This is a genomic window from Glutamicibacter protophormiae, assembly GCF_014647495.1.
Classification (GTDB): domain Bacteria; phylum Actinomycetota; class Actinomycetes; order Actinomycetales; family Micrococcaceae; genus Glutamicibacter; species Glutamicibacter protophormiae.
On record NZ_BMPH01000016.1, the window covers coordinates 1 to 53,914 of the forward strand.

Annotated in this window: 59 protein-coding genes, 1 pseudogene and 1 riboswitch (1 of these 61 cut by a window edge); of the genes and pseudogenes, 32 read left to right on the forward strand and 28 right to left on the reverse strand. The window is 66.4% G+C overall.

The genetic code is table 11. The features are described 5' to 3' along the window. Positions 1-173: 173 nt before the first annotated feature. The 3 genes from IEY43_RS15680 to IEY43_RS15690 form a co-directional block, all read right to left on the reverse strand. Positions 174-803 (reverse strand): methylated-DNA--[protein]-cysteine S-methyltransferase, encoded by a 630-nt coding sequence (locus IEY43_RS15680; protein WP_188949577.1) that lies wholly within the window; start codon positions 801-803, stop codon positions 174-176. Further along, positions 800-1,297, reverse strand: coding sequence for an RNA polymerase sigma factor (locus IEY43_RS15685; RefSeq protein ID WP_188949579.1), 498 nt, complete (start codon positions 1,295-1,297; stop codon positions 800-802). The genes IEY43_RS15680 and IEY43_RS15685 overlap by 4 nt, the downstream gene beginning before the upstream one ends. A 124-nt stretch (positions 1,298-1,421) precedes the next feature. Further along, positions 1,422-1,982, reverse strand: a complete 561-nt coding sequence (locus tag IEY43_RS15690; RefSeq protein ID WP_188949581.1) for a histidine phosphatase family protein — start codon at positions 1,980-1,982, stop codon at positions 1,422-1,424. Between the two features lie 113 nt (positions 1,983-2,095). Beyond that, positions 2,096-2,190, forward strand: a riboswitch (SAM riboswitch). A gap of 112 nt (positions 2,191-2,302) precedes the next feature. On the opposite strand from IEY43_RS15690, the gene IEY43_RS15695 reads away from it, so the two are divergent. Then, positions 2,303-3,670: an O-acetylhomoserine aminocarboxypropyltransferase/cysteine synthase family protein gene (locus IEY43_RS15695; protein ID WP_188949583.1), complete on the forward strand. Its 1,368-nt coding sequence runs from the start codon at positions 2,303-2,305 to the stop codon at positions 3,668-3,670. Further along, positions 3,670-4,164 carry a CoA-binding protein gene (locus IEY43_RS15700; protein WP_188949585.1) on the forward strand — a complete coding sequence of 165 codons (495 nt, stop codon included), beginning with the start codon at positions 3,670-3,672 and terminating at the stop codon, positions 4,162-4,164. Before IEY43_RS15695 ends, IEY43_RS15700 begins: the two co-directional genes overlap by 1 nt. A gap of 75 nt (positions 4,165-4,239) precedes the next feature. Here IEY43_RS15700 and IEY43_RS15705 read toward each other — a convergent pair whose 3' ends face one another. Then, positions 4,240-5,274 carry an ABC transporter substrate-binding protein gene (locus tag IEY43_RS15705; RefSeq protein WP_445236377.1) on the reverse strand — a complete coding sequence of 345 codons (1,035 nt, stop codon included), beginning with the start codon at positions 5,272-5,274 and terminating at the stop codon, positions 4,240-4,242. 188 nt (positions 5,275-5,462) lie between these two features. Between IEY43_RS15705 and IEY43_RS15710 the strand changes: the two genes are divergently transcribed. The 9 genes and pseudogenes from IEY43_RS15710 to IEY43_RS18435 form a co-directional block, all read left to right on the forward strand. Next, positions 5,463-6,425 carry a FecCD family ABC transporter permease gene (locus IEY43_RS15710; protein ID WP_188949587.1) on the forward strand — a complete coding sequence of 321 codons (963 nt, stop codon included), beginning with the start codon at positions 5,463-5,465 and terminating at the stop codon, positions 6,423-6,425. Next, positions 6,422-7,450: a FecCD family ABC transporter permease gene (locus IEY43_RS15715; RefSeq protein ID WP_188949589.1), complete on the forward strand. Its 1,029-nt coding sequence runs from the start codon at positions 6,422-6,424 to the stop codon at positions 7,448-7,450. The genes IEY43_RS15710 and IEY43_RS15715 overlap by 4 nt, the downstream gene beginning before the upstream one ends. Before the next feature lie 148 nt (positions 7,451-7,598). Then, a complete protein-coding gene (locus IEY43_RS15720; RefSeq protein WP_209550368.1) occupies positions 7,599-8,456 on the forward strand; it encodes a polysaccharide deacetylase family protein in 858 nt (285 codons plus the stop codon). Between the two features lie 195 nt (positions 8,457-8,651). Further along, entirely contained in the window at positions 8,652-9,428 is a 777-nt protein-coding gene (locus tag IEY43_RS15725; protein ID WP_188949591.1) for a DeoR/GlpR family DNA-binding transcription regulator, read from the forward strand. After that, positions 9,425-10,414, forward strand: a complete 990-nt coding sequence (locus IEY43_RS15730; protein WP_188949593.1) for a 1-phosphofructokinase family hexose kinase — start codon at positions 9,425-9,427, stop codon at positions 10,412-10,414. Before IEY43_RS15725 ends, IEY43_RS15730 begins: the two co-directional genes overlap by 4 nt. Then, positions 10,411-12,438, forward strand: a complete 2,028-nt coding sequence (locus IEY43_RS15735; RefSeq protein ID WP_188949595.1) for a PTS fructose transporter subunit IIABC — start codon at positions 10,411-10,413, stop codon at positions 12,436-12,438. Before IEY43_RS15730 ends, IEY43_RS15735 begins: the two co-directional genes overlap by 4 nt. Continuing rightward, complete coding sequence (gene ptsP, locus IEY43_RS15740) at positions 12,435-14,126, forward strand: phosphoenolpyruvate--protein phosphotransferase (RefSeq protein ID WP_188949596.1); 1,692 nt, start codon at positions 12,435-12,437, stop codon at positions 14,124-14,126. The genes IEY43_RS15735 and ptsP overlap by 4 nt, the downstream gene beginning before the upstream one ends. 38 nt (positions 14,127-14,164) lie before the next feature. Next, positions 14,165-14,443: an HPr family phosphocarrier protein gene (locus IEY43_RS15745; protein ID WP_188949598.1), complete on the forward strand. Its 279-nt coding sequence runs from the start codon at positions 14,165-14,167 to the stop codon at positions 14,441-14,443. Positions 14,444-14,671: 228 nt separating this feature from the next. Next, positions 14,672-15,031, forward strand: a pseudogene (locus IEY43_RS18435) (MFS transporter); the annotation flags it as partial. Here IEY43_RS18435 and IEY43_RS18440 read toward each other — a convergent pair. After that, positions 14,986-15,156, reverse strand: coding sequence for a hypothetical protein (locus tag IEY43_RS18440; RefSeq protein ID WP_308425070.1), 171 nt, complete (start codon positions 15,154-15,156; stop codon positions 14,986-14,988). The pseudogene IEY43_RS18435 and the gene IEY43_RS18440 sit on opposite strands and share 46 nt — an antisense overlap. On the opposite strand from IEY43_RS18440, the gene IEY43_RS18445 reads away from it, so the two are divergent. Together IEY43_RS18445 and IEY43_RS15755 are read left to right on the forward strand one after the other, a co-directional pair. After that, positions 15,142-15,894: an MFS transporter gene (locus IEY43_RS18445; RefSeq protein ID WP_308425068.1), complete on the forward strand. Its 753-nt coding sequence runs from the start codon at positions 15,142-15,144 to the stop codon at positions 15,892-15,894. The genes IEY43_RS18440 and IEY43_RS18445 overlap by 15 nt on opposite strands. A gap of 73 nt (positions 15,895-15,967) precedes the next feature. After that, positions 15,968-16,726: a polysaccharide deacetylase family protein gene (locus tag IEY43_RS15755; RefSeq protein ID WP_188949600.1), complete on the forward strand. Its 759-nt coding sequence runs from the start codon at positions 15,968-15,970 to the stop codon at positions 16,724-16,726. Between the two features lie 6 nt (positions 16,727-16,732). Here the strand turns inward: IEY43_RS15755 and IEY43_RS15760 are convergent, their stop codons facing one another. The 3 genes from IEY43_RS15760 to IEY43_RS15770 all read right to left on the reverse strand — a co-directional run bounded on the left by IEY43_RS15760 (position 16,733) and on the right by IEY43_RS15770 (position 19,781). After that, positions 16,733-17,164: an SRPBCC family protein gene (locus IEY43_RS15760; protein WP_047118133.1), complete on the reverse strand. Its 432-nt coding sequence runs from the start codon at positions 17,162-17,164 to the stop codon at positions 16,733-16,735. A gap of 176 nt (positions 17,165-17,340) precedes the next feature. Then, on the reverse strand, positions 17,341-17,709 hold the full coding sequence (locus IEY43_RS15765) for a hypothetical protein (protein ID WP_188949602.1): 369 nt from the start codon (positions 17,707-17,709) through the stop codon (positions 17,341-17,343). A gap of 416 nt (positions 17,710-18,125) precedes the next feature. Then, a complete protein-coding gene (locus IEY43_RS15770) occupies positions 18,126-19,781 on the reverse strand; it encodes a thiamine pyrophosphate-dependent enzyme (RefSeq protein ID WP_188949604.1) in 1,656 nt (551 codons plus the stop codon). Between the two features lie 366 nt (positions 19,782-20,147). On the opposite strand from IEY43_RS15770, the gene IEY43_RS15775 reads away from it, so the two are divergent. Continuing rightward, positions 20,148-21,668: a sodium:solute symporter family protein gene (locus IEY43_RS15775; protein WP_188949606.1), complete on the forward strand. Its 1,521-nt coding sequence runs from the start codon at positions 20,148-20,150 to the stop codon at positions 21,666-21,668. A 71-nt stretch (positions 21,669-21,739) separates the two neighbouring features. Here the strand turns inward: IEY43_RS15775 and IEY43_RS15780 are convergent, their stop codons facing one another. Beyond that, positions 21,740-23,035 (reverse strand): adenylosuccinate synthase, encoded by a 1,296-nt coding sequence (locus IEY43_RS15780; protein WP_188949608.1) that lies wholly within the window; start codon positions 23,033-23,035, stop codon positions 21,740-21,742. Positions 23,036-23,395: 360 nt separating this feature from the next. Here IEY43_RS15780 and IEY43_RS15785 point away from each other — a divergent pair, with 360 nt between their 5' ends. Then, positions 23,396-24,175 (forward strand): hypothetical protein, encoded by a 780-nt coding sequence (locus IEY43_RS15785; RefSeq protein ID WP_188949610.1) that lies wholly within the window; start codon positions 23,396-23,398, stop codon positions 24,173-24,175. 59 nt (positions 24,176-24,234) lie between these two features. Then, positions 24,235-25,032, forward strand: a complete 798-nt coding sequence (locus tag IEY43_RS15790; RefSeq protein WP_188949612.1) for a MerR family transcriptional regulator — start codon at positions 24,235-24,237, stop codon at positions 25,030-25,032. On the opposite strand, the gene IEY43_RS15795 is transcribed toward IEY43_RS15790, so the two are convergent. The 3 genes from IEY43_RS15795 to IEY43_RS15805 form a co-directional block, all read right to left on the reverse strand. After that, positions 25,029-25,973 (reverse strand): DMT family transporter, encoded by a 945-nt coding sequence (locus IEY43_RS15795; protein WP_229777448.1) that lies wholly within the window; start codon positions 25,971-25,973, stop codon positions 25,029-25,031. The two genes, IEY43_RS15790 and IEY43_RS15795, sit on opposite strands and share 4 nt — an antisense overlap. Then, positions 25,970-26,539 (reverse strand): TetR/AcrR family transcriptional regulator, encoded by a 570-nt coding sequence (locus IEY43_RS15800; protein WP_188949614.1) that lies wholly within the window; start codon positions 26,537-26,539, stop codon positions 25,970-25,972. The genes IEY43_RS15795 and IEY43_RS15800 overlap by 4 nt, the downstream gene beginning before the upstream one ends. Before the next feature lie 62 nt (positions 26,540-26,601). Next, complete coding sequence (locus IEY43_RS15805) at positions 26,602-27,477, reverse strand: LysR substrate-binding domain-containing protein (protein ID WP_188949616.1); 876 nt, start codon at positions 27,475-27,477, stop codon at positions 26,602-26,604. 116 nt (positions 27,478-27,593) lie between these two features. Between IEY43_RS15805 and IEY43_RS15810 the strand changes: the two genes are divergently transcribed. Next, entirely contained in the window at positions 27,594-28,760 is a 1,167-nt protein-coding gene (locus IEY43_RS15810) for an FAD-dependent oxidoreductase (RefSeq protein WP_188949619.1), read from the forward strand. A 23-nt stretch (positions 28,761-28,783) separates the two neighbouring features. After that, positions 28,784-30,028, forward strand: coding sequence for an allantoate amidohydrolase (locus tag IEY43_RS15815; RefSeq protein WP_188949621.1), 1,245 nt, complete (start codon positions 28,784-28,786; stop codon positions 30,026-30,028). Between the two features lie 121 nt (positions 30,029-30,149). Here IEY43_RS15815 and IEY43_RS15820 read toward each other — a convergent pair whose 3' ends face one another. From IEY43_RS15820 to IEY43_RS15835, 4 genes are all read right to left on the reverse strand, one after another. After that, on the reverse strand, positions 30,150-30,479 hold the full coding sequence (locus tag IEY43_RS15820; protein WP_188949623.1) for a hypothetical protein: 330 nt from the start codon (positions 30,477-30,479) through the stop codon (positions 30,150-30,152). Between the two features lie 206 nt (positions 30,480-30,685). After that, entirely contained in the window at positions 30,686-31,816 is a 1,131-nt protein-coding gene (locus tag IEY43_RS15825; protein WP_188949625.1) for a tyramine oxidase subunit B, read from the reverse strand. A 49-nt stretch (positions 31,817-31,865) separates the two neighbouring features. Then, positions 31,866-32,213, reverse strand: coding sequence for a P-II family nitrogen regulator (locus IEY43_RS15830; protein WP_188949627.1), 348 nt, complete (start codon positions 32,211-32,213; stop codon positions 31,866-31,868). 23 nt (positions 32,214-32,236) lie between these two features. Next, positions 32,237-33,475 carry an ammonium transporter gene (locus IEY43_RS15835; RefSeq protein WP_188949629.1) on the reverse strand — a complete coding sequence of 413 codons (1,239 nt, stop codon included), beginning with the start codon at positions 33,473-33,475 and terminating at the stop codon, positions 32,237-32,239. Between the two features lie 387 nt (positions 33,476-33,862). Between IEY43_RS15835 and IEY43_RS15840 the strand changes: the two genes are divergently transcribed. Both IEY43_RS15840 and IEY43_RS15845 read left to right on the forward strand, forming a co-directional pair. Continuing rightward, positions 33,863-34,624, forward strand: coding sequence for a gamma-glutamyl-gamma-aminobutyrate hydrolase family protein (locus IEY43_RS15840; protein WP_188949631.1), 762 nt, complete (start codon positions 33,863-33,865; stop codon positions 34,622-34,624). A gap of 41 nt (positions 34,625-34,665) precedes the next feature. Further along, positions 34,666-35,223 (forward strand): TetR/AcrR family transcriptional regulator, encoded by a 558-nt coding sequence (locus IEY43_RS15845; protein WP_188949633.1) that lies wholly within the window; start codon positions 34,666-34,668, stop codon positions 35,221-35,223. Here IEY43_RS15845 and IEY43_RS15850 read toward each other — a convergent pair. Continuing rightward, positions 35,220-35,843: a thymidine kinase gene (locus IEY43_RS15850; protein ID WP_188949635.1), complete on the reverse strand. Its 624-nt coding sequence runs from the start codon at positions 35,841-35,843 to the stop codon at positions 35,220-35,222. The two genes, IEY43_RS15845 and IEY43_RS15850, sit on opposite strands and share 4 nt — an antisense overlap. 340 nt (positions 35,844-36,183) lie before the next feature. On the opposite strand from IEY43_RS15850, the gene IEY43_RS15855 reads away from it, so the two are divergent. Then, positions 36,184-36,480, forward strand: a complete 297-nt coding sequence (locus tag IEY43_RS15855) for a hypothetical protein (RefSeq protein ID WP_188949637.1) — start codon at positions 36,184-36,186, stop codon at positions 36,478-36,480. Here the strand turns inward: IEY43_RS15855 and IEY43_RS15860 are convergent, their stop codons facing one another. Together IEY43_RS15860 and kynU are read right to left on the reverse strand one after the other, a co-directional pair. After that, the gene (locus tag IEY43_RS15860) at positions 36,481-37,863 is read right to left on the reverse strand and encodes an amino acid permease (protein WP_229777450.1); all 1,383 of its coding nucleotides are present in this window, start codon (positions 37,861-37,863) and stop codon (positions 36,481-36,483) included. A gap of 117 nt (positions 37,864-37,980) precedes the next feature. After that, positions 37,981-39,261 carry a kynureninase gene (gene kynU, locus IEY43_RS15865; protein ID WP_188949639.1) on the reverse strand — a complete coding sequence of 427 codons (1,281 nt, stop codon included), beginning with the start codon at positions 39,259-39,261 and terminating at the stop codon, positions 37,981-37,983. 106 nt (positions 39,262-39,367) lie between these two features. Here kynU and IEY43_RS15870 point away from each other — a divergent pair, with 106 nt between their 5' ends. The 4 genes from IEY43_RS15870 to IEY43_RS15885 all read left to right on the forward strand — a co-directional run bounded on the left by IEY43_RS15870 (position 39,368) and on the right by IEY43_RS15885 (position 42,572). Then, on the forward strand, positions 39,368-39,853 hold the full coding sequence (locus tag IEY43_RS15870) for an Lrp/AsnC family transcriptional regulator (protein WP_229777451.1): 486 nt from the start codon (positions 39,368-39,370) through the stop codon (positions 39,851-39,853). Positions 39,854-40,067: 214 nt separating this feature from the next. Continuing rightward, positions 40,068-40,463, forward strand: a complete 396-nt coding sequence (locus tag IEY43_RS15875) for a hypothetical protein (RefSeq protein ID WP_188949642.1) — start codon at positions 40,068-40,070, stop codon at positions 40,461-40,463. Next, complete coding sequence (locus IEY43_RS15880) at positions 40,447-41,907, forward strand: sensor histidine kinase (RefSeq protein ID WP_229777452.1); 1,461 nt, start codon at positions 40,447-40,449, stop codon at positions 41,905-41,907. Before IEY43_RS15875 ends, IEY43_RS15880 begins: the two co-directional genes overlap by 17 nt. Then, positions 41,904-42,572, forward strand: coding sequence for a response regulator transcription factor (locus IEY43_RS15885; protein WP_188949643.1), 669 nt, complete (start codon positions 41,904-41,906; stop codon positions 42,570-42,572). Before IEY43_RS15880 ends, IEY43_RS15885 begins: the two co-directional genes overlap by 4 nt. A 12-nt stretch (positions 42,573-42,584) precedes the next feature. Here IEY43_RS15885 and IEY43_RS15890 read toward each other — a convergent pair whose 3' ends face one another. The 6 genes from IEY43_RS15890 to IEY43_RS15915 form a co-directional block, all read right to left on the reverse strand. Next, on the reverse strand, positions 42,585-43,433 hold the full coding sequence (locus IEY43_RS15890; protein ID WP_188949645.1) for a polyphosphate polymerase domain-containing protein: 849 nt from the start codon (positions 43,431-43,433) through the stop codon (positions 42,585-42,587). Continuing rightward, positions 43,433-44,068, reverse strand: coding sequence for a DUF4956 domain-containing protein (locus tag IEY43_RS15895; RefSeq protein WP_188949647.1), 636 nt, complete (start codon positions 44,066-44,068; stop codon positions 43,433-43,435). Before IEY43_RS15895 ends, IEY43_RS15890 begins: the two co-directional genes overlap by 1 nt. Before the next feature lie 273 nt (positions 44,069-44,341). After that, complete coding sequence (locus tag IEY43_RS15900) at positions 44,342-44,755, reverse strand: DUF3151 domain-containing protein (protein ID WP_188949649.1); 414 nt, start codon at positions 44,753-44,755, stop codon at positions 44,342-44,344. 2 nt (positions 44,756-44,757) lie between these two features. Beyond that, entirely contained in the window at positions 44,758-45,780 is a 1,023-nt protein-coding gene (gene fbaA / locus IEY43_RS15905) for a class II fructose-bisphosphate aldolase (protein WP_188949651.1), read from the reverse strand. Between the two features lie 146 nt (positions 45,781-45,926). After that, the gene (locus IEY43_RS15910; RefSeq protein ID WP_188949653.1) at positions 45,927-47,141 is read right to left on the reverse strand and encodes a M23 family metallopeptidase; all 1,215 of its coding nucleotides are present in this window, start codon (positions 47,139-47,141) and stop codon (positions 45,927-45,929) included. A 173-nt stretch (positions 47,142-47,314) separates the two neighbouring features. Then, positions 47,315-47,968, reverse strand: a complete 654-nt coding sequence (locus IEY43_RS15915) for a TrmH family RNA methyltransferase (protein ID WP_229777453.1) — start codon at positions 47,966-47,968, stop codon at positions 47,315-47,317. A gap of 198 nt (positions 47,969-48,166) precedes the next feature. Between IEY43_RS15915 and IEY43_RS15920 the strand changes: the two genes are divergently transcribed. The 4 genes from IEY43_RS15920 to IEY43_RS15935 all read left to right on the forward strand — a co-directional run bounded on the left by IEY43_RS15920 (position 48,167) and on the right by IEY43_RS15935 (position 50,899). Continuing rightward, on the forward strand, positions 48,167-48,964 hold the full coding sequence (locus IEY43_RS15920; RefSeq protein WP_188949730.1) for an HAD-IIA family hydrolase: 798 nt from the start codon (positions 48,167-48,169) through the stop codon (positions 48,962-48,964). A gap of 106 nt (positions 48,965-49,070) precedes the next feature. Next, complete coding sequence (locus IEY43_RS15925) at positions 49,071-49,310, forward strand: hypothetical protein (protein WP_188949655.1); 240 nt, start codon at positions 49,071-49,073, stop codon at positions 49,308-49,310. An 81-nt stretch (positions 49,311-49,391) separates the two neighbouring features. Beyond that, entirely contained in the window at positions 49,392-50,177 is a 786-nt protein-coding gene (locus tag IEY43_RS15930; protein WP_188949657.1) for an ABC transporter ATP-binding protein, read from the forward strand. Then, positions 50,174-50,899 carry an ABC transporter permease gene (locus tag IEY43_RS15935; RefSeq protein ID WP_188949659.1) on the forward strand — a complete coding sequence of 242 codons (726 nt, stop codon included), beginning with the start codon at positions 50,174-50,176 and terminating at the stop codon, positions 50,897-50,899. Before IEY43_RS15930 ends, IEY43_RS15935 begins: the two co-directional genes overlap by 4 nt. A gap of 47 nt (positions 50,900-50,946) precedes the next feature. On the opposite strand, the gene IEY43_RS15940 is transcribed toward IEY43_RS15935, so the two are convergent. Beyond that, positions 50,947-51,159, reverse strand: coding sequence for an AsnC family protein (locus IEY43_RS15940; RefSeq protein WP_188949661.1), 213 nt, complete (start codon positions 51,157-51,159; stop codon positions 50,947-50,949). Between the two features lie 136 nt (positions 51,160-51,295). Then, entirely contained in the window at positions 51,296-51,853 is a 558-nt protein-coding gene (gene pyrE, locus IEY43_RS15945; RefSeq protein WP_181728131.1) for an orotate phosphoribosyltransferase, read from the reverse strand. Between the two features lie 39 nt (positions 51,854-51,892). Here pyrE and IEY43_RS15950 point away from each other — a divergent pair, with 39 nt between their 5' ends. The 3 genes from IEY43_RS15950 to IEY43_RS15960 all read left to right on the forward strand — a co-directional run bounded on the left by IEY43_RS15950 (position 51,893) and on the right by IEY43_RS15960 (position 53,730). Further along, a complete protein-coding gene (locus tag IEY43_RS15950; RefSeq protein ID WP_188949663.1) occupies positions 51,893-52,330 on the forward strand; it encodes a MarR family winged helix-turn-helix transcriptional regulator in 438 nt (145 codons plus the stop codon). Positions 52,331-52,423: 93 nt separating this feature from the next. Continuing rightward, a complete protein-coding gene (gene nadE / locus IEY43_RS15955; RefSeq protein ID WP_188949665.1) occupies positions 52,424-53,248 on the forward strand; it encodes an NAD(+) synthase in 825 nt (274 codons plus the stop codon). 107 nt (positions 53,249-53,355) lie between these two features. Next, a complete protein-coding gene (locus tag IEY43_RS15960) occupies positions 53,356-53,730 on the forward strand; it encodes a hypothetical protein (protein ID WP_188949668.1) in 375 nt (124 codons plus the stop codon). 14 nt (positions 53,731-53,744) lie between these two features. On the opposite strand, the gene IEY43_RS15965 is transcribed toward IEY43_RS15960, so the two are convergent. After that, positions 53,745-53,914: the 3' portion of an IS5 family transposase gene (locus IEY43_RS15965; protein WP_188949670.1), read on the reverse strand. It continues 664 nt past the right edge of the window; only the last 170 of its 834 coding nucleotides appear in the window; the start codon falls outside the window, past its right edge — the gene reads right to left on this strand; it ends in the stop codon at positions 53,745-53,747.

Sequence of the window (53,914 nt, forward strand, 5' to 3'; positions counted from 1 at the left end):
TTTGGCGACATGCCCGGGATCCGGGGTGTTGGGTTTAGGCGGTTACACTCTGAATTCTGAAGAGCCAGATTCCCGTCCTGTTCAGGAGGCTTTGTTGAGGTCACGTGTATTAGGACTTATGCATCTAGCTAAACGACCGAACAAAAGAATGTTAAGTCTGCGATTTGAAGCTGTCAGAACAGGGTGGCTTCGCCGCCGTCGAAGTCCGGGTTCTCCAGCTTCAGCAGCCGGGTCTTGATGCCCAGTCCCCCGAGATAGCCTCCCAGCGAGCCGTCCGTGCGCAGCACACGGTGGCAGGGAAGCACGATGGGCAGCGGGTTCGTGGCGCACGCCGAGCCGACAGCCCGCACCGCCTTCGGCTTGCCGATGTGCTCGGCCACCTGGGCGTAGCTCTGGGTCTGCCCATAGGCGATGTGGCCCAGCTCCAGCTGCACCTGCCGGCGGAACTCGGTGGAAAGCCGCAGGTCCAGCGGCAGGCTGAACTCCTGCAGCGTGCCGGAGAAGTACTGATCGAGCTGCCTGGCCGCGTCGTCGAGCGATCGGTCGTCCTTCAGGATCCGCGGGCCCACCTTGTGCGCGAGCGCCTCGAGGATGCGCTCATGTCCCTCGGTTTCAAAGGCCACCCGGACCAGCCCGGCCTCGGTGGAGGCCAGCAGCAGCCGGCCGATCGGGCTGTCGACAATGCGGTAGGAGATTTCGATCAGCTGCTGGCTGCGGGCATCATGAACAAATTTTTTGTTCAGTTCCGCCAGGATCCGCGCTTCGTCCTGCGTCGCGGGGACGGCTGCAATCCGTTCGCTCATGACAACTCCTCCAGCATCTGTGCATGCTTCCATTGGGCACGCAGGTTCTTGATCCCGTCGCTGCCCGCCCGGCGGGCGGCCGCTTCGGAACCGGAAAGGACCTGTGCGATCTGCGCGTAGCTCAACCCGCCCAAGTACCGGTAGGCGAGCACGAAACGCTGCTTCGGAGGCAGCGCATTGAGCGCCTGCCACAGTTCCCGATCCATGATCCTGGCTTCGGGCAGCCCCGCCCGGCCGGCTTCTGCCTCGGGCAGCATCTCGGTCAACACCTCGGGATGGTTCTTGCGCAGCTCGTCGATGGCCTTGCGGTGGGCGATGGTCACCAGCCATGCCTGCACGTTGGCATCCTCCGGAAGATCCGGATAGGCCTTGAGGGCGGAGAGGAACGTTTCCGACCACGCATCCTGGGCGCGATGCTCGTCAAGCAGGGCGCGGCACACGCGCAACACGGTCAGCCCATGGTCTTGGACGATCCGTTCGAACGGTATCTGCATGGCTCTCCCGGCAGCTGCTTCCCCTTGCGGGCTCTCACCTTGTAAACGTACCGCAGGCTCGGTTTGTGAGGTCGGGCGCGAAAAATTTTCCTCCGCGGTATCAAGGTGCAGGCGTGGAAGCCGGTTACAGACGCACCGGATCCGTGTCAGCGGCGATTTCTTCCAGCCGCTCCAGGTCGATGTCAATCACTTCGCCGTTATCGACGCCTTGGGCTTGCTTGCCGCCGGCGAGCGCATCGCGGATCACGCGCATGGTGGCCCCGTGGCTGACGATCATGATCCTGCGCCCCTCGTGTTCCTGCACCAGCTGCAGCAGCGCGGGCAGGGCCCGGTCCAGGATCTGCCGGTGGGTTTCGAGCTCGTGCTGCACCTCGGCGGCTTCCAGGTCGCTGACCTCTGCCATGATACGCCCCTCCAGCGGGCCGAAACTCCGCTCAATCAGGGGGTGCACCGCCGGGCCGGTCTCGGCCCCGAGCTGCTCGGCGATCAGCGCCGCGGTCTCCTGCGCGCGGGCCAGCGGGGAGGCCAGCAGCAGGTCCCAGCCCCTGCCCTTCAGAAAGCGTCCAAGGCTGCGCGCCTGGTGGCGCCCGGTGTCATTCAGCTCGATGTCCGTGCGGCCCTGCAGGCGGCCAGCCAGGTTCCAGTCGGTTTGCCCATGTCGTACCAGTGCCAGCGCAGTGTCCATGACTCGAGCATAAGCGCAGCGCAAAGGTATCGAATAATCTCCGGCAAAGGAAGCAATACGCAACGTTACGACTCATAGTTGGGTCATTTTCGGTCATGTTGCGAAGATTGTTACAACCATCCCGAGCGGCCGAGAGATCTGGTTCGATGACGCCGCAGCAACCTGCCACAGCCGGTGGATACGGTGCTACCGCCAGAAACGATGGAGCTGCTTTCCGCCTACCCGGCGCTGAAGCGACATTGAACCGGGATTCCTGCCTCGATGGCTTCCGTGCCCCGCGCGGAGGTCAAAAACGTATCGACAAGGAGTCAAAAGCCACCATGGCAGACCACAAGTTTGGATTCCGCACCCGCGCGCTGCACGCCGGCGGCACCCCCGATGCCGAACACGGCGCCCGCGCGGTGCCGATCTACCAGAGCACCTCATTCGTCTTCAAGGACGCAGACGACGCGGCGAACTTGTTCGCCCTGCAGAAGTACGGCAACATCTATTCGCGCATCGGCAACCCCACCGTGGCCGCGTTCGAGGAACGCATGGCCTCGCTGGAAGGCGGCATCGGCGCGGTAGCCACCGGCTCCGGCATGGCCGCGGAGTTCGTCACCTTCGCCGCGCTGGCCCAGGCCGGCGACCACATCGTGGCCTCGGCCAAGCTCTACGGCGGCACCATCACGCAGCTGGACGTCTCGCTGCGCCGCTTCGGCATCGACACCACCTTCATCGATTCCAACGACCCGGCCGATTTCGAGGCAGCGATCCAGGAGAACACCAAGGCCGTCTACACCGAGGTCGTGGCCAACCCGTCCGGCGACATCGCGGACCTGGCCGGGCTGGCCGACGTGGCGCACCGCCACGACATCCCGCTGGTGGTCGACTCCACGCTGACCCCGCCGTACATCCTGCGCCCGATCGAGCACGGCGCGGACATCGTGATCCATTCGGCCACCAAGTTCATCGGCGGGCACGGCACGACCCTGGGCGGCGTGGTCATCGAGTCCGGCACCTTCAACTGGGGCAACGGCAAGTTCCCGACCATGACCGAACCGGTGGCCAGCTACGGCAAGGTCTCCTGGTGGGCCAACTTCGGCGAATACGGCTTCCTGACCAAGCTGCGCAGCGAGCAGCTGCGCGACTTCGGCCCGGCGCTGCCGGCGCAGTCCGCCTTCCAGCTGCTGCAGGGCCTGGAGACCCTGCCCCAGCGCATGGACAACCACCTGGCCAACGCCAAGCAGGTCGCCGCCTGGCTGGAAGCCGACGAGCGCGTCACCTACGTGAACTACGCGGGGCTTGAATCCCACCCGCAGCACGAGCAGGCCTCCAAGCTGCTGCCGATGGGCGTCGGCTCGGTCTTCAGCTTCGGCGTCAAGGGCGGCCGCGAGGCCGGCGCCAAGTTCATCGACGCGCTGCAGCTGGCAAGCCACCTGGCGAACATCGGCGATGCCCGCACCCTGGTGCTGCACCCGGCGTCGACCACCCACCAGCAGCTCAGCGGCGAACAGCTGCTCGCCGCCGGCGTTCCGGAGGACCTGATCCGCCTGTCGGTCGGCTTGGAGGACGTCGAGGACATTCTCTGGGACCTGGACCAGGCGCTGTCCGCCTCGCAGGAGGGCTCGTTGGAGTCCGATTTCGCGGCACCGACCTATGACGGGGCATCCTGCGCCGTTCCCGTTGCTTCGAAGGGAGCCAACTAATGAGCACCGCTGAACGCACCTGGCAGGGCCCGGGCGCCGCAGAACGCCTGAACATCCTGCGCGAAACCAAAACCATCGCGATTGTCGGCGCCTCGAACAAGCCCTCGCGCGCCAGCTACTTCGTGGCCACCTACCTGCTGTCCTCCTCGAAGTACAAGGTGTACTTCATCAACCCGGTACTGGACGAGATCCTGGGTGAGCCGGTGTACAAGTCGCTGGCCGACCTGCCCGAGTCACCGGACCTGGTCGAGGTGTTCCGCAAGCATGACGACATCCCCGGCGTGCTGGACGAGGCGCTGGCGGTCGGGGCGAAGACCCTGTGGCTGCAGCTGGGCACCTGGCATGAAGAGGTGGCCCATCGCGCCGAGGCCGCGGGCTTGAACGTGGTCATGGACCGCTGCGTGAAGATCGAGCATGCGCGCTTCCACGGCGGGCTGCGCCTGGCCGGTTTCAACACCGGCGTGATTTCCTCCAAGCGCCAGCTGCTGGCCTAGGAAATCCCCGGACGAACACAGCGGTGCCGCCCTTCTGCATGAAGGGCGGCACCGCTGTGTTTGTCTTCTTTGGCGCTACTTGACCAGGTAGCCGCGCAGGTCGTCCAGGATCTGGTTGGCGCCGGTCGGGCCCAGGCCCAGGAACCAGACGTCGTCGTTCACGCGGATGGCATGTTCGTCCTTGACCGCCTGCAGCTGGCCCCAGAGTGGACCTTCCACCGCGGCCTTCTCGCCGGTGGCCTCGGGCGTTCCGTAGGAGGTGTAGAACAGCCAGTCGGCATCGGCATCGGCCAGGTTCTCCGCGGAGATTTCAGCGGCCAGGTCGTCGATGTTCTGGTTCTCCGGGCGGGAGAATCCGGCGTCGGCCAGGATCACGCCGATCAGCGACTTGTTGGCATACAGGCGGATCTTCTCCGGCATGAAGCGCAGCAGGGAAATCTTCGGATCGCCCTCCACGTCCTCATTCAGCGCAGTGGCCTTGGTCTGGTAGTCGTTCAGCACTGAAACCGCCTTGGTTTCCTCGCCCAGCGACTCGCCGGCCAGCAGGAAGTTCTCCTTCCACGGGAAGCCAGGGCGGATGGAGAAGACGGTCGGGGCGATCTGGTTGAGCTGGCTGTACAGCTTGTCTGCGCGCAGCTGGGAGCCGATGATCAGATCCGGGTTCAGCGCGGCGATGGCCTCCAGGTTCAGCTCCTGGATGGTGCCTACGGTTTTGGCATCCTTGACCTCGTCGGCCAGATAGCTCGGCACGGAGTTCGCGCCTTCGGTGGAAGGGATGCCCACCGGGGTGATGCCCAGGGATAGCACGGCATCCAGCTCGCCGGTATCCAGCACCACCACGCGCTGCGGCTTGGCCGGGATTTCGGTGGTGCCGTTGGCGTGGGCCACGGTGCGGGGGAACTGGCCGGCTTCGGCGTCCGAACCGAACTTGGCGGTTTCCGCATCCGCGGTTGTGAAGCTCTGGCCGCCCACGGCCACGTCCTTGTTGCCGGCGTTGGAGTCGGAGGTGCTGGTAGCCGCGCCGCAGCCGGCGGTGACTGCAACCATGAGTGCAGCGGTGGCGCCGAGGATGGTGCGGCCCCACGAGGTACGAGTATTCAAGAAATTCACAACGCCAATATACCGTATTCATTGGCGTCGAATGATAGGTAAGCATCATCTACCGCAACATTCGCGATAAGGTGTTCCAGTCACCGTTCTCAGCGTGAAAGTGCGACTCCCCCACCGTGAAGACCTTATCTCCACCCGATGATTTGCAACGCAGCAAGTCACCGAGCAAACATTTGTTGATTCTCGGAATGCTGGCGGTCCTGCTGGTCGCACTGGCCGCCGCGTCGTTGACCATCGGCTCAAAATCCCTAAGCCTAGAACAAATCTTTTCGGCGCTGGCCGATCCCGCGGAATCCGTTGAGCGCAGCCTCATCCTGTCTTCGCGCTTGCCCCGCGCGCTGCTGGCGGTCCTCGCCGGCGCCGGGCTGGGTGTGGCGGGGCTGCTGGCCCAATCGCTGACCCGCAACCCGCTGGCCGAACCGGGCATCCTGGGCGTCAACGCCGGCGCCTCGCTGGCCATCGTGACCGCGGTCGGGTTCCTGGGGGTTTCGGGTTTTGCCGGCTACGTATCCTTCGCCTTCCTCGGCGCGCTGCTCACCGCCGCTCTGGTCTACCTGATCGGCCGCCCCCGCGCAGGATCCTCGGACCCGGTGCGCCTGGTGCTCTCAGGGGTGGCCATCGGCGCGATTTTCACCGGCCTCGGCACCGCCTTGTCGCTGGTGCGCCCGCAGGCCTTCGACCAGCTGCGCGCCTGGACCATCGGTTCCCTGCAGGGCAGGGATGCCTCCATCATCGTTCCGCTGGCGCTGCTGACTGCCGTCGGAATCCTGCTCGCGGCGCTCTGCGCGCGATCGCTGGACGGGCTGGCGCTGGGAGACGACGCGGCCACCGCGCTGGGTGTCAACGTCCGCAACACCCGCATCCTGGTGCTGGTCGCCATCACCGTCCTGGCCGCCTCGGCCACCGCCGCCGTGGGCGCCATCGGCTTCATCGGCCTGATGGCGCCGCACGCCGCGCGCCGGCTGGCCGGATCCGGCACGGGCTGGGTCATGGCCTATACCTGCCTGCTGGCGCCCATGCTCCTGCTGGTTGCCGACGTGCTGGGCCGCGTCATGCTTCCCGGCGAACTGCAGGCCGGCGTGGTCTGCGCGTTCATCGGGGCGCCGCTGCTGATCATGCTGGCCCGCAGCCCCAAGGCGGCGGCCCTGTGAGCATCGCATCGGCCAACAGGACCCGGACGCTCAAGCGCTCCACCCGCTCCCGCTCTGTCGGGCTGGCGCTGGGGGCCGCGGCCCTGCTGGCGACCGTGTTTGCGGTCTCCGGCGGCGAATATTCCATCACCCCGTGGCGTGTGCTGACGATCCTCTTCGGCGGCGGCGAGGGGCTTGAGACCACCGTCGTCTGGCAATGGCGCATGCCGCGCGCAACCGCCGCGCTGGTGTTCGGCGCCGGGCTTGCCGTATCCGGCGCGGTCTTCCAGACGCTGACCCGCAACCCGCTGGGATCCCCGGACATCATCGGCTTCTCCACCGGCGCCTATACCGGCGCGCTGGTGATGCTGACCGTACTCGGCGGCGGCTTCCTCGCCACCAGCCTGGGTGCGCTGGCCGGCGGCCTGCTGACCGCCTTCGTGGTCTACCTGCTAGCCTGGCGCAACGGCACCCACGGCTTCCGGCTGATCCTGGTGGGCATCGGCGTCTCCGCGGTGCTCGCCTCGTTCAACCACTACCTGGTGCTGCGCGCGGAACTGGACGTGGCCATGGCCGCCGCCGTGTGGGGCGCCGGCACCTTGAACGGCGTGACCTGGGCCGGGGTGATTCCGGTATCCATTGTCGTGCTCGCGTCCCTGGCCGCGGTGCTGGTCGGCTCGAAGTCGCTGCAGATGCTGCAGATGGGAGACGACCTGGCCAGCGCTTTGGGCATGAAGGTCGAACGCACCAAGCTGGTGCTGGTGACGCTGGCGGTCCTGCTGGTTTCCGCGGTGACTGCCTTGGCCGGCCCGATTGCGTTCGTGGCGCTGGTCGCCCCGCAGCTGGCGCGGCGCCTGGTGGGCGGGGGCTCGCTGAACCTGATCCCCACGGCACTGACCGGGGCGTTCCTGCTGGCGCTGGGAGACCTGCTGGCCCAACAGCTGTTCGCCCCGATCCAGCTGCCGGTGGGTGTGGTCACCGTGTGCATCGGCGGCATCTATCTGGTGTATCTGCTTAACCGCGGGACCCAGCGGATCCGCGGGTAGCGCGCCTCACGCCCGACTGAGACCCGGGGCACACCAATGCCCGGAATCCCGGGGGTTTTGCCCCGTTTTGATAACGATTCGGTGGAGTTTGCGGCGGGTGCGGTCCGCCAGTTTGAAAACCGCCGCCCCGGCGCGGGAAGGTTGGCTCATGCCTTCCCTTTCCCGCCGCTTTGCGGTGCTCCCTGCCCTCGCGTCCGCACTGCTGCTGGCTTCCTGCGCTGCGCAGGCCCCGGCCGAGGACGGGTTCGCCAAGCAGGCGGCGCAGAAGCTGCTTCCGGGACAGGAAAGCCCGCGGATTTCCGGCTCGACCGGAGTGCTGGCGCAGGCCGCACCCGACGTGCCCGCTGTCGTGGCCCCGGCAGGACCGCTGCGGCTGCATCCTCGCCCCGAGGTCGACTGCGACCAGGCCAAGTGCGTGGCGCTGACCTTCGACGACGGACCGGGCCGCCACACCGAGCGGCTGCTGGACCATCTGGCCGCCGCGGACACCCCGGCGACGTTCTACCTGCTGGGGCAGAACGCCCAGAAGTATCCGCAGACCCTGCGCCGCATGGTCGTCGAGGGGCACCAGCTGGGCAGCCACACCCATGACCACAAGGCGCTCACGTCACTGAGTAGCTCGCAGATCACCCATGAGATCGACACGGCAGCGGCCATCATCAAGGACCTGAGCGGAATTTACCCCAACACGGTGCGTCCGCCCTACGGCGCGCACAACACCCAGGTGGATGCGCTGATCGATGCCCCGCTGGTGCTGTGGGATGTGGACACGCTGGACTGGAAGCACCGCGACCCGGCCAAGGTCGCGAGCATCGCCATGAAGGAAGTGCGCGACGGATCGATCATCCTGATGCACGATATCCATGAGAGCACCGTCAAGGCCGTGCCCGAGCTCGTCAGGCAGCTCAAGCGGCAGGGCTACACCCCGGTCACCGTCGACGAGCTGTTCGACGGGCAGGACTTCAACAGCTCCACCGCCTACACCAGCCGCAACCAGATCCGCTAATCGCACTCTTTCTCCGCACGCACGCAATCAGCCGCCGGGACGCTCGAGGCCCGTTTGAGCACACCAAACCCACCGAAACGCAGATAAACCCAAAAGTTCCCCCGCATTTCACTTGACCTGGCCACACAATCGGGCATAAAGTCATCTAAACACAGATCCATATGTTGCAGGTCATGAACCCCAGCGGAGGCAGAAATGTTCGCCGAAGAACGACACCGGCTGATCACAGAGCAGCTCGCGGCCGATGGAAAAGTCACCGTGGCGCAACTCGCCGACCGCTTCGACATCACCCGCGAAACCGTGCGCCGGGACCTGGCGCAGCTCGAATCCGAGAACCACTTGCGCCGCGTGCACGGCGGCGCCGTCGCCACCAGCGAGGCCAGCACCCGCGAGGAAAGCTACGTGGTGCGCACCGCAATCCACGCCGAGGCCAAGGCCCGCATCGCCCAGCGCGCGCTCAGCCTGATCCCGGTCTCCGAGGCCTCGGTCATCCTGGACGCCGGGACCAGCACCGAAATCCTGGCCGAGCGCATGCTCAAGACCAACACCGGAAACGGCCTGCTGGTCATCACCCACGCGCTGCCCATCGCCTCGGTGCTCGTGCAGAGCCCGCACATCGCCCTGGAGCTGATCGGCGGACGCGTCCGCGGCATCACCGGCGCGGCCAGCGGCGCGCGCACCGCCCAGGAATACGCCAACTACCGCGCGGACATCGCCTTCATCGGAACCAACGGGCTTGATGCCGGCTTCGGGCTGAGCACCCCCGACCCGCTGGAAGCGGCCGTCAAGCGCTCCCTGGTTGCCAGCGCCCGCCGCGTGGTGCTGCTGGCCGACGGATCGAAGTTCGACCAGGAAACCCTGGTCCGCTTCGCCGCGCTGGACGCCATCGACACGCTGGTCACCGACCGGTTGCCGGGCGCCGAACTGGCCGCGGCGCTGGAAGCCGCCGAGGTCGAGGTGATCGTGGCATGATCGTCACCCTGACCTGCAACCCGGCGCTGGACAAGACCATCGAGCTGGAGTCCGCGCTGGTGCCCGGGGCCGTGCAGCGCGCCGAATCCAGCCACCTGCAAGCGGCCGGCAAGGGCGTGAACGTCACCCGGGCCATCACGGCGTCGGGCGGGCAGTCCCTGGCCCTGCTGCCCGGGGATGCCGCCGATCCGCTGGTCATGGCCCTGGCCGCCGACCAGCTCCCGCACCGCGCGCTGCCCATCGCGGCCCCGCTGCGCACCAACATCACGCTGGTTGACCGCCAGGGCACCACCACCAAGATCAACGAACCGGGCCCGGTGCTCGGCGCCGCCACCCTGGCCCAGCTGGAACTGCTGATCATCCAGGAACTGGCCGCCACCCGGGCCACCTGGCTGGTGCTGGCCGGATCGCTGCCTCCCGGGGTCCCGGAGGACTACTACGCCACGCTGACCGCACGGCTGCGCGAGCGCCTGGGCAGCAGCTGCCCGAAGATCGCGGTGGACACCTCCGGCGCACCGCTGCGCCAGCTGTTCGCGCACGGCCCGCAGCACGTGCCGGACCTGCTCAAGCCCAACGGCGAGGAACTGGCCGAACTGGCCGGATCCACGCTGACCGAGGAAGAGCTGGAAGCCTCCCCGCAGCTCACGGCCCGCACCAGCGCCACGCTGCTGGAGCGCGGGGCCGGGGCGGTGCTCGCCACGCTGGGCGCCGCCGGGGCGGTGCTGTCCACCCCCGACGGCGCCTGGCATGGAATCCATGACCCGGTCACCGTGCGCAGCACCGTGGGCGCCGGGGATTCATCGTTGGCCGGCTATCTGCTGGCAGATACGGCGGGGGCGGACCCGGCGCAGAAGCTGCGCCTGGCCATCGCCTACGGGACGGCCGCGGCCTCGCTGCCCGGCTCGACCATTCCCACCCGCCACGACCTCCGCACGGACGCTGTCGCCGTCACCGATCTCACGCCAAGACAAGGATCCCAACCATGAGCGATCTGATCACCCCCGGGCTCGTCGCCCTGGACGTCCACCTGGGCGCCACCGCCCACGACGTCATCACGCATCTGGCCAACCAGATCACCGCACAGGGCCGGGCCACCGACGCCGCGGAACTGGCCGAGCACGCGCTGGCCCGCGAGGCGAAGACCGCCACCGGCGTGCCCGGCGGCATCGCCATCCCGCACTGCCGTTCGGCCGCGGTCACCGCCCCGACCCTGGCCATGGCCCGGCTGGCCGACCCGGTGGACTTCGGCGCCAAGGACGGCCCGGCGGACCTCGTCTTCTTCATCGCCGCCCCGGAAGGCGCGGACAAGGACCACCTGAAACTGCTGTCCAGGCTGGCCCGCGCGCTGGTCAAGAAGAGCTTCACCGCCGCGCTGCGCGAGGCGCAAAGCAACCAGGAGATCGTGGACCTGGTCTCCGAGGTCATCTCCGACGCCCCGGCCGCACCGGCAGCAGCCCCTGCAGCGGCACCGGCCCCGACTGAACCGGCCGCGGCCAAGCGCCCGAAGGTCGTCGCGGTCACCGCCTGCCCGACCGGCATCGCCCACACCTACATGGCCGCCGATGCGCTGGCCCAGGCCGCGCAGGAGCTGGGCATCGACTTCGCCGTGGAAACCCAGGGGTCCTCCGGGTCGACCCCGCTGGATCCGGCGCTGATCAGGGACGCCGACGCAGTGATCTTCGCCGTTGACGTGGATGTGCGCGACCGCGGGCGCTTCGCCGGCAAGCCGGTCATCCAGGTGCCGGTCAAGCGCGGCGTGGACGAGCCGGCCAAGCTGCTCGCCGACGCGGTGGCGGCCTCCACCGACCCCCAGGCCCGCCGGGTGCCCGCCGCTTCCGCGCAGGAATCCGCGGACACCGCGGAGTCGAAAAAGGAGAGCTTCGGCGGCGGGCTGAAGCGCGCGCTGCTCACCGGCGTGTCCTACATGATCCCCTTCGTTGCCGGCGGAGGCCTGCTGATCGCGCTGGGCTTCCTGCTCGGCGGCTACGCCATCACCGACGTGGCGGACGCCTATCTGGGCGAGAACACGCTGTGGCACCTGCCCGATGCCGGGCTGGCCGCCTATCTGGGCGCCGCCGCCTTCAAGATCGGCTCGCTGTCCATGGGCTTCCTGGTTCCGGCGCTGGCCGGCTACATCGCCTACGCCTACGCGGACCGTCCGGGCATCGCCCCGGGCTTCACCGCCGGCGCGGTGGCCGGCTTCATGGGCGCCGGGTTCATCGGCGGCATCGTCGGCGGCGTGATCGCCGGCCTGGCCTGCCGCTGGATCAACTCCTGGCCGGTCCCGCGCTGGCTGCGCGGGCTGATGCCGGTGGTCATCGTGCCGCTGCTGGGCTCCATCATCGCTTCCGGGCTGATGTTCCTGGTGCTCGGCGGGCCGATCGCGCGCCTGACCGTAGCGCTGAACGACTGGCTCTCGGGCATGTCCGGTGTGGCCGCCGCGGGCCTGGGCCTGATCCTGGGACTCATGATGGCCGTGGACCTGGGCGGCCCGGTCAACAAGGTGGCCTACTCCTTCGCCGTGGCCGGCCTGGGCGCCGGATCCCTGGCGGAGAACCCCGCACCGCTGATGATCATGGCCGCAGTGATGGCCGCCGGCATGGTGCCGCCGCTGGCCATGGCCCTGGCCACCGTGATCGCCCCGAGGCTGTTCAGCGGGGCCGAACGCGAAAACGGCAAGGCCGCCTGGCTGCTGGGCGCCGCCTTCATCTCCGAGGGCGCCATCCCGTTCGCCGCGGCCGACCCGCTGCGCGTCATCCCGGCCTCCATGGTGGGCGCCGGCGTGACCGGCTCGCTGATCATGGTCTTCAACGTGGTCAGCCAGGCCCCGCACGGCGGCATCTTCGTCTTCTTCGCGATGAACAACACCTGGCCGTTCTTCCTGTTGGCCACCGTCATTGGTACCGTGATCTCAGCGCTGCTGGTCATCGTCCTGAAGAAGTTCGTCCGCAAGGCCCCGGCCGCGCAGGTCCAGCCGGCGGCCGCGCAATCGGCAGGAGTGGCAGCATGAGCACGCAGCAGGTTTCCTACCACGGCGTAGGCGTCAGCGCCGGGCGCGTCATCGGACCGGTGCTGCGCATGCCCGATCCCATCGCGGCCCCGTCCGACGGCGCCCCGCTGCCGGAGGGAAGCACCGCGCAGGCTGAAATCGAGCGCCTCACCGCTGCCACGCAGTCCGTCGCCGCGCAGCTCAAGGCACGAGCGGCCACCGCCACCGGGGATGCCCAGGGGGTGCTGAAGGCCACCGCGCTGATGGCCAGCGACCGCACGCTGCTCAAGTCCGCCAGCACCCTGGTCTCCGGCGGTACCTGCGCCGAATCGGCCATCTGGGAGGCCGCCGATGCGGTGGCGACCCAGCTGGCCGCGCTGGGCGGCTACATGGCCGAACGCGCCGGCGACGTGCTGGATGTGCGCGCCCGCATCGTGGCCGAGCTGCGCGGGGTCCCTGCCCCGGGCATCCCCGACTCCCAAGAGCCGTTTGTGCTGGCCGCGGTGGATCTGGCCCCGGCCGACACCGCCACCCTGGATCCGGCCAAGGTGCTGGCCCTGGTCACCTCCGACGGGGGCCCGCAGTCGCACACCGCGATCATCGCCCGCTCGCTGGGCCTGCCGGCCATCGTCGCCGCCACCGGCACCACCGCGCTGCGCGACGGCATGCAGGTCTTCGCCGACGGCATCAGCGGCACCGTGACCACCAACCCGGGCGCGGAACAGGAACATCTGGCCGCCACCTACGCGAACCGCGAACCGCTGCCGGACTTCGACGGCCACGGCGTGCTGGCCGACGGGCATCCGGTCCCGCTGCTGGCCAATGTGGGCGGGGGCAAGGACGCGCAGGCCGCCGCGGCCGCCGGCGCCCAGGGTGTGGGCCTGCTGCGCACCGAGTTCTGCTTCCTGGGCCGCGATGCCGAGCCGACGCACGAGGAACAGGTTCAAGCCTATGGCGCGGTGTTCGAAGCCTTCGCCGGCAAGAAGGTCGTGGTCCGCACGCTGGACGCCGGGGCGGACAAGCCGCTGCCGTTCCTGACCGATACCACCGAGCCGAACCCCGCCCTGGGCGTGCGCGGCTACCGCACCGACGCAGCCAGCCCCGGCGTGCTGGCCCGCCAGCTGGCGGCCATCGCGCAGGCGGCCGCGGAGCACCAGGCCGAGGTCTGGACCATGGCGCCGATGATCTCCACCCCGGCCGAGGCCGGCGCCTTCGCGGCCATGGTGTCTGCGGCGGGGCTGCCCACCGGCGGCACCATGATCGAGGTTCCCTCCGCCGCGGTGCTGGCCGGCGGGATCCTGTCGCGCTGCGATTTCGTTTCGCTGGGCACCAACGACCTGACCCAGTACACCATGGCTGCCGACCGCCAGCTCGGCACCATGGCCGAACTGAACGACCCCTGGCAGCCGGCGGTCCTGCACCTGGTCAAGGCCACCGCCGAGGGCGCCCTGGACGCCGGCGGCAAGCCGGTGGGCGTGTGCGGCGAAGCCGCGGCGGACCCGGCCCTGGCGGTGGTGCTGGTGGGCCTGGGCGTGAACACGCTGTCCATGAACAAACGGGCCCTGCCGCCGGTCGCGGCGGTGCTGCGCACGGTGGACCTGCCCGCCGCCCAACGCCTGGCCGCGCTGGCCCTGGAGGCCGATTCGGCTTCCGAAGCCCGCCGGCTCGTCCGCGCCGAACTGCCCGAGCTGGACCGCTTCGGCCTTTAACCGCATCCCTGCACCATCTGGAAAACAAAGGAGCCACCATGGCAGAACGTCAAGCAGTCATCGGAAGCCGCGTGGGGCTGCATGCCCGCCCGGCAGCCATCTTCGCCGAGGCCGCGGCCGAGGCCCCGGTAGAAGTCACCATCGCCCTGGAAGGCGAACCGGCCGAGGACGCACTGGATGCCTCGAGCATCCTTTCGCTGATGGGACTGGGCGCCGAATACGGCACCACCGTCATCCTGCGCGCCGAGGGCGAGGGCGCCGAGGCGGCCCTGGACGAGCTGGCCAAGGTCCTGGAAACCGACCACGACTCCGAGTAGTTCCACCGGCTGGCCACGGCGCCGGCGACCCGGGTGCTCCCTGGGCCGCCGGCGCCGTTTTCCGCCTCGGCACCCCCGAAAATAGTGGTTGACAAATCCCAATCATCGGCCTGATGATTGAGTTCTCACACTTGGGGACGGGAGATTGTCGTGAGCACCTTGACGACTTCCATACTGCGTCTGGTCAGGCCATTTTCACAACGGGACTATGCGCTGCTGGCCGGCGCCATGGTCACCTCCACCTTCGCCTCGGGCATGTGGGCCGTGGCCATGGTCTACCAGGTGCGCGCGCTGGGCGGCGGGCCGATGGAACTGTCCGTGGTCGCCACCGTGAACAGCGTCGGACTGCTGGCGCTGGTGCTGGTCGGCGGGATTGCCGCCGACCGCTATTCCAGCCGGAAGATCGTGATCCGCGTCCAGGGGCTGCACCTGGTCGTCATGTCCGGCACCGCGGCGCTGTCGCTGACCGGCGCGGTGCAGCTGTGGCACCTGGCCGTCACCGGCTTCTTCTCCGGGGCCGGGGCGGCCTTCTTCTACCCGGCCTATTCGGCGCTGCTGCCGAGGATGCTGCCCGGGGAGCAGCTGCTGGCCGCGAACGGGCTGGAGGGAACGGTCCGCCCGGTCGTGCAGACCGCACTGGGGCCCATGGCGCGGGTTTCCTGGTCGCCCTGGTCTCCCCCGCCCACGCGATCCTCGGGGTGGCCCTGTGCCACCTGGCGGCGCTGGCAGTGCTGCAGTTCATCCGGCGGCGCCCGGAGTACGACGCCGCTGCCCCGGAGGACGAGCAGGGCCAACCCGGCATCCTGGCGCAGCTGCGCCAGGGCGTGGGCTATACGATGCGCACCCGATGGCTGCGCTGGACGCTGCTGTTCTCGGCGGTCTCGGTGTTCTCCTTCATCGGGCCCTTCGAGGTGCTGCTGCCGTTCATCGTCGGCGACCAGCTGCACGGGGACGCCACGCTGTTCGGCTACGCGTTGGCGTTCTTCGGAATCGGCTCGGCGGCGGGCTCGCTGCTGATCGCCTCCTCGCGGTTCCCCCGGCGCTACCTGAGCCTGATGACCGCGTACTGGTGCCTTGGCACGCTGCCGCTGGCCCTGGTCGGCTACGTCGACGCGTCCTGGCTGCTCTTCGCGATCCTTGCGGTCTTCGGCCTGACCGACGCGGCGGGCATGGTCATCTGGGGCACGCTGCTGCAGCGGCGCGTCCCGAAGCGCCTGCTGGGGAGGATTTCCAGCCTGGACTTCTTCGTCTCGCTGGCATTGATGCCGGTGTCCATGGCGGTGGCCGGCCCGCTGAGCCAGGTGCTGAGCCTGCAGGCCATCTTCGTCTTCGCGGGGGTCATCTCCCCGATCTTCGGGATCATCGCCTGGAAGGCGGGGAAGTTCGCCAAGGACGAGCTGGCCAATCCGCTGGATTCCCCGGACCCCGTGGCCGAACTGGAAAGCAGCTAGTATTTTGCCGAAAACTCGGCGCAGGCTGCGTGGCTTCGCCCAGATGCGGCGCGAAAAGCGAGATGGTGGACGCATGAGGTCTTCGTCCACCATCTTGTTGCGCGGCGCCGCGTTGCTGCTGAGCCTCGGACTGCTCACCGGATGCGCTTCCAGCCCCGCCACGTCCGAAACATCGAGCGCCCCTCCGGAGGAAAGCGCCGCTCCGGTCGACTGCGCCGTCGCCAAGTGCGTGGCGCTCACCTTCGACGACGGGCCGGGAGAGTTCACCGACCAGCTGCTGGATGAGCTGCAGGAGGCCAAGGCCCCGGCCACCTTCTTCATGGTGGGCAAGAACGTGGGCAAGTACCCGGACACCGTCAAGCGCATGGTCGCCGAGGGCCACGAGCTGGGCAACCACACCTGGGACCATGCGGATATCACGACGCTGACCAAGGAGAAGATCGAGCACGAGGTCCAATGGACCGACGAGGCCATCGAGAAGGCCGCGGGGCAGACCCCTGATGTGCTGCGCCCGCCCTATGGCAGCCACGGGGCGGTCTACGACCGGCTGATCCCCTACCCGCTGGTGCTGTGGGACGTGGACACCCTGGACTGGAAGCACCACGATCCGGTGAAGACCGTGAAGATCGCGCTCGATGAGGCCAAGCCCGGGTCGATCATCCTCATGCACGACATCCACGAGAGCTCGGTCGAGGCGGTCCCGGATCTGGTCGCGAAGCTCACCGCGCAGGGCTACACCCTGGTGACGGTCGACCAGCTCTTCGCCGGCAGCGACTTCGTTCCCGGCGCGGCCTACGAGCGCGGCGCGCACCAGGCGGCCGCCGGGGACTGAGCCGGGTCAGGGAGCGGTTTCGGCGTACATGCGCAGCTGGTCCAGCTTGTCCTCCTCGCTTTCGCGCACGTGCCCGGCCAGCTCCTCGCACTCCTCGACACTCAAATCGGGGTTGATGATCGCCACCTGCAGCACCACCTCGGTGTATCCGGCGTCGTCCTTCAGGTCGTAGCGGTAGGACAGGCCATCCGGGTTCTGCGAGGTGTGCAGCACCAGCAGCCGGTTCTCGATCAGATCGCGAACCTCGTACCGGCGCTCGTGCCCGGCGACCCGGTAGGTCAGGGTGGTCCCCACACGCAGCTGGGGGTCATCCGAATGCATGGATCCGATGCCGTGCATCCACAAGGGCGCCGCCGCCCAGTCGGTCAGCAGCTCCCAGACGCGGTGCACCGGAAGATGGATGGTCACGGTGCTCTCGAACACGCTGAACTGGCTCATACCGGCATCGTCCCATCCAGCGCCCGTCTTGCCAAGGGGCGGGCATCGGGAACCGCCCGGGCCGGGAGCGGCGGGCCCTGCGTGCAGACGGCACAGGCCGGTTCGCGCGGCGCCCGTGGCGCTGCGTGAACCGGCCTGCGGCCTTTCCTCCCGGCGCGGCGGCCGGGCGGGAGGATTTACCAGTCTTCTTCGTCGTCGGCCTCGGAGATGCCGAGTTCCGGCTCCTGCTCGAGGTCGAAGGTGTACCAGGCCTCGGTGAAGTCGGCCATGGCGTCCAGGGCGTCCTGCGCATCCGAGTCCAGCACCTCAAGCGCGTCGGGACTGTTGAGGATCGCGGTGATCGCCACGAACGGATGGTGCTCGAAGTAGTCGGTCGGGGTGGCGTCCTCGTTGAACGTCAGGTCCTCGCTCTGGGCGAAGAGATCAGTGTACTGAGCCACGGCCTCGGGCAACCTGGTCAGATTAATACCGGTCAGGGACTCATTGTAGATTTCGGCAGTGGCATCCGCCCACTGCTCAATGAGCTCCTCGCTCATTTGTGCCATCTGGTTTTCCACCTCGTGCTCGGGATGTGAACTGCTCGCGCAGTCCGGTAGCACTTCATCTTAAGCTGTCGCGTTCCCTGTGCCAAGACGGCTCGGACCATCGTGATCCATGCCTCGCGGCACCGGCCGCCAGGGCAGCCCGATGGCCGGCAGCGATGGCAGTTCCGGAAGCTCCGGTCGCCCGCCCCAGCTCCTCGGCGTCCGGCTCAACGCCGCTCCGCAGGCAGGCGCCGGGGGTCGTCCACGGCCCAACGGATCGACAAGCCCCGTTCTCCCTGCCGTAAAATCCAGCACAGCAGAGCAATGCCCCTTAAGGCATCCAGCGGATGCCTAAAAACGGCACCCGCTGGAATTATCTGCCTTCTGCACCGAAGGATTCCCCTCCGCACGACGTGGTGCCGCACGGAATGGCATCCCTAGTAGGCCTTGACGCCCTGCTCCACGATCAGGTGGATCAGCGCGAACTTCTTGTCCTCGTCGATGGCCTTCAGCGCCGCTTCCAGCGCCGCCGGCACCTCGGAATCCTGCTCCACGCGCACGCCGAATCCGCCGAAGGCCTGAGCCATGAGCGCGAAGTCCGGGTTGAGCAGCTGGGTGCCGGAGACACGCTCCGGGTACTGGCGCTCCTGGTGGGTGCGGATGGTTCCGTATTGCTGGTTATCCATGATGATCACCAGCGGGGTGGCGCCGTACTGCGCCGCGGTGGCAAGCTCCTGCCCGTTCATGAGGAACTCGCCGTCGCCGGCGATGGTCACCACGCGGCGGTCGGGGTAGCTCAGGGACGCCGCCACGGCGGAGGGGACCGAGTAGCCCATGGAGCCGTTGCGCGCCGAGATCATCGAGGCGTACCCGTTGGTCGGGAAGTAGCGGTGGGCCCAGTTGGTGTGCTCGCCCGCGCCGAAGGTCACCATTGCGTCCTCGGGCAGCGACTGGACCAGGTTGGCCATCATGGTCGCCATCTTGGCCTGCCCCGCGGAGGGGGTGGCCGGAGGAAGCTGCGCGAACTTTTCCTGCTCGCCGCGCATCCGCGAGGTCCATTCCTTCCACGAATCCTTGACCGGCAGGTCCATCAGCAGCAGATCGCGGACGAACACATCAGGCTTGGCGACGATCTGGTGCGAGACCGGGCCCGAACGACCGCGCAGCGCGGGGTCGATGGTGACGATGAAGTTCTTCTTTTCCCAGTTCTGGCGGACGTTGAACCCGTCGGTGATCACATCGCCGGGCACGGTGCCCACGAAGATCAGCAGGTCGGTTTCCTCCAGCAGGTCGTAGGTCGGCTTGGGGCGCCCGTAGCCGATCGGTCCGACGTAGGACGGCGAGGTGAACGGAACGGTTCCTTCGCAGCGCCATTCCGCCGCGGCCGGCAGGCCGTGCTCCTCGAGCCAGCGGGTGAAGTCCGCTGCACCCTCATGCGACCAGTCGTTGCCGCCGAAAACGAACAGCGGCTTCTCGGATTCCTGGAGGGCGGTGTTCAGCGCCTTCCAGTCGGTGACGGTCATGCCGCCGGTGGCCACCGGGATCTCGGGGTGCAGTTCGGCGGAGATTTCCTGCTGGATGATGTCTTCGGGCAGTCCTACCACCACGGGGCCGGGGCGGCCGGACATGGCGGCGAACATGGCCTCGGCAACGATTTCGCTGGCGCGCTCGGCGTGGTCGAGGATCATCACGCGCTTGGCGCCGGTGCCGAACCAGGCCTTTGGATCGAATTCCTGGAAGGCTTCCTTCTCACGGTGCTCGAAGGGGATCAGGCCGACAAACAGCACCAGCGGGGTGGAGTCCTGCCAAGCAGTGTGCAGTCCGACATGCGCGTTGGCCGCACCGGGACCGCGGGTCACCATGGCGATTCCCGGACGCTGGTGCAGCTTCCCGTCGGCTTCGGCCATGTAGGTTGCCCCGCCTTCATGGCGGCAAACGATCGTCTCAATCGAGGAATTGTGCAGCCCGTCGAGCACGTCGAGGTAGCTTTCCCCGGGAACGACATAGGTGCGCTCAACACCGTGCGCGGCGAGCGTATCGACAATTACATGTCCGGCAGATTTCCGCATCTGCGCTTGACCGTTTTCACTCATGTTCAAGGGGCGTCTTTCTGTTTCATGGTCGTCAGACGCAACTACGAGTTAAATGATCACTTTGACCGGGCGATGCAACGTTGCGTCGTTGAAAAACAGTACTAAATTTTGTTCGATTGCACATCATGAATACCGATTGCTACGCGAGTATGACACGATGCGCGAGTTCATGCATATGCCTGCTCATATTGTCCAGAGAATTCCAAAGAGTGGGACAGTGCGCTTCATCACTCGGATTCGGCCCGCATTGCCGACGCTGTTCCCACGGAAGTGTTGACCAGATCACTTTGGATCAATATCCTATTAGAAAACTAATGTTTACTTGCAGGCATCACCGGCTAGTCAAACCCTCCAGTAAGGCTCTCCATGGAATACATCAACGGAACGATCGTCGCGGTCTATCTCGCGGCCATGCTGGCCTTCGGCTGGTGGGGCAAGTCCCGTACCAAAAACAGCAGCGACTACTTGGTAGCCGGACGCCGACTGGGTCCGCTGCTCTACACCGGCACCATGGCCGCGGTGGTCCTGGGCGGCGCGTCCACCGTGGGCGGCGTAGGGCTGGGCTACAAGTGGGGCATCTCTGGCCTGTGGCTTGTCGCTGCGATCGGCGCCGGCGTCATCCTGTTGTCCCTGGCGTTCGCCCCGACGCTGCAGAAGCTGAAGGTCTTCACGGTCTCCCAGATGCTCAGCCTGCGCTACGGCAGCAAGTCGGCCACGAACACTTCCGGCATCGTGATGCTGGCCTATACGCTGATGCTGTGTGCGACCTCGACCAGCGCCTATGCCACGATCTTCGTGGTGCTCTTCGACTGGGAGAAGTGGGTGGCGATCGCCGTGGGCGGAGCCATCGTGGTCATCTACTCGACCATCGGCGGCATGTGGTCCATTACCTTGGCCGATCAGGTGCAGTTCGTCATCAAGACCATTGGCATCTTCGCGCTGATGCTGCCGTTCTCGCTGAATGCGGCCGGCGGCATGGACGGAATCCGCGAGCGCATCGGCGCCGAGTTCTTCGACATCACCGGCATCGGGCTGCAGTCCATCATCACGTACTTCGTGGTCTACACCCTGGGCCTGCTGATCGGACAGGACATCTGGCAGCGCGTGTTCACCGCCAAGACCCCGAAGGTCGCCCGCTGGGGCGGCACCACCGCCGGCATCTACTGCATCATCTATGGCATCGCCGGCGCCCTGATCGGCATGGCCGCCCGAGTGGCGCTGCCGGACATCGCCGGGGCAGACACCAACAAGGACGTCGTCTACGCCGAGGTCGCCACGCAGCTGCTGCCGGTGGCCGTGGGCGGCCTGGTCATGGCCGCGGCCGTGGCCGCAATGATGTCCACCGCCTCCGGCGCGCTGATCGCAGCGGCCACGGTGGCCCGCACCGACGTCACCCCGTTCGTCGCCGGCTGGTTCGGGCGCGCCATCGAGGTGAACACGGACGAGAACCCGGAGCACGACGTGCGCGCGAACCGCATCTGGGTGCTGGTGCTCGGCGTAGTGACGGTGTCGCTGGCCATCCTGGTGGACGACGTGGTCGCGGCGTTGACCATCGCCTACGACATCCTGGTCGGCGGCCTGCTGGTCGCAATCATCGGCGGCCTGCTGTGGAAGCGCGGCAACGGCCTCGGGGCCACCGCCTCCATGGCGGCCGGCACGCTGGTCACCTTGGGCACCATGATCGTGCTGGAGATCCAGGCCGAGAACAAGTTCGACGGCGTCTACGCGAACGAGCCGATCTACTTCGGCCTGATCGCCTCCGCGCTGACCTTCATCGTGGTGTCGCTGGCCTCCAGGCCCACCGATTCCGGGGTGCTCGCGCACTGGAACCAGCGGGTCTCCGGCAAATCGCTGGAGGAGGGCGTCGCGGCGGAAAGCCGCGGCTAGCCGGCTCATTAACCGCGAAAGCATCGAGCCACCGGCCCCATGGGGCCGGTGGCTCGATGCTTTTCTCCTGTTTAGAGCGTGTCGCTCAGCAGGTCGTGGCGCACGATGGTCTGGTCGCGGTCCGGACCCACGCCGATGGCGGAGATGCGGGTACCGCTGATCTTCTCCAGGGCCAGGATGTAGTTCCGGGCGTTCTCCGGCAGGTCCTCCAGGGTCTTGGCACCCGAGATGTCCTCGGTCCAGCCCGGGAAGTACTCGAAGATCGGCTTCGCATGGTGGAAGTCGGTCTGGGTCATCGGCATTTCGTCGTGGCGCACGCCGTCCACGTCGTAGGCCACGCAGACCGGGATCTGCTCGATGTTCGTCAGCACGTCCAGCTTGGTGACGAAGTAGTCGGTGAAGCCGTTCACGCGCGAGGCGTGGCGGGCCAGCACGGCGTCGTACCAGCCGCAGCGGCGCGGACGGCCGGTGTTCACGCCGAATTCGCCGCCGGTCTTCTGCAGGTACTCGCCCATTTCATCGAACAGCTCGGTCGGGAACGGACCTGCGCCCACGCGGGTGGTGTAGGCCTTGATGATGCCGATGGAGCGGGTGATGCGGGTCGGGCCGATGCCCGAGCCCACCGAGGCGCCGCCAGCGGTCGGGTTGGAGGAGGTCACGAACGGGTAGGTGCCGTGGTCGACGTCCAGGAAGGTGGCCTGGCCGCCCTCCATAAGCACAACCTTGCCCTCGTCCAGCGCCTTGTTCAGCACGTAGGTGGAGTCGATGACCAGCGGGCGCAGGCGGTCGGCATAGGACAGGAAGTACTGCACGATGTCCTCGACGATGACGCTGCGGCGGTTGTAGATCTTGACCAGCAGTTCGTTCTTCTGGCGCAGTGCGCCTTCGACCTTCTGGCGCAGGATGGATTCGTCGAAGACGTCCTGCACGCGGATGCCCAGGCGTCCGACCTTGTCCATGTAGGCGGGGCCGATGCCGCGGCCGGTGGTGCCGATGGCGCGCTTGCCCAGGAAGCGTTCGGTCACCTTGTCCATGGTCTGGTGGTACGGAGCCACCAGGTGGGCGTTCGCCGAGACACGCAGACGCGAGGTATCCGCGCCGCGGGATTCCAGGCCTTCGATTTCCGCGAAGAGGGCTTCCAGATTCACCACGCAGCCGTTGCCGATAATCGGGTTGGTGTTAGGGGAAAGAATGCCGGCCGGCAGGAGCTTGAGCTCGTACTTTTCACCGTTAACGACCACCGTGTGCCCGGCGTTGTTGCCGCCGTTGGGCTTCACTACATAGTCGACCTTGCCACCGAGCAGGTCGGTGGCCTTTCCTTTACCCTCATCGCCCCACTGGGCTCCGACGATCACGATTGCTGGCATGGGATCCTCCCCCTTGCATAAAAAGCAGCGGTTGCGGCGTGCTTCGCGCCGGCCCGGCACGGTACCGGGCAAAAAATATGCCCCTGTTCTGCTCACTTGCCCGAGCTGGGCAACGCAAGAGTTAGGGGCTCTTACGACCAAAGTTTACCGAACCGCTAGCGGAAGTGCGAGCCGGGAGGCCTCCCGGCGCGTGGCGGGCTGCTTTCAAGGGGGTCGAGAAACCCGGAAAGACGGTATACGTTGGGCTTCAATTCACTCCACAGTCTTGATTAATCCTCAAGCTACGGCAGTATGGAAAGACGGCGTCGAATAGTCATTTGCACCGCACCGTCTGGACCGCACACAACGCAAGGACAACCGATGAAAACGCAGCCCCGCCTTCTGGCTCTCATTCCGCTGGTGGCATTGCTCGCCGCCTGCACCTCGGGCTCCCCGGACGCCCCGGCCGGCGATTCGCCCACCGCGTCCGAAACCCCCACGGCCGCATCATCCACCCCGGCAGCTTCAACTACCGCGAGCGCAACCGCAACCCGGCCATCGCCGAGCCCCAGCGCCACCGAAACCGGGACCGAAGACGTCGACACCAGCGACTGGAAGACCTTCACCGCCCACGGCATCTCTTTCAAGTACCCGGGCAACTGGACCATCCGCATGGACGATTCCGACTACGATCCGGCCCCGGATCCGGACAATCCCTATCAGGATTGGGACATCGTCACCGAGAAGGGCCACTCCATCGCCACGTTCGAGGCGAATTCAGCCAAGGACACCGATGGCGACCGCGCAACCTACAAGCGCACCACCCTGGACACCGAGAAGGTTCCGGCCACGCTGCACACCCCCGCAGTGTTCGTCGCCGAGAGATTCGTCCAGTCGGAACCGGGCGATGACTCCAAGGACGAAAAGTTCGTCATGTTCCTGAGCACCAAAGATCGGGCCGAGGACCGCGGCACGGACCCGGCGTTGTCCTATTTCATGCCCGTCGCCGACCTCTATTCGATCTTCGAGTCCGATGGCGATCTGCCCGAGGCCCTGGGGATCGACGACGACCACGTGACGATGGAAGCCGCGCAGCAAATCATGAAATCTCAGGAGTACCGCACACTGAAGGCCATGATGCTCAGTGTCTCCGCCAAGTGACCGCGAAAACCCAGGAGGGCCTTGACCCTGACACGGTGTCAGACGGGATAACTGAAGACATGTTAACCATTGGGCAATTCGCGCAGATCGGCCAGGTGACCCACCGGATGCTTCGGCACTGGGACACCGCTGGCCTCCTGGTCCCCGCCCACGTGGATCAGGCCAGCGGCTATCGATCCTACGATCCCTCGCAACTGCACCGGTTGCACCGGATCGTTGCCCTGCGTCAGCTGGGGTTCGGACTGGCGGAAATCTCGCTGATGCTCGAAGGCGCAGCAGACCTCGAACGGCTCAAGGACCTGCTGGAAGCCCGCAGGTCGGATGTCGCCGCCGAGTACGAACTGGCGACTACCAGACTGGCGGATGTCCAACGCCGGCTGGACCTCATCGAACAGGAGCACCACATGTCCCGGATTGAACTCATCGACAAGCCGCTGCCAGCGCTGCGGCTCGCCGCGCTGACACGCACCGTGCAGTCCCAGCCCGAAATCGCGGGCGTCATCGGCGGCATGTTCGCCCAAATCGAGGCCGCGCTTCCCGAAATTCCCGACTCCATGGCCATTGCCCGGTACCGTTCGGTCGAAGATGGGCTTGAGGTCACGGCGGGTTTCGAGTATGCCGGGCCGGCAGTGGCCGGATGCGACATCGTTGAGCTTGGCGCCGAGCCAGCCGCGCTGTGCGGGGTGCATCTGGGCTCCATGGACCGTATCCACGAAAGCTGGCAGGCGGTGCACCAGGAAATCCTGGACCGGGGTTCGGCCCCCAGCGGACCTTGCCGCGAACTGTACGTGCGATCTGAACCGGCGGACCAGTCCGATTGGGTCACCGAGCTGCAGCAGCCCTACGCACGGAGCTAGTCGACGTCCAGCAGCACGCCGGCTCGCCGTGGCGCCCGGGAACGGGGCCGGGGCCGCAGAAGCAGGACAACCAGCGCCGCGGCAATCAGAACCATGCCCACCCACCCCATCAGGCCCACGCGCTCACCCAGCAGGAACACGGCGAGCGCCGCGGCAACGGCAGGTTCGCTGAGCGTGACGGTGGTTGCGGTACTGGCCGGCACCCTGGACAGGGCGATTCCGAACAGGATGTAGCCCAGGAACATCGGGACCAGAGCCAGATAGGCGGCGACCGCGAAATTCAACGGATCCTGTACCAGCGGCGCCCCGGTGGCCAGCAGCACCGGCATCAGCAGCAAACCTCCCAGGCCGAAGACCGCCCCCACCGCTGCCTTCCGTGGAATCCCGTTGGCCATCAGCCGTCCGGCGGCCCAGGAGTAGACCGCGTAGCTGGCCCCGGCGGCAAGCCCCAGCAGGCAGCTGGCAATGACGGTTCCGGCTGTGCCGCCATCCCCCGCGGCCCTGGCGAATCCCAGCAGCGTACTGCCGGCGATGCCCAGCGCCGCCGCCAGATACCAGCGGGAGGTGAGCTTGATTCCGTCGATGAACCGCTCAAGAAGCCCGGAAAACAGCGGTGCGGTCCCCAGCGAAATCACGGTTCCCAGGGCGACGCCGCCCAGATGCATGGACGAATAGAAGGCCAGCGGATAAACCAGGATGCCCAGGGCCCCGAGAAAAACCAGGCGTCGGTTGATCACCAACGGGATTCGGGCTGCCTTCATGGAACGCGCGCCGAGCACCGCTTGGAGCAGCCCGCCGATACCGAGGGAGGCCGCCCCGATAGCCAGGGGCGAGACGTCGCGGGCCTGCGCCGCGGCGGTGCCGGTGGTCCCCCAGAGCACCGAAGCCGCCAGCAGCATCAGCACCGCCGCGCTTTGTCCTCCTCCGGCGGGGCCCTTCACAGGGCACGCACCATGCTGGTGATCAGCGACTTGGCACGGTGCAGCAACTCGCTGTGGCCTTCCAGCCCGGCACGGGAGATGGCGCCCTCAAGCAGGAAAGAGATCTGTTCGGCGAGCGCGGCGGCCTGCCGGGAATCGGTCAGCGATTCCAGATGCTCGCGGAGCAGGTCTTCCACTTGGGCCTTGTGCCCGGCCACGATGGCTCGACCGGGGTCTCCAGCCGGCAGCTCGGCGGCCGCGTTCAGCAGCCCGCAGCCGCGGAAACCGTGCTCGTAGCCGGCTTCGGCATGGTCAAGGTAGGCGTCCACGATGGCCAGCACGCCGCCAACCGGATCCGAGGACGCATCGAGCCGGGCGCGATAAAGTTCGAGCCATTCTTCGTGGCGGGCCCGCAGGTAGGCCGCGACCAGACCCGATTTGGATTCGAAATTGTTGTAGAGGCTCATCTTGGCCACGCCGGCTTCTGCGATGACGGCGTCGATGCCGGTGGCGGAAATGCCGTGGGCGTAGAAAAGCCGCGCTGCGGCATCCAGGAGCTTGGACCGGGCATCGAGGCGCGGGGACATGTGAACCTCCAACTAGACCAATCTGTCTAATTAGACAGAATAGTCTAGTTAGACCGATCGGTCTAGGCGTCGCCGGCAGCCTCCTGTAGGCACTGCCCGAACACGGCGGCCGCGGGATTGGCCGCGCTTGTTGCCGAGTAGAGGGCGCTGCGTGGATCCCCGGCGAGCGGCCGGAACAGCACTCCCGGCATATGGAAACGAGCCACCGAGGCGGGCAGGATCGACACCCCGAGCCCCGCGGCCACCAGCCCCAGAATGGTCTCCTGGTGAATGGCGCGTTCCACGATGCGCGGCGGGGCAAAACCATCGAACAGCGAATGCACCAAGGCGAAGAAGCCACTCATGTGCTTGTAGGGGAAGAGCACGAAGTCCTCCCCCAAGAGCTGCTCAATCTCCAGCTCCGCCTGCCCCGCGAGGCGGTGGCCCGCCTGCAGCACCACCACCAGCGGCTCGGCATGGACCTCGGTGAGCACCAGCCCGGGAACCGGGCCCGGGTCGCGCAGAATTCCCAGATCCAGCTTTCCTTCGAGCAGTTGGTCAATCTGCTCATTGGTGGTCAGCGGGTGCAGTGCGAGATCCACGTTGGGCCGCCGCTCGCGAAACAGCCGAATGGCTCCGGGCAGCGCCGCATAGCTGGCCGAACTGACGAAACCCACGGCGATCCTGCCCCGCAGCCCAAGTCCGACCTCGGTCAATTCATGGTTGGCCCGCTCAAGATCCGCCAGCAGCGGGCTGATGCGCTCACGGTAGGCGCGCCCCGCAGGGGTCAGCTCGACACTGCGCGTGGTGCGGCTGAATAGCTGCACCCCGAGTTCCTGTTCAAGTTTCTTGATCGCAACGGTCAGAGGCGGCTGCGACATCCGCAGCGCATCGGCGGCCCGCCCGAAGTGCAGGTGCTCGGCCACTACGAGAAAGTATTGAAGCTGTCGAAGTTCCACGTGAATATTGTTACATAAAAACTAATAATTTGACTGAAAATAGTATTGGACTGGCTAATGATTTTCATGGGTTACTAAAAGAGGAACAACCGCACACCGTCGCCCAGGAGCACACAATGAGCCAGTCCACCCCCGCGCCATCCGCCGAATACATTGTGATCGGAGCGGGCCTGACCGGCGCCGCGGCCGCATGGAAGCTCGCGCAGCGCGGCCACGAAGTCGCCCTGCTTGAACGCACGGTTCCCGCCGCCGCGGACGCCAGTTCGCATGGCTCGGCGCGCATCTTCCGCTACGCCTACCCGGACAGCTTCTACACGGACCTGGTCTGCAAGGCGCGCACCGCCTGGGACGAACTCGAGCTGGCCAGCGGACAGCAACTGATCTCCCCGCACGGCTCGGTCGACTACGGGGCGTTGCGCAACCCCCGCCATCTGGCAGCGGTGCTGGAATCCGCAGGAGTCGAGCACGAACTGCTCAGCGCCGCCGACGCCCGCGCCCGCTTCGCAGGCATCGCCTTCGACACCGAGGTGCTCTGGCACCCGGGTGCCGGCGTCATCGACGCCGAGCGGTCGGTGCTGGCCATGGTCGCCCAGGCCAAGGCGCATGGCGCCCGGATCGAAACCAATTGGCCCGTCGCATCCATTGAGCCGGCCGGCAGCGGCTACCAGGTCAACAGCGCGGACGGGCGATCCTATGTCGGTTCCCGGATCGTCGTGGCCGCCGGAGGATGGCTGCCCGGGCTGCTGGGCAACTTGCCGCTGCCCGCGGGCTTCGCAGGCAGCGTGCCGACGATGGACGTCTACCAGGAAAACGCATACCACTTCCCCTACCTCGACCAGGACCCCGAGGCCCGCCTGGCCTGGCCCACCTATATCCACAAGGACCCCGCGTTCAGGTCCTACGGCCTGCCCGGCGGACGCGATGCCGGGTTCCGCGGCCAGAAGGTCGCCGAATACATGGGCGGGCGCCGCATGGACAGCGCCGCGGCGCAGGACGGAAGCATCGATCCGGCCAACCGGGAACGCGTCATCGACTATGTCAAGCGCTACCTGCCCGGCCTGGATCCAACCCCGTACGCGGAGACCACCTGCATCTTCACGTCCACGCCCACCGAGGATTTCATCATGGACGAAACCCAGGGCATCACCATCATGTCCCCCTGCTCGGGACACGGGGCAAAATTCGGCCCGCTGCTTGGGGACCTGGCCGCAGACCTGGCCACCGGAACCGGAACGGTACCGGAGCTCTTCCGCCTGTCCTCCCACGCCAAGACCTTGGCCTAGACCGAACCCGCAGGAGCTTTCTCATGCAGCATCCCGTCACCGGAAACACCCTCCACGCACCCACCGTCACCTCGCTGATGGGGCAGATCGCCGGCATCGGGCGGGACCGGCTGCGCGGCGGCTACACCCGGCCCGTGTATTCCACTGCAGAGCTGGACCTTCGCGGCTGGTTCACCGAGCAGGCCGCCGCCCGCCAGCTGAGCGTGGAGCAAGACGGCAACGGCGCGCTCTGGGCCTGGTGGGACCTTCCCTCCGGGATCCGTGCGGATGCCGTGGCCACCGGAAGCCACCTTGACTCCGTCCCCGGAGGCGGCGCCTTCGACGGCCCGTTGGGGGTAGCCAGCGCGCTGGTCGCCGTGGACATCCTGCGATCCAGGAACCTGGAGCGCACCCGCCCGCTGGTCTTGGCGGTTTTTCCCGAGGAGGAAGGCTCCCGCTTCGGGGTGGCCTGCTTGGGCTCCCGGCTGCTGACCGGCGCCATCGACCGGAACAAGGCGTTGAACCTGCGCGATCCGGACGGCAACACCTTCGCCGAAATCGCGGCGCACAATGGGCTGGACGCACGGCGCATCGGAGCGGATCCGGCGCTGCTCGGGCAGCTCGGCGCCTTCGTCGAACTGCATGTGGAACAGGGGCTCGGGCTTGGAGAACTGCAGCATCCGGTGGCCGTGGGCGGATCCATCCTGGGCCACGGGCGCTGGAAGCTGTCCATGGCCGGCCAGGGCAACCACGCCGGCACCACGCTCATGCGCGACCGCCGCGACCCCATGGTCGCCGCCGGCCGGACCATCGCCGCCGTGCAGCAGATCGCCCGGGCCCAGGACAACGCCCGCGCCACCGTCGGAAGGCTGCACCCCGTTCCCGGCGGCACCAATGTCATTGCCTCGCGCGTGGATTTCTGGTTGGATGTCCGGCATCCGGACGACGCGGTCACCGCAGCCGTGGTCCAGGACATCCACCGCGCCGCGCAGCTCATCGCCGCCGAGGAAGGCTGCGGTTTCGAGTTCTCGCAGGAATCGCTCAGTCCGACCGTCGGCTTCGACGCACGCTTGTCGGGCCAGCTGGGCGCGTCGCTGGGCGATGCTCCCGTGCTGGACACCGGAGCGGGCCACGATGCGGGGGTGCTCGCCGGGCACGTGCCCAGCGCGATGCTGTTCGTCCGCAATCCCAGCGGCATCTCCCACTCCCCCGAGGAATATGTCGAGGACGCGGATGCCGAACGCGGCGCGCTGGCACTGGCCGACGCGCTGCAGGGCCTGCTGGGCTGAGCCCGGGCGCCAGCCGCTGCGCCGCCGTGCACGCCCGGGGCCGCATCCGGAGAATTCCGGCTGAGGCCCCGGGCTTTCGCGCGCGGCCACGGCTGCCGGGGGAACCCGAGGCTCGCTGCGGTCAGAAGGACTTCAACAGCACCGGGACGTCGTTCCGGTCGGGATTCGGGTGCCCGTAGTTTCGCGCACGCACCGCGACCACCAGGCCGAGCACGAGCAGCAGCAGCCCCGCGGCCGTGGTGAACCCCAGCAGGGCAGCGAAGCATGCGGCGAAGAGGATCAGCGTATTGCGGCGGTAGATCCTCGCCACCGACCGCGGCTGGGTCCGGGCCGCGTTGCGCGTCGCCAGCCAGTACACCATCGCGAGGGCCAGCTGCGGCCAGCCCACTGCGTAGCCCGGCAGGAGAAGAATCCCCGCGCCGGATGCCGCGAAAACCAGAACTTCTGCCATTGGCCTCATCAACAAGCACCTCCCGTGCATCCCTGGGACCCCATGCTATCGGCTGCCTGGCGCATCCGGCCCCGGCCCCACCCGCCGCCCTGCGGGACGCGGACATTAAATAGTAGTTCCCCGGACGGGGGCCACACACCGCCGTCCGGGGAACTACATCCATGCGGGCCCCGTGTCCGAGGCCCGGGTCTCTTACCCGCGTGCCGTTAGGCGAGCACCGGGGTCTGCCACAGGTTCAGCACCTGGCCGAGGTCCTGCTGCTCCGCCGAACGGTACAGGTCGGTCGCCCACGCCACGTCCTCGATCGGCATGCCGCCGACCGAGTAGAGGATGATCTCCTCGTTGTTGCGGCGCGCGGGGATCTTGCCGGTGGCCACGTCCGCGATTTCCTCCAGCTTGGACTCGGGCAGCTTGCCTTCGCGCATCAGGTCGTGGAAGTGCGTGCCGGGGATGCCCAGCAGCTCGTAGGCCTGGGTGTCGTATTCCTCGGCCCAGGCGTCGTACAGCCCCCGGGCATCGAGCACCAGGCGGGCCTGGTTGATCACGAAGTCGTCGTCGAACCTGGCCGCGGCCGGCAGCAGGAACAGCGCCCCGGGCTTGATGGCGGAGGCCGGGAAGTACGGGAAGGCCCCGGAACCCTCGATGTCGGTGCTGGTGGTGGCCATGACGATGTCCGCGTCCGCGATGGCCTCCTCGATGGTTTCCACAGCGACGACGTTGGCCACCTGCGGGAAGTTCTCGCGGATGTACGCGGCGAAGGATTCCACCCCGGCGGCCGAACGCCCCTTGATGCGCACGGTGTCGATGCCCGGGCGCAGGGTCAGCGTGGCGTCGATGACGGACTTGGCGATCACGCCCGGCCCCACCACGGCGGCGATCTTCGCGTCTTCCCTGGCCAGGTGCTTGACGCCCACGCCCGGCACGGCACCGGTGCGGTAGGCGCTGAGCAGGTTGGCGCTCATGATGGCCAGCGGCGCCCCGGTATCGGTGTCGTTCAGGGTGAACAGGTGGATGGAGCGCGGCAGGCCCTTGGCGCGGTTGGCGGTGTTGGAGCCGTACCACTTGACGCCGGTGGTGCCGAAGCGGCCGCCGAGGTAGGCGGGCATCGCCATGAAGCGGCGGTCCGGGCCGTCGCACGGCATGCCGGCGTGGACCGGAACCTCGGGGAAGGTGATCATCGCTCCGTGGGAGTTGCCGTGCTCCCCGGCCATCATGTAATCGCCGTTGCGCAGCAGGATCAGCGCCTCTTCCATGACGTCGGTGCAGCGGGCGATATCGGTGACGCCGGCGGCGATCATGTCCTGTTCGCTGAGGTAGCGGAAGTTGATTGCGGTCATTGGTGGACCTTTCGTGAATGACGTGCGGAAGCTGGTGGTTGGTGGATTTCTAGATGGCGGCTTCGCCGGTTTCGCCGGTGCGGACGCGGATGATCTGCTCCAGCGAGGCGACCCAGACCTTGCCGTCGCCGATTTCGCCGTCCGGGCCGGTCCGCGCTGCGTCGAGAATGGCGCCCAGCGCGCTGTCCACCTTCGCGTCCGGAACGAGCAGTTCCAGGCGGATCTTGGTGCGGAAGTTCACCGAGTACTCCTGGCCCCGGTAGTATTCGGTGCGCCCGCCCTGGACGCCGCGGCCCTGCACCTCGGTGGCGGTCATCCCGGTGAATCCGGCTTTCTCCAATGCGGCGCACACGCTTTCGAGCCGGATCGGCTTGATCACTGCGGTGACGAGTTTCATTTGCCTGCCTTTCGATGCGGGGCTTAGAACGGACGGCTGTCGTAGGCGGTTTCGGCATGGACCGAACGGTCAAGTCCGGCTTCCTCGTCCGCCTCGTCCACGCGGATCGGGCGGATCTTGTTCATGACCCACAGGATCGCGAAGGTCATGCAGAAGCTGTAGCCCAGCGTGACCGCGATGGCGATCAGCTCGCTGCCCAGCTCGGAGAACGCTCCGCCGAAGACGATGCCCGCCATGCCGCCGGGAGCCGCCGGGTTGGCGAAGAACGTGGCGAACAGCGAACCGGTGATGCCTGCGATGCCGTGCACCGCGAAGACATCCAGCGAGTCGTCGATGCGGTGGCGGCGTTTCCAGGTGATGGCCCAGGCCGCGGCCGCCGCCGCAAGGAAGCCGACCATGATGGCGCCGACGGGGCCGACCACGTCGGCCACCGGGGTGATGCCGACCATGCCGGCAATCGCACCGGTTCCCAGGCCCAGCATGGTGGCATGCCCGTCGCGGATCCGTTCGATGGCGATGAAGCCGAGCATGCCGCCGCACAGCGACAACAAGGTCGTCAGCACCACGTACTGGGCCAGGAAATTCGCGCCGCCGGCCGTGCCGCCGTTGAAACCCATCCAGCCGGTGGCCAGCAGGCCCACGCCGATCATCATCAACGGGAGGTTGTGCGGACGTCCGGCCTGCGCCTTGCGGCGGCCCAGCACCACCGCCAGGGCCAGGCCCGCGGCGCCGGCGTTCATGTGCACCGCGGTGCCGCCGGCGAAGTCATGGAAGCCCAGCTGGTTGCGCATCCAACCGCCCACGGTCCCGGCTTCCGGATTGTCGAAGGCGAAGACCCAGTGCGCCAGCGGGCTGTAGACCACCAGGACCCACAACGCCACGAAAACCAGCCAGGAGCCGAATTTCATGCGGCCTGCGGCGCCCGAGGCCACCAGGGCGGCGGAGATCGCGGCGAACAAGACGTAGAACGCCGCCCAGAAGGTTCCCCCGGCCTCGTCATCGCTCATGAAGTCGGTGTAGAACGAGAAGTCCAGCGGGTTGCCGATGAGCCCCCAGCCGCCGACCGAGTCGCCGAGCACCAGCCCGTGGCCGACCACGACGTAAACGACGCCGGTCACGGCCAGCGAGCTGAGCACCATGAGCATCATGTTCAAGACATTGCGTCCGTTGAGCATGCCGCCGTACAGCATTGCCAGCCCGGGAAACATCAGCAGGACCATGGCGAAGGCCGCCAGCAGCCAAGCCATGTCAGCAGCTTCCATGACGGGACCCCTTTCGAAGAGTTTGAGTGCGAGTAGGTCCAAGCTATCGACGGGAGATTCCGCGGTGCTTTCAATTCTGTTTCTGCGAAGAAACAAAATGTTTCATCATTTGAGCCACATATCGAGGTCGTGAAATTTGTGTAAATTGCGTGTCGCAGCCCGAAATATTTTTTGCCGTGCATTCACACCGGGAGTATTTTCAAGAACACATTCATACACGCCAGCACGCGATTATTAGCGGAAAACTATTGAAGAATATTCTGAAATCCCGGTGAAACACTCCAGAAGCAATCGCGAAATCGCGCGCTTCTACACTGGCAGGGCACCCCGCGAATTTACCGCCCCGACGCATCTGCCGGGAGCGGCCAAGGCCAAATGGAGCCCGACATGGAACCGTTGAAAATTGCCGTCCTGCATATCCGCGACACTCGCGAGCACAACCCCGGATTCCAGCTGGAGCTGGACGAGCTCAATGCCAACACCGCCGCGCAGATCCGCGCGGAGGGACATGAGCCCGAACTGGTCGCGACACGGCAGCTGTCCCTTGAACAGGTGCAGCAGGTCGTCGATCGTTCGGATGCAGTCATCATCATGGGAGGCGAGGATGTGGATCCGGAACTCTACAACGGCCCGGAAGACTACCCGGGATCCGGAGCCCATGAGCCGCAGGCCGACCGCAACCAGATTGCCGCAATCCGCTACGCGATGGCCACCGATACGCCCCTGTTGGGCATCTGCCGCGGGATGCAACTGCTCAACGTCGCCTTGGGAGGGACCTTGGTGCAGCACCTGCACAACACGCAGGGCCACCGGGGCGAAGGAAGGGATCCGTTTGCGCTGACCCGTGCGGGTTTTGTCGCCGATGAGCTGGCCGAGGACTTGTCGGCCAGGGACGTCCACCGCTGCTCGCACCACCAGTCCATCCACTCCCTCGGGGCGGGGCTGCAGATCGCGGCCATGTCCAACGACGAGGTGATCGAAGCGGTGGTCCACCATTCCGCCAAGGCCACTGCGGTGCAATGGCACCCGGAGCACTCGCAGACCGCCGGTTCCCAGCTGGGCCCGCTGATCCGTCGGCTGGCCCGCCAGCACGCGAGGCCGACCGCGGGCGAGGCTGGGATCCTGCGGCGCCACCTCGTGGTTGCCTAGCCGCCACCTCGCGGGCCGGGGCGTACGTCTAGACTTGAGGCATGGCATTGACTCAGTTAACGGTCGTGGATACCGCGGTCGACATCCTGCAACAGTTCGGATTGGCTGATTTGTCGATGCGCCGCCTGGCCAAGGAGCTGGATGTCCAGGTCGGCGCCTTGTACTGGCACGTGAAGAACAAGCAGGAGCTGCTGGCCCAGGTCGCCGCGAAGCTGCTGAACACCCCTGCCCTCGCGGTGCGGGCCGAGGACTTCGCCTCGCCGGGCGAGGCGGTGCTCCAATTGATGCGCAAGCTCTATCTGGCGCTGCTCCCCATCCAGGACAGTCCCGAGGTCATCGAGGTCGCCAGCGCCATGCAGGTGAAGGACCTTCAGCCGGTGCTGCTCCTGCGTTCCCTGCTGCAGCAGGCCGGGCTGGATGCCGAGCGGGCGTGCTTCGGGCAGCAGCTGCTGCTCAACCACGTGCTGGGCTCTGTCGCCTACCGCCAGAACCTCATCCAGCTGGATGTGGCTTCGGAGGAAAGCGACGGGTACGACTGGGGCCTGCAACGGGCCGTCGCCGGGCTGCTTTCCCCGGCCTGCGCCACCGCGCAGGATTAACCGAGCGTTCCCCCGGAAAGCTCCAGATAGCACGCGGCGCACAGCGATTCGTACCAGACGTCCTCGCCGTCGATGGCCACCTGGTCCCCGTCGAACACCACATCCTGGCCCACGCGCCGGGTATTGAACATGGCCTTGCGCCCGCAGCGGCAAATGGTCTTCAGCTCTTCCAGCGAGTGAGCCAGTTCCATCAGCCGGGCCGAGCCGGGGAATGCGCGGGTGCGGAAATCCGTGCGGATGCCGTAGGCGAGCACCGGAACATCATCGAGCACCGCAATGCGCAGCAGGTCGTCGACCTGTTCGCGGCTCAGGAACTGGGCCTCGTCCACCAGCAGACAGGCCACCGGCGGCGCGTCGATGTGCGGGACAAGCGCATCCGGGTCGTCGCCCGAGGCCTGCGCCGCGAACTGCTCGCGGACCTTGTCCGCGGGTCCCACGATCAGGTCCACCGCCCGGCTCAGCCCGAGCCGGGAAACGATCGAGCTGTCTCCCTTGGTGTCCACCCCTGGCTTGGCCAGCAGGATCCGCTGCCCGCGCTCCTCGTAGTTGAAGGCGGCCTGCAGCAAGCTCGTCGATTTGCCCGAGTTCATTGCCCCGTATCGGAAATACAGCTTGGCCACAGTCGCCCCTTGTCGAATTCGTCGGCCTGCCAACGGCAGGCCACCTACGATTTTAGCGCCAGGAAACGAGGCATCCATGACGCTGCATGTCGCCCTGCGAATGATTGTGACACTGCGGCGAGCAGATCCCAGCCGCTGCTTCCCTCGCGCTGGAACGTTTTTATAGCATGGAACCAGCTTCACGAGATCTGATCGCCAGAACCCCACGGGTTCCGGCAAGGCTCCGACCGATCAGGCGCCAACCCCACACAGTTGCACGGCGGGTGGCTCGGATGACGAAGCGGCCTGCCGCGCATCCGGCGCGTCGGGCAAGGACAACAACCTGCAAAGGCGTGCACCCATGAGCGACCAAACATACCTCGGCGTAGCCGCAAGCCCGGAGACGGCCAACCCCCTGCCCCGCTTCGCCAATGACTGGATCAGCGCGTGGCTGCAATTCGATGGCGGCACCGGGCTGCTGCATATCGGCGCGGGACCGCGCGAGTGGGTCCTCGAGCCTGTCGACCCGTCGGCGCTGGGTGCCGCGGTGGTTCCGGGAACGCAAATCGAGGGCCAGTTCAATCCGGATTTGAAGATCGCGCTGATCCCCGGCTCCCATGTGGTGGCGGGCAGCTCCTTCTTCCGGCTGCGCGCGTAGTCAGCGAAGCCGAGCCGGGTGCCGGCGGGCGAAAACCAGCCGGTACAGCAGTGACATCACGACCACGAACGGCAGGCCGAAGACCAGAGTGAACTTGAATTCCTCGACGAACAGCGTGGTCAGCAGCAGTCCGCCGAGCAGTACTGCGCCGAGGATGGAGGCCGCCGGGTAACCCGGCAGCTTGAATTCCAGCGGGCTGCGCTCGCGGGCGGCCTGGCGGCGGAAGCCGACGTGGGTCAGCAGGATCATGAACCAGGTGGCCAGCGCGCCGAAGGTCGCCAGGGACATCATCAGGCCGAAGCCTCCCTCGGGGAGCACCGCCACCGCGACTGCCGCCACCCCAATGCCTCCGGCCGACATCCACACGGCGTGCACCGGGGCGCCGTTGCTGCTGGTGCGGTGCGCCAGCCTCGGGGCGTGGCCGGCATCGGCCAGCGAGTGCAGCATGCGGGTCGCGGCGTAGAGCTGGGCGTTCATCGCCGACAGCGCCGCGATGATCAGCACGAAGTTCAGCACCGAGCCGGCAAACGGGATCCCCACCTGGTCCATGACGGTGACGAAGGGTGAACCGCCGGCAACCAGTTCGCTGGTCGGCGCGATGGCCAGGATCAGCGCCATGGTCAGCACGTAGAACAGCAGCAGGCGCAGGAAGGAGACCTTGAAGGCCTTGCGCACCGCGAGCTGCGGGTTGCGCGCCTCGGCGGCGGCGATGGAGATGGCCTCGATGCCCATGTAGGAGAAGATCGCCACGATCACCGCGCTCCAAGTGCCCGACAGGCCGTTGGCGAAGAAGCCCGATTCCGCGGTGTAGTTCGCAACCCCGAAGCCGTCCGTCGGGTCATGGAACACCAGCCAGGCGGCGACGACGATGAACGCGATCACCGCGAAGACCTTGATCGCGGAGAACCAGTACTCGGTGGTTCCGAAGACCTTCACGCTGGAGAAGTTCACCACGAGCAGGGCGGCCGAGAACAGCAGCACCCACAGCACCCCGGGCACCTCGGGGAACCAGAACTGCATGTATTCGCCGATGGCGCTGACTTCGGTGCCGACCGCGAAGATCAGCGCGGACCAGTACATGTACTTGGTCAGGTAGCCGGCGTAGCGGCCGAGGTAGCGTTCGGCGTAGACGCCGAAGGAGCCGGCCACCGGCTGCTTCACGGTCATTTCGGCGAGCGCCCCCATCACCAGCAGCGCGATCACCCCGCCCAGCACGTAGCTGAGGATCACCGAGGGGCCTGCCATCGCGATGGCGAGCTTGCTGCCGGCGAACAGCCCGGTGCCGATGGCGCTGCCCAGGGCGATCATTGCCATCTGGGCAGGGGTCAGCGATTTCTTCAGGCCGGGGCCCGGCCCCTTGGTTCCAATCGGCTGCTGCGCCAACGATGCTCCCTGCTGTATACGTCTGCGGCGCGCGGATAGCTGTGCGCCGCGTCTAAGCGTACTCGGGGGCCTTGGCCCCGGATCTTCGCCGAAGATCCGGGCTTTTGCGGATAGCGCCTAGGTCACGGCGTTTCGCACGGCGTATTCTTCACGCTGCCAGTCGCCGGTGTGCAGAATCTCACGCAGGATCTCGACCGCGTCCCAGATATCGGTGCGCGAGAGGTACAGCGGGGTGATGCCGAAACGCAGGACCTCCGGCTCGCGGTAGTCGCCGATGACGCCGCGGGCGATCAGCGCCGCCATGATCTCGTAGCCGTGCTCGTGGCGGAAGCTGACGTGGCTGCCGCGCTGGGCGTGCTCGCGCGGGGTGACCAGTTCCAGGCCGTGGTCGGCGCAGCGGGTCTCGACCAGCTCGATGAACAGGTCGGTGAGTTCCAGCGAGGCGGCGCGCACCGCGTCCATGTCCGCTTCCAGGGCGATATCCAGGCCGACCTCGATCATGGCCAGCGAGGTTACCGGCTGGGTGCCGCACATGAAGCGGCGCACGTCGTTGGCCGGGGTGTAGTGCTCGGCCATTTGGAACGGCGCGTTGTGGGACCACCAGCCGGACAGCGGCTGCCAGAAACGGTCGTGGTGGCGGGCGTTGACCCAGATGAAGGCCGGGGAGCCGGGGCCGCCGTTGAGGTACTTGTAGGTGCAGCCCACCGCGTAGTCGGCATCCGCGCCGTTCAGGTCCACCGGGACCGCCCCGGCGGCATGGGCCAGGTCCCAGACCACCAGCGCGCCGGCCTGGTGCGCGGCGGCGGTGATCTCCTTCATGTCCCACATGGAGCCGGTCCGGTAGTTGACATGCGACAGCGCCAGCACGGCAGTGTCTTCGCCCAGGGCCGCGCGCAACGATGCCTCGTCGTCGATGAGCTTGATCTCGTAGGGTACGCCGGTTTCCTGGGACAGCGAGTTGACCAGGTCTGCCAGCCCCTCGGCAATGTAGATGTCGGTCGGGAAGTTGTCTCGCTCGGTGATGATGACCCGGCGCTGCGGGGCGTCGGCCTTCTGGGTGCGCAGCGCGGAAGCTAGCGCCTTGAACAGGTTCAGGCTGGTGGTGTCCGTGATCGCGGTTTCGCGGGGGTTCGCGCCCAGCAGGCGGCCCAGCTTGTCGCCCAGGGTCAGCGGAAGCTCGAACCAGCCGGCCTCGTTCCAGGAACGGATCAGGCCCTGGCCCCACTCGGCGGTGACAACCTGGGCGGCGCGTTCGGCCGCCCCGTGGGGCAGCGCACCGAGCGAGTTGCCGTCGAGGTAGATGACCGATTCGGGCAGCGAGAAGCGGCCCTTGAACCGGTGCAGCGGGTCTTGTGCATCGAGCTGTGCCAATTCCTCGCGGGTGTGTACCGATTGCACGCTGTGAATCCCTTCCTGAATGCCATGGATGTCCCTCCATCGTAGAATCAGAAGCAGGAAAATTTCTTGGGTTCCGAATTTTTGCAAATAATGAGGAGGAAGATCCGTGCCGGATTCAATGTGGGCGGTTTCAGGGGCGGATGCGGCGAATTCCGTTCAGGTCGACGAGGTGGATCTGGCAATCCTCGGCGAACTGGGTCGGGATGCCCGCCTGGCCAACAACGTGCTGGCCCAGCGGGTGGGACTGGCCCCGTCGACCTGCCTGGGTCGCGTCAAGACGCTGCGCACCCGCGGGGTGATTGAAGGCTACGAGGCCAAGATCAACGAAAAGCTGCTCGGCGTCACGGTCAACGCGATGATATCCGTGATCGTCGCCCCGCAGGCCAGGGACCGGATGCTCCCGGCGGCCAAGGCGCTGGCGGCCATGCCTCAGGTCCGCGACGTCTTCGTACTCGGCGGCACCCCGGACCTTCTCATCCGGGTCGCCACCCGGTCCATCGACGAGCTGCGCGGCTTTGTCGCAAGCCACCTGGGATCGAACCGGGCGTTTTCCTCCACGCAGACGAATATCATCTTCGAACACCTGCGCTAGCCTGCGCGCAGGTGGGCATCGGGTGAACATCTGCTTAACTCCGGGGGCCGCAGCAGCGGGCCGCCTGAGTGCCGCAAGGAACCTAAAGACCTTGATGACCTGATGCTTTTTACTCCCGATGGCGGTATCATGAGCCTTGCTTCCATTGGCAAGCGCACGACACGATGAGCCGTCTTCTCATGTTCGTCTCATCTGACTTGGCGAGAATGAGGACATGGGAAAACGCACAGCGCTTCGGGTGATCGGCCTAGTCGCGGCCCTGTCCGTCATCGGAGTGGGCATCGCGGCCCTGGCCCAGCTGCTCTCCGGGCCGTCGCAGAGGGATCTTGGCCCGGGCATCGTCGTCCACCAGTCAGAGGCGCCCGGCGCGGGCACCGGTTTCCCCGAGCCCACCGGTACGCCGGCCGACCCGTCGGCCACGCCGACGCAGAGCAAGGATCCCAAGGCCTCGGCCAGCGCGTCGCCCACCCGGAGCCCCTCGGCCTCCACCACGCCGAAGCCGTCGAAGACCAGCTCCCCCAAGCCCACCCAGGGCCCGGTCAAGCCGCTTCCGCCCAAGGCGCCGTCCAACGACGATGACGACGACGGGGACGATGATGACGACGACTAGCGGGCCGCCGCGCCGCCGGGTCTCCATCCGCGCCCGCGTGCTCGCTTCAATGATCCTGCTGGTCGGCTTCGCCCTGGCGGCCTCCGGCGCGGCCATCTACGTTTACGAACGCCATGAGCTCAACGCCCGCCTTGATGATTCGCTGACCCGCACCGTGGAGGAATTCCGGATGCTGGCGGAAACCGGCATCGACCCGCAGACCGGCAACGGCTTCATGCATGCGGAGGATTTGCTCTACACCGCAATGCAGCGCACGCTGCCCGCCCGCTACCAGGGCATGGTGGGCCTGAGCGCGGACCAGCTGCAGTGGACGGCGCCCGCCACCGTCGAAATGCGGCTGGAGGAGGATCCCGCGTTCCTCGACTGGGCCAAGACCAGCGCCGCGGACCAGCACGTGCGCATCGAGAACTTCGAGACCGAGCTGAGCGAATACCGCGCCATCGTGGTCCCAATCCAGCTCTCCTCCGACCCGAAGCCTGCGCGCCTCGTGCTGGCCTATGACTACACGGCCGAGGTCAACCGCATCGACAAGCAGTTCATGGTGTTCTTCGGCGTGGGTCTGGTGGTGATGCTGCTGGCCGGCGGCGCCGCCTACCTGATCGTCGGGCGCATGCTCGAACCCATCCGCCGGCTGCGCGACACCGCCCGCCAGATTTCCGAATCCGACCTGTCCTCGCGCATCGAGGTCACCGGCGACGACGAGTTCGCCGAGCTGACGGACACCATCAATGCCATGCTGGACCGGCTTCAGGACGCGCTGAACTCCCAGCGCCAGCTGCTCGACGACGTGGGCCACGAGCTGCGCACCCCGGTGACCATCATCCGCGGGCACCTGGAACTCATGGATGACCGGGATTCGGAGGACGTCGCCCAGACCAAGGACATTGCGCTGGACGAGCTCAAACGCATGTCCCTGCTGATCAACGACCTGATGACCCTGGCCGGGGCCAACCGTTCGGACTTCCTGGCCAGCAAGCCGACCAGCGTGGGCACGCTGCTGGACGAGATCCTGGACAAGGCGCGGGCGCTGGGGCACCGCGACTGGCGCATCGGCAACCGCGAGGAAGTCAACGTCACCCTGGATCCGGCCCGCATCACCCAGGCCATGCTGCAGCTGGCGGCCAATGCCGTGAAGTTCTCCGACGAGGGCTCGCGCATCGATTTGGGTTCGGCCCTGCTCGAAGAACAGGACAAGGAGCCGGTGCTGCGCCTTTGGGTGCATGACGCGGGGGCGGGGATCGTCCAGGAAGACCTTGAACGGATCTTCGAACGCTTCGGCCGCGGCCAGAACAGCGACCGGGCCAAGGGCTCCGGGCTGGGCCTGAACATCGTCTCGGCCATCGCCGATTCCCACGGCGGATCCGTCTGGGTGGACTCGGTGCCCGGCAGCGGTTCCACCTTCTACATCGACATCCCACTGGCCGAAGGAGCCCGCAGCGCATGAGCCTCATCCTGATCATCGAAGACGAACCACGGATCAGTTCCTTCATTGCCAAGGGGCTGAAGGCCGCCGGATTCCTCCCCACGGTCTGCGCCACCGCGCGCGAGGGCTATGCCCAGGCCCGGTCCGGGAGCTTCGAGCTGATCATCCTGGATCTGGGACTGCCGGACGAGGACGGGTTCAGCCTGCTGCGCCGGATGCGCGAATCGCACATCGACGCCCCGGTGATCATCCTGACCGCCCGCAACAGCGTGGACGACACCGTGGCCGGGCCGCAGAACGGCGCGGACGACTACATGGCCAAGCCCTTCCACTTCGACGAATTGCTGGCCCGGGTGCGCCTGCGGCTGCGCGCCGAGGACTCGCCCTCCGAGACCTCGGTGCTCTCGCATGGAAGCTTGGAAATGGATCTGCTGCGCCGCCTGGTTACGGTCGACGGCATCGAGGTGGACCTGTCCGCCCGGGAGTTCTCGCTGGCCGAGGCCTTCCTGCGCAACCCCGGGCTGGTGCTCAGCCGCGAGCAGCTGCTCTCCAGGGTCTGGGGCTATGACTTCGACCCGGGTTCCAACGTGGTGGACGTGTACGTGCGCTACCTGCGCAACAAGCTGGGCATCGAACGTTTTGAAACGGTGCGCGGCGTCGGCTACCGGCTGGCCCGCGAGTCGTAGAAGCCGGCCGCGCTAGCGGCGGCCTTCCGGGGGTCGGCGGCCCGGGGTTGCACTGCGGGTCCGCGGACCGCTGGCATGCCGAAACGAGCCGAAGCGCTGCTCCAGCAGCCGGCTCCACTTGTTGGCGGGAAGCTGCGGATTGAGCAGCGCGACGCCGATGCAGTACTTGCTCATGCTCACCGGACGGAGGCCCAGCGCCGCCAGGGCCTGGTCGCTGGATCCGCGCCCGTTGGCGGATTTGGTTTCCACCACCACCAGGTCCGGCCCCTGCACCTGCTGCCGGCCGTCGGCGTATTCCAGCTCAACGTCGCAGGTGACCCGTTCCCCATCCAGCGGGTTCACGAAGGTGCCGCGGATGTAGGAGCTGTCCAGCACCGGCAGCAATTCGGGCACGTCTTCGCCGTATTCCCTGGCCACCACCGCTTCAAGGAATTCCAGCGAGCGATCGGTCAGCCGCCCGGCGTCGTCGAGTTCCTGTTCGATGCGGTGCTTCACGGTGGCGCCGCGCAGGCCCTTGGTCTTGATCTCGAACATCGCCAGCCCGGTGTCGGCATAGGTGCGGCTGCGCACCTTGTAGCGGCGCCGGCGGCCCTGGCGGTGGGCGCGGTACTGGGCGAAATCCCGGGTGTCGAAGTAGACCGATTCGTAGCGGAAGGTGCGCAGCCCGTCGATCTCCATGATCCTGAAGTCCTCCCCCAAGCGCCGCGCCAGTGCCGTGAATTCCGCCGGGGTGAGCAGGAACTTGCGGTCCACTCGGGTTTGCAAAGCGGCCTGCTCGACGACCTGCTCCAGGCCGATCGATGCACGATGGGCCACCGCTTCTTCCAGCGCGGCCCGGGCGCTGCCTGCGAGCGCTTGCATCAGGACCACGTCTCCTGGGCCACCGGCGCATTCTGCCGGGGCGCATTGGCCAGCTGGTACGAACCGCCGGTTTCCCGCTCGCCGCGGATCGAGTCGACCTTGAAGCGCACGTCGACAATGGTCAGGTCGCGGACCATGTCCAGCTCGATGACCACGGTGCGCAGGATCTTGGCGCCCAGCAGCCCCTCCAGGGCCCGGGCCAGGTCTTCGGAACGCGGGTAGGCCTTTTCCAGGGTCACGGTCTGGCGCTGGGTGCGCGGGGCGAAGCCGGGGTGGTCGGCGAGGAACATGACCAAAACCAGGGCCGCGGTCACCGCCGGGGAGAACCAGGCCGGGTCCGGATGCAGGCCGTTGACCAGTCCGATAGCCAACGAGATGAAGTAGTAGGCCACCTCTTCCTGGGTCAGGGTGTCCGAGCGCAGGCGGATGATCGACAGGATGCCGAACAGGCCCATGCCCAGGCCAACCCCGGCGCCCGAGCCGGAGAGCAGCATGGTGACCGCGAAGATGCCCATGCTCAACGCAATGTAGGCCAGGACCAGATCGCGGCGGAAGTGCCGGCGGAAGTAGACGAAGTACACCAGCACGGTCATGCCAACGACGTTGGCGGCCAATCCCATCCAGAATGACAACATGGTCTTTTCCCCTTTCATGGAAATTTCTCACTAACCAGAGACTAGAAAGTGCAAATGAAAGAAGAAAGAGAAATAGATGAGCGTCCTCTCATCTGGCGCCCCGAACGCCCGCCCCGCCGCCCGCGGCAGCGGCGGTGACGGCGCGATAGGCCGCACATCAACACTGGTCAAGAGCTTGGCGGCACTCAGCGAAGCTGCTGGAAGCGCCGATGGCGGCCAGCTTCATCAACATGAAACTGGCCGCCATCGGTGATGCGGCTGGCTGCAGACGGGCTACTGGGCCTCGATGGCCGCCCGTGCGCTCGAATCCGAGTCGTTCAGGAACTTCCCGATCCGCTCGACCTCCTCGGTCTCGCCGATGGCTGCGGCCGCGCGGCCCAGCGCGTACAGCGAGCGCAGGAAGCCGCGGTTCGGCTCGTGGCTCCACGGCACCGGGCCCTGGCCGCGCCATCCGGCCTTGCGCAGCGAGTCAAGTCCGCGGTGGTAGCCCACGCGGGCGAACGCGTAGGACTCCACGGTGCGGCCCTCGCCATGCGCCTCGTCGGCCAGCAGCGCCCACACCAGGGAGGACGACGGGAACTTCGCGGCCAGGTCCACCGCTTCGTCGCCGGCCTCCAGGCGGGCGAGCACCTCGGTTTCCTCCGGCAGCAGCGTGGCCGGGATGCCCAGCAGATTCTCTCCAACCATGGTTACTTCAGGCTCTTTCCTGCCGAGCCCAGCTGGCGGGCGGCTTCAACGATGCGGGCGGCCATGGATTCCTCGGCCTTCGCGCCCCAGACGCGCGGGTCATAGGTCTTCTTGTTGCCGATCTCGCCGTCGACCTTCAGCACGCCGTCGTAGTTGGCGAACATGTGGCCGGCTACCGGGCGGGTGAAGGCGTACTGGGTGTCGGTGTCGATGTTCATCTTGATGACGCCGTAGGAGACCGCGTCGGCGATTTCCTTGTCGGAGGAGCCCGAGCCGCCGTGGAAGACCAGATCGAACGGGTTGGCCTTGCCGATCTTGGCGCCGACCTTGTCCTGGATGTCCTTGAGCAGCTCCGGACGCAGCTTCACGTTGCCCGGCTTGTACACGCCGTGCACGTTGCCGAAGGTCAGGGCGGTGATGTAGCGGCCCTTTTCGCCGGCGCCCAGCGCGTCGATCGTGGCCAGTGCGTCCTCGACGGTGGAGTACAGCTTGTCGTTGATGGCGTTCTCCACGCCGTCCTCTTCGCCGCCCACGGCGCCGATCTCAACTTCGAGGATCTGCTTTGCGGCCGCGGTGCGCGGCAGCAGTTCTACGGCGATGCGCAGGTTATCTTCCAGGGTCTCGGCCGAGCCGTCCCACATGTGCGAGTTGAAGAATGGGTCGCGGCCCGCGGCAACCTCTGCCTCCGAGGCGGCCAGCAGCGGCAGCACGAAGCCCTCCAGTTTGTCGGCCGGGCAGTGGTCGGTGTGCAACGCGATGTTCACGCCGTAGTTCTTGGCGACCTGGCGGGCGAAGGCGGCGAAGCCCAGCGAGCCGACGACCATGTCCTTGACCGAGGCGCCGGACCAGTAGGCGGCGCCGCCGGTGGAAACCTGGATGATGCCGTCGGATTCGGCTTCGGCGAAACCGCGGATGGCGGCATTCAGGGTCTGCGAGCTGGTGACATTCACCGCGGGGAAGGCGTAGCCGCCAGCCTTGGCGGCATCGATCATTGCATTGTACTTATCGGGGGTTGCGATAGGCATGCTTCACTCCTGTGAGGATTAGCGGGGTTCACGCGTCGCCGTCGACGGCAGTTCGTGTCCATCCTATCCGTTTGCAGGGGCCGGGAGACCTAAATCTGACTTCGTGACACGCCAACTTCTGCCCCTGCCCGGGCTGCGCCGCGAGGCTAATTCGATTCGGCGGCTCCGGAACCGGACGTGGACGGGCCCTGCGGGCCGGGCGTCGGCGTGCTCGGCTTCTCGCTGGGCGCAGGTGCCGGCTTGCTCGGGGCAGGTCCGGTCGACGGGACTTCGGGTGGACCGTCGGCGCCATCGGTGGGCTTCGCCGATCCGCTGGAAGGCTCCGGCGCCGATGCGGACGGCGGAGTGCTCAACGACGGCTTGGAGCTCGGCGATTCGGAGTCCGGAGCCGAGGATCCCGGCCGCTCGGTCTGGCTCGGGGACAGTGCAGGCTTCTGGGACTGCGAGGGCTTGGGCTTGGCGCTGGGCTTCGGATTGGGAACCACCGGGGTATCGTCCTTCGGAACCACGACATCCGGATCTGAGCTGAGATCGGATTCGTCGCGCACCGGCGGCTTGCCGCCGTCGCCCTTCGGCGCGCTGTTGGCGTTGACGGTCAGGCGCGAGGAATCGATCATCGCCTGGCCCTGGCCCGGGATGATCGGCAGGTAGTTGCGCGGATCGTGCCAACGGCCGTCCACGATGACTTCGAAGTGCACGTGGCAGCCGGTGGAGTTGCCGGTGGTACCCGACAAGGCGATCAGTTCACCCTGCTTGACCTCCTGGCCCACCGCTGCGATGAGCTTTGAATTGTGGCTGTAGCCGGTCTGCACGTTGCTGCCGTGGTCGATGCCCACGCGCATCCCGGAGTGGCCCGCCCACCCGGACACCGTCACCGTCCCCGCCTCGGCGGCATAGACCGGCGAGCCGCAGGCGATCGGGTAGTCCTGTCCGATGTGGATCTGGTTGCCGGCGCCGGTGGGGTTCGAACGCCAGCCGTAGGGGCTGGAGATGCGACGGGTCGTCACCGGGTGCATCAGCTGCAGGCCGCCGGGAAGCTCGCCGATCTGGCCCACTTCGCCTGCGAGCAGCGTGGAATCCTCCTCGGAACCGGAGTCCCCGCCCACCGGGGATTCATCGGCCCCGGCCAGCATCTCCAGCGGGCGGCCGTCGATGGCCACTTCCTTGCCCGACCCGCCGAAGGCATGCAGCGGTGCGTCCTGACTGACAAGGACCGGATCGTTGTACAACCCGGGATCGGATAACGCGTCGATGGCGATGGGGATGTCCCCGTTGCGCGGATCTGCGGACTGCGCCACCAGGGGAATCGCCACGGCGCTGGACAGCACCAACGCGGCGGCAGTCGAAATCCCCCAGATCACAACCGGTTTTTTGCGCCGGGGAAGCCCCGGCAGAAGAAGGTCGTGATTCACCTGATGACGTCGACGCACGGATTAATCCCCCCGGATCACAAATTCATATCGTTTCCAAGCCTAGGGGTTCGACGATGGCTAATCCAGATGCTCGACTAAAGAACTTATTAATAAATTCCTTGTTAACCTACTTTTTGCCCGAAGACGTGGCGGCGGATCCAGGCGTGCATGGCGATTCCGGCCGCCGAGGCCGCGTTGATCGACCGGGTCGAGCCGAACTGCTCGATGGACAGCGTGTCCTTCGCCGCGGCGTGGACCTCCGGGCTCAGCCCCGGCCCCTCCTGGCCGAACACCAGGACGCAGTTGCGCGGAATGTCGTAGGTTTCCAGCGGCACCGAATCCGGGAAGATGTCGATCCCCAGGATGGTCAGCCCCTCGGCTTCGGCCCAGGCGACGAATTCCTCGACCGTGGCGTGGTGGCGCACGTGCTGGTAGCGGTCGGTGACCATGGCTCCGCGGCGGTTCCAGCGGCGGCGACCGATGATGTGGACTTCCTTGGCCAGGAAGGCATTGGCGGAGCGGACCACGGTGCCGATGTTCATGTCGTGCTGCCAGTTCTCGATGGCGATGTGGAAATCATGGCGGCGCTCGTCGAGGTCGGCGATGATCGCATCCATGCTCCAGTAGCGGTACTTGTCGGCGACATTGCGGCGATCGCCTTCTGCCAGCAGCTGCGGATCGTATTTCTCGTCCTGCGGCAGCTCGCCCTCCCAGGGCCCCACGCCGATGACGTGCTCGGCGGTATTCTCGGTTGCTTCATTCGCTTCGTGACTCACACTTTTAAGGGTAGTAGGTCGCGGGAGTGCCGCCGTTCACTGCACTGCCGGCGGATGCTGTGTAGGCTTTGAATTACAGGGGAAACTTTCAGCGCAGATAGCTCCCGCCACCTACTGCCAATGGAGGAATGACACCTCGTGACCCTCAGCAACCGTGCCGCACGCACCGTCCACGATATTGAATGCTGGCTGACCGACATGGACGGCGTCCTGGTCCACGAGAACCACGCGCTGAAGGGAGCCTCGGAGCTCCTGCAGTACTGGCGAGAAAACAACCTGCGTTTTTTGGTGCTGACCAACAACTCCATCTACACTCCGCGCGACCTGCGGGCCCGCCTGCTGGCCTCCGGCTTGGACGTGCCGGAGGAGAACATCTGGACCTCCGCCATGGCCACCGCGGAGTTCCTCGCCCGCCAGCGACCGGGCGGACGCACCTTCGTGATCGGCGAGGCGGGGCTGACCACGGCGCTGCACGACGCCGGGTTCATCATGACCGACCAGAATCCCGATTACGTGGTGCTCGGCGAAACGCGCACCTACTCTTTCGAGGCCATCACCAAGGCAATCCGCCTGATTGAGCGCGGGGCAAAATTCATTGCCACCAACCCGGATGCCACGGGCCCCTCCACCGAGGGCATCATGCCGGCAACCGGCGCCATTGCGGCATTGATCACCCGGGCAACGAACCGCGAACCGTATGTGGTGGGCAAGCCCAATCCGATGATGTTCCGCTCGGCCCTGAACCGGATCGACGCGCACTCGGAAACCACCGCCATGATCGGCGACCGCATGGACACCGACATTGTTGCGGGCATGGAAGCCGGCCTGCTCACCGCGCTGGTCTTCTCGGGAATCACCGCGCGCGATGACATGGACACCTTCCCGTTCCGCCCGGACCTGCAGTACCCGTCGGTCGCGAACCTGCATGCCGAACTCGTCAAGGGCCGAGCCGTGCCCGAGGCCAAGCCGGCCGATGCCAAGGCCGCTTCCAAGTAGCCCGAAGTTCCCTGCCCCAGCAGCCGCATTGCCGGATGCTGGGGCATTTTTCTTTGACTTCCCAGCAACCTAGGCACCGCTGGGCCACGGGCGGATACTGGGTGTCATGGAGAACTATCGCCCCCGGCGGCGGGTCTGGAAGTTCGTTCTCATCGCCGTGGGACTCTATCTGGGGCTGACGCTGCTGGTTGCGCTGAACTACGCGGCGCGCTCATGCCTCGGCGCCGGCGCCGAGCTCCACTGCTCCATGAGCAACACCGTCGTGTGGGGTGAGCACCGGCTGCTGGGCTTCATCGCGCTGATCTATCTGGTGCTGGTCGTGGGGTTGTGGGTCAAGCATCGTTGAGCCGTCCTCCGGGCCGCTCGGAGGGCAATTCATGGCCAAGCATTGACCCTGCCACGGCAGGGGTCTCTAATTCATTGTGTGATGAACACGAAGGCATGCATCCAGGTCCAGAAGCTGAGCGTCAAGAGAGGCAAATCTCTGGTGCTCCAGGACATCGACTGCGAGCTGGCCCCGGGCCGCATCATCGGGCTGCTGGGCCCCAGCGGCAGCGGCAAGAGCACACTGCTGCGCAGCATCGTGGGCAACCAGATCACCTCCGGCGGCACGGTCACCGTCCTGGGGCTGCCCGCCGGGCACAAGTCCCTGCGCCATAGGGTGGGCTACATGACGCAGGCCGCCAGCGTCTACGACGACCTGACGGTACAGCAAAACGTCGCCTACTTCGCCAAGATCCTCGGCCTGCCCGAGGCCGAAGCCACCCGCGTCATCGTGGCCACCGACCTGCAGGAGCAGGCCAAGCGGCTTGTGCTGGATCTGTCTGGCGGCCAGCGCAATCGCGTGTCCCTGGCCATCGCACTGCTCGGATCACCCGACATCGTGATTCTCGACGAGCCGACGGTCGGGCTGGATCCGGTACTCCGTGCAGAATTGTGGGCCCTGTTTGCCGATCTGGCGGCGTCGGGAATCTGCATGGTGGTTTCCAGCCACGTCATGGACGAGGCCATGCGCTGCGATGAAATGCTGCTGCTTCGCAATGGACAGCTGCTGGCCCAGATCTCCCCCGGCGAACTGCTCAGGCGCACCGGCGCCAGCGACCCGGAAGACGCATTCCTCAGGCTTATCGCCTCCGGCGGTCTGGATTCTGCACCGACCAGCGGGCCGTCCGCCGCACGGCACCGTGCCCGCGTGGGGGGAAAGCCATCATGAAACGCACCGTGGCCACCGCCGCTCGGGTACATGGCCAGATTCGCCACGATCCGCGCACCATCGCGTTGATGCTGGTCGTCCCCAGCCTATTGATCGGCTTGATGGCCTGGATCTTCACTGACACCAACGTGTTCCAGCACATCGGCCCGGCGATGATCGCACTGTTCCCATTTGTCGTGATGTTCTTGGTGACCAGCATTGCGACGTTGCGCGAACGGCGCAGCGGCACCTTGGAGCGGCTGCTCAGCATGCCGCTGGCCAAAGGTGAATTCATCTTCGGATACGCACTGGCATTCACCCTGGTGGCGGTGCTGCAGACGGTCATCGCGGTCTCTTTCGCCATTCTGGTGCTGGGACTGGAGATCTCCGGAAGCCTGCTGCTGCTGTTCAGCGTGGCGGCGCTGGATGCCCTGCTCGGAACCAGCCTGGGGTTGATGGCCAGCGCCTTCGCCAGAACCGAATTCCAGGTCGTACAGTTCATGCCGCTGCTGATCTTCCCGCAGTTCCTGCTCTCCGGTCTGATCCTGCCGCGCGGGCAACTGCCGGGGGCCTTGGAGGTCATCGGCGACTGGCTGCCGCTGTCGCATGCCATCGACGCACTGGGAGATGTCGCTGCGGGCACCGAGGACAGCGGCACCTGGGCCAGCCTTCTGGTCATCGGCGGGTGGATTCTCGGCGCCTTGCTGGTGGGGTCGCTGACCCTGCGCCGGCGGACGGCATAGGCCTTCGTACGCACCGGAGATTCGGCTCTCCGCTCATTTGAATCCCGCTAGTTCCGGCCGTATTTCTTGTGCGCCGCCTGTTTTGAAATTTCCAGCGCCGAGGCGATCGCTTGCCATGAGTGCCCGCCGGCTCGTGCCCGGCGCACCTCTGCCGTCTGAGCCCGGGCCAGTTCGCGCTGCTCGGCGGTCAGGCGTCGCAGCTGGGCCAGGGGGCCGCCATGGCCATCGGAATCGATGGCGGTTTTTATTCCATGTTCCATGCGTCAACTTTAGTTGACGCGTGGAGCGGCGTCAACATTAGTTGACTCATCTTTAGTGCTTGCAAAACACTGCGGGCCGGGCCGACCCGAGGGGCCGGCCCGGCCCGCGGCCGAAAACGATGGGAAAGCGCGCCGGTTACAGGCCCAGCTCGTCCTTGCCGTATGCGAAGAGGTAAGGCACGCCGGCCTCTTCCTCGATGCGCTCCTTGGCGCCGGTGTCGCGATCCACGATGACCGCCACGGCGATGACGTTGCCGCCGGCCTTGCGGACGCCCTCGACCGCGGTCAGCGCGGAGCCGCCGGTGGTGGAGGTGTCTTCCAGGACGATGACGTTGCGGCCTTCGACGCTCGGGCCTTCAACCTGGCGGCCCATGCCGTAGGACTTCTGCGCCTTGCGCACCACGAAGGCATCGATGGCGCGGTTCTTCTCGCGCGCGGTATGCATGATGGCGGTGCCCACCGGGTCGGCGCCCATGGTCAGGCCGCCCACGTTGGTGAACTCCAGACCGGCTTCATCCAGGAGATCAAGCATGACCTGGCCGACCAGACCTGAAGCTTCCTGCTGCAGGGTGACCCGGCGAAGGTCGATGTAGTAATCGGCTTCCTTGCCGGAAGAAAGGATGACCTTGCCACGAACAATGGCAAATTCCTGAATCAGTTCTTTTAGCCGCCCGCGGGCGCTGGTTTCGCTCATGCTCTCGATTCTAGTCGGCATCATCGCTAGGCTGATCCCATGAACGCTACACGCCCCCTGGGTTACTGGTTGAAATTGGTGGATTCGCTGATTGACGAGCAGTTTGCTGCGACCTTGGAAGAACACGGTGTGACACGCCGGCAATGGCAGGTGCTCAATCTCCTGGAGCAGCAGCCCGCCACCGAGCCGGAACTGACCGCCGGACTTTCGCCGTTCTTTGCGTCGCCAGATGAACCGACGTCGGTCTCCGAGCACCTCATGGAATTGGTGGAGTCTGGATGGATCTCGCACGAAGAGGGCGAATTTTCCATCACCGACCGGGGCCATGTCTCGCTGATGAAGCTCAGCGAACTGATCGAAAAGATCCGGACGCAGTCCGGCCAGGACCTCGACGGCTCCGAATACGCCGCTGTGGTCGCCACGCTGGAGAAAATGGCGCGCAACCTCGGCTGGGATCCGGACGCCGAAGATAACTAGCGGTTGCGGCGAATGTTGAGAACACGTTAACTTTCGCCGCACCTTCCGCAGCCGCGCCGGCAAACTGTCTCCGGTATGCCTAGGATTGGTTACATGCGAGAACTGCAAGCAGCGATCATTGAAGAGCTGGGCGTCAAGGCGTCCATCAATCCGGCCGAGGAAGTACGCTCCCGCGTCGACTTCCTGAAGGACTACCTCGCCGCGACCGGTGCCAAGGGTTTCGTCCTGGGAATTTCCGGCGGCATCGACTCCACGCTGGCCGGGCGTCTGGCGCAGCTCGCCGTCCAGGAAGTGCGCGAAGCCGGCGGCGCTGCCGAATTCATCGCCGTCCGCCTGCCCCACGGAATCCAGCACGATGCGGCGGATGCCGCAGCGGCCATGGACTTCGTTGCCGCCGACCAGGAGTTCGAAGTAAATATCTCCAAGCCTGTGGCGGGACTGGATGAAGCCCTGGCCGACGCCGGGCATCCGGCGATCAGCGATTTCAACCGCGGCAACGCCAAGGCCCGGATGCGCATGATCGTCCAGTACGCGGTGGCCGGGGACCGCGGCATGCTGGTCATCGGCACCGACCATGCGGCGGAGTCCGTGACCGGCTTCTTCACGAAGTTCGGCGACGGCGGCGCCGACCTGCTGCCGCTGGCAGGGCTGAACAAGCGGCAGAACCAGGCGTTGCTGCGAGAATTGGCCGCTCCCGAGCTGCTCTGGGCCAAGGCTCCCACCGCAGATCTGCTGGACGGCCAACCGCAGCGCACCGACGAGGACGAGCTGGGCCTGACCTACGCGCAGATCGACGACTACCTCGAGGGCCGCGAGATTGACGAGACCGCCGCGCTTTCGATCGAACGGCGTTTCATCCTCTCGCGGCATAAGCGGACTGTTCCCGCCACCAACCTCGACAAGTGGTGGAGAGCCTAGGGGAAGTCCTCCCCGCCGATAGTTTCATGGATTCCGCCGGCTTCGGGCACTAGGCTGGGGCCACGGTGCCGCTATGGCACCGCGCCACGGCAAACGAGGACGCATCCATGAACGCTGAATCCAAACACGGGCCGGCCGCTACCCGCTGGCAGCACGTGCTGGAAATTTTCCTCGGCATTTACGTTGGATACGCCGGATGGGATCTGCTGTCCTCGGGCAGGGCCTTGGAAAACCCCTTGAGCTTTGCCCTGTGGGCAGCATGCGTCTCGAATCTGGGCTTCATCCTCTTCACGCCCACGGCCAAGTCCGCAGCCGTTCATCGGCCATTGGCCGGCGGCGCCGTGTTGGCCGCGGCTGCTGCCCTGCCGACCGGATTCCCAGCCGACCCTTTCTGGGCAGTGCTAACCGTACCGCTGTTCATCGCAGCATTGGGCCAATTATGGGACCTCAGCAGGAAGACAACTAAGAATCCGCGCCAATAGGGAACAACTGGTTCTTAAGGCTTTCGATTAGGCCTCGCATCCCACCGATGCGTCACCCACGCTTCCCCGATCAGCCGGCGGATCACGATGACACTGTTCGCGAGGCTGATCAACGCGTCAATGACCCGGACCTTACGCTCGGTGCAGATCGCCAACTTCTTGAACCCTCGGTTGTGCCACGCAT

Bases quoted from the DNA above. Each gene is read 5' to 3' on its own strand.
- IEY43_RS15880 (WP_229777452.1), top strand. From the start codon at position 40,447: ATGATGACGACGACTAGCGGGCCGCCGCGCCGCCGGGTCTCCATCCGC.
- IEY43_RS15810 (WP_188949619.1), top strand. From the start codon at position 27,594: ATGAGCCAGTCCACCCCCGCGCCATCCGCCGAATACATTGTGATCGGA.
- IEY43_RS15895 (WP_188949647.1), bottom strand. From the start codon at position 44,068: ATGTTGTCATTCTGGATGGGATTGGCCGCCAACGTCGTTGGCATGACC.
- IEY43_RS15820 (WP_188949623.1), bottom strand. From the start codon at position 30,479: ATGGCAGAAGTTCTGGTTTTCGCGGCATCCGGCGCGGGGATTCTTCTC.
- IEY43_RS15725 (WP_188949591.1), top strand. From the start codon at position 8,652: ATGTTCGCCGAAGAACGACACCGGCTGATCACAGAGCAGCTCGCGGCC.
- IEY43_RS15700 (WP_188949585.1), top strand. From the start codon at position 3,670: ATGAGCACCGCTGAACGCACCTGGCAGGGCCCGGGCGCCGCAGAACGC.
- IEY43_RS15680 (WP_188949577.1), bottom strand. From the start codon at position 803: ATGAGCGAACGGATTGCAGCCGTCCCCGCGACGCAGGACGAAGCGCGG.
- IEY43_RS15775 (WP_188949606.1), top strand. From the start codon at position 20,148: ATGGAATACATCAACGGAACGATCGTCGCGGTCTATCTCGCGGCCATG.
- IEY43_RS15785 (WP_188949610.1), top strand. From the start codon at position 23,396: ATGAAAACGCAGCCCCGCCTTCTGGCTCTCATTCCGCTGGTGGCATTG.
- IEY43_RS15875 (WP_188949642.1), top strand. From the start codon at position 40,068: ATGGGAAAACGCACAGCGCTTCGGGTGATCGGCCTAGTCGCGGCCCTG.
- IEY43_RS15735 (WP_188949595.1), top strand. From the start codon at position 10,411: ATGAGCGATCTGATCACCCCCGGGCTCGTCGCCCTGGACGTCCACCTG.
- IEY43_RS15885 (WP_188949643.1), top strand. From the start codon at position 41,904: ATGAGCCTCATCCTGATCATCGAAGACGAACCACGGATCAGTTCCTTC.
- IEY43_RS15940 (WP_188949661.1), bottom strand. From the start codon at position 51,159: ATGGAACATGGAATAAAAACCGCCATCGATTCCGATGGCCATGGCGGC.
- IEY43_RS15745 (WP_188949598.1), top strand. From the start codon at position 14,165: ATGGCAGAACGTCAAGCAGTCATCGGAAGCCGCGTGGGGCTGCATGCC.
- IEY43_RS15855 (WP_188949637.1), top strand. From the start codon at position 36,184: ATGAGCGACCAAACATACCTCGGCGTAGCCGCAAGCCCGGAGACGGCC.
- IEY43_RS15845 (WP_188949633.1), top strand. From the start codon at position 34,666: ATGGCATTGACTCAGTTAACGGTCGTGGATACCGCGGTCGACATCCTG.
- IEY43_RS15685 (WP_188949579.1), bottom strand. From the start codon at position 1,297: ATGCAGATACCGTTCGAACGGATCGTCCAAGACCATGGGCTGACCGTG.
- IEY43_RS15760 (WP_047118133.1), bottom strand. From the start codon at position 17,164: ATGAGCCAGTTCAGCGTGTTCGAGAGCACCGTGACCATCCATCTTCCG.
- nadE (WP_188949665.1), top strand. From the start codon at position 52,424: ATGCGAGAACTGCAAGCAGCGATCATTGAAGAGCTGGGCGTCAAGGCG.
- IEY43_RS15720 (WP_209550368.1), top strand. From the start codon at position 7,599: ATGCCTTCCCTTTCCCGCCGCTTTGCGGTGCTCCCTGCCCTCGCGTCC.
- IEY43_RS15950 (WP_188949663.1), top strand. From the start codon at position 51,893: ATGAACGCTACACGCCCCCTGGGTTACTGGTTGAAATTGGTGGATTCG.
- ptsP (WP_188949596.1), top strand. From the start codon at position 12,435: ATGAGCACGCAGCAGGTTTCCTACCACGGCGTAGGCGTCAGCGCCGGG.
- IEY43_RS15830 (WP_188949627.1), bottom strand. From the start codon at position 32,213: ATGAAACTCGTCACCGCAGTGATCAAGCCGATCCGGCTCGAAAGCGTG.
- IEY43_RS15920 (WP_188949730.1), top strand. From the start codon at position 48,167: ATGGACGGCGTCCTGGTCCACGAGAACCACGCGCTGAAGGGAGCCTCG.
- fbaA (WP_188949651.1), bottom strand. From the start codon at position 45,780: ATGCCTATCGCAACCCCCGATAAGTACAATGCAATGATCGATGCCGCC.
- IEY43_RS15930 (WP_188949657.1), top strand. From the start codon at position 49,392: ATGAACACGAAGGCATGCATCCAGGTCCAGAAGCTGAGCGTCAAGAGA.
- IEY43_RS15840 (WP_188949631.1), top strand. From the start codon at position 33,863: ATGGAACCGTTGAAAATTGCCGTCCTGCATATCCGCGACACTCGCGAG.
- pyrE (WP_181728131.1), bottom strand. From the start codon at position 51,853: ATGAGCGAAACCAGCGCCCGCGGGCGGCTAAAAGAACTGATTCAGGAA.
- IEY43_RS15755 (WP_188949600.1), top strand. From the start codon at position 15,968: ATGAGGTCTTCGTCCACCATCTTGTTGCGCGGCGCCGCGTTGCTGCTG.
- IEY43_RS15790 (WP_188949612.1), top strand. From the start codon at position 24,235: ATGTTAACCATTGGGCAATTCGCGCAGATCGGCCAGGTGACCCACCGG.
- IEY43_RS15695 (WP_188949583.1), top strand. From the start codon at position 2,303: ATGGCAGACCACAAGTTTGGATTCCGCACCCGCGCGCTGCACGCCGGC.
- IEY43_RS15890 (WP_188949645.1), bottom strand. From the start codon at position 43,433: ATGCAAGCGCTCGCAGGCAGCGCCCGGGCCGCGCTGGAAGAAGCGGTG.
- IEY43_RS15960 (WP_188949668.1), top strand. From the start codon at position 53,356: ATGAACGCTGAATCCAAACACGGGCCGGCCGCTACCCGCTGGCAGCAC.
- IEY43_RS15800 (WP_188949614.1), bottom strand. From the start codon at position 26,539: ATGTCCCCGCGCCTCGATGCCCGGTCCAAGCTCCTGGATGCCGCAGCG.
- IEY43_RS15925 (WP_188949655.1), top strand. From the start codon at position 49,071: ATGGAGAACTATCGCCCCCGGCGGCGGGTCTGGAAGTTCGTTCTCATC.
- IEY43_RS15935 (WP_188949659.1), top strand. From the start codon at position 50,174: ATGAAACGCACCGTGGCCACCGCCGCTCGGGTACATGGCCAGATTCGC.
- IEY43_RS15730 (WP_188949593.1), top strand. From the start codon at position 9,425: ATGATCGTCACCCTGACCTGCAACCCGGCGCTGGACAAGACCATCGAG.
- IEY43_RS15770 (WP_188949604.1), bottom strand. From the start codon at position 19,781: ATGAGTGAAAACGGTCAAGCGCAGATGCGGAAATCTGCCGGACATGTA.
- IEY43_RS15710 (WP_188949587.1), top strand. From the start codon at position 5,463: ATGCTGGCGGTCCTGCTGGTCGCACTGGCCGCCGCGTCGTTGACCATC.
- IEY43_RS15690 (WP_188949581.1), bottom strand. From the start codon at position 1,982: ATGGACACTGCGCTGGCACTGGTACGACATGGGCAAACCGACTGGAAC.
- IEY43_RS15815 (WP_188949621.1), top strand. From the start codon at position 28,784: ATGCAGCATCCCGTCACCGGAAACACCCTCCACGCACCCACCGTCACC.
- IEY43_RS15780 (WP_188949608.1), bottom strand. From the start codon at position 23,035: ATGCCAGCAATCGTGATCGTCGGAGCCCAGTGGGGCGATGAGGGTAAA.
- IEY43_RS15765 (WP_188949602.1), bottom strand. From the start codon at position 17,709: ATGGCACAAATGAGCGAGGAGCTCATTGAGCAGTGGGCGGATGCCACT.
- IEY43_RS15835 (WP_188949629.1), bottom strand. From the start codon at position 33,475: ATGGAAGCTGCTGACATGGCTTGGCTGCTGGCGGCCTTCGCCATGGTC.
- IEY43_RS15825 (WP_188949625.1), bottom strand. From the start codon at position 31,816: ATGACCGCAATCAACTTCCGCTACCTCAGCGAACAGGACATGATCGCC.
- IEY43_RS15900 (WP_188949649.1), bottom strand. From the start codon at position 44,755: ATGGTTGGAGAGAATCTGCTGGGCATCCCGGCCACGCTGCTGCCGGAG.